The organism is Tritonibacter sp. AK171 (assembly GCF_030127025.1).
Taxonomy (GTDB): Bacteria; Pseudomonadota; Alphaproteobacteria; order Rhodobacterales; family Rhodobacteraceae; genus Epibacterium; species Epibacterium mobile.
In genome coordinates this window covers 1,867,452-1,925,122 of the sequence record NZ_CP126134.1, presented here as the reverse complement: position 1 = coordinate 1,925,122, position 57,671 = coordinate 1,867,452, and the positions used below count along the sequence as shown (strand labels likewise).

Sequence of the window (57,671 nt, the reverse complement as noted above, 5' to 3'; positions counted from 1 at the left end):
TTTGAAAAGATGAAGGGGGAGGCGCTCTGTCCTCTCCCTTTTCGTGAATACGCGGTTACAGCATCTGAACGGCGATGCGGTTACCCTCGCTGTCTTCGATTTCCGCAACAAACCCACCATCGTCCAAAGCGGTCTTTGGAAGGAGGATCTGCTGGCCAAGGTGTGTTGCGCGTTTCAGCACCGCGTCGATGTCGTTCACGCTGAGATAGAGCAGCGCGCCCTGATGTGTGGGCACATAGATCTCCCCCTCTGCCAAGGCCCCGCTGGCCCCGTCTTGTCCTTCGGTGAAGGGAAAGAAGGCCATACGGTTGCCGTGGATGCTGGTGATGTCGGAAAATGTGATTTCAAATACGGTGCTGTAAAATGTCATGGCGCGCGCGAGGTCGCGTACAGGAATTTCAACGTGGGCAATAATGTGCACGGGTTTCTCTTTGAAAATAAAGGGTTCGGCAGTATCTCAAACAAAGCCCGAGGGCTCCGTTTGCGATAATTTTGCGGAAATATGAGCGCTTAGCTGGCCGCCAGCGCCGCAATGATCGGTGCAAAATCAGCGGACTTCAGGCTGGCCCCACCCACCAACGCGCCGTCGACGTTTGAGACGGCAAAAATCTCTGCCGCATTGCCGGGTTTCACCGATCCGCCATACAAAAGCGGCACATCCGCGCCCGCATTGCCAAAGCGTTGTACCAGCGCGTCGCGCAAGGCGTTATGCACCTCTGCAATCTGCTCCAGCGTGGGGACTTTGCCGGTGCCAATGGCCCAGACCGGCTCATAGGCGACAACAGTGTTTTGTGCCGTGACACCATCGGGCAGGGAGCCTGCCAGCTGCATGCCCACCACCTGCAGGGTGGAGCCCGCCTCGCGTTCTTCCAAGGTTTCACCGATGCAGACCACGGCGACCAGATTGGCATCATGGGCGGCGTCGGTCTTGGCGCGCACCATTTCGTCGCTCTCGCCATGATCGGCGCGACGTTCGGAATGGCCAAGGATCACATAAGACGCCCCCGCATCGCGCAGCATCTCGGCGCTCAGGTCCCCGGTATGCGCGCCGGATGCGGCCGCGTGGCAATCCTGCCCACCGATGGCGATCTTGTCCGCATGCTCGGCCGCGCGGGAGATCAGCGTAGCGGGGGGGCAGATCAACACGTCCACGCCTTTGGGCAGATCCCCCTTGGCGAGCGCTTCCAGCTCTGCGAGGCTGTCGCCGGTGCCGTTCATCTTCCAATTGCCTGCCGCGAGTTTGCGCGCCATGTCGCCCCCCATATCTTGTTGCATAATACTGTCATCATTGGTGGTAGCACCGAGGCGCGAGACGGGCAATCATCGCCGCACCCCACATCAAAAAAGGGCGGCGCATGGCCACCCTTTTGATGCGGAATATGAGTGCTGTTCGGGGGTTATTCGCCGACCTTAAAGCTGATCGATTCACCGCAACCGCAGGCCTCAGCGACGTTGGGGTTGTTGAACTTAAAGCTCGACTCCAACAGCGTGGTCTCATAGTCGATCTCGGTGCCAAACAGGAACATCTGCGCCATCGGCGCAATCAGCACCCGCGCGCCGTCCTGTTCCACCACCTCGTCATTGGGGTCGGCGGCATCGACATATTCCATGGTGTATTCCATGCCCGCACAGCCGCCTTTTTTGATGCCGATGCGCAGACCGGCATGGCCCGCTTTCTCCATCAGCTTGGAGATCTGCGCGGCGGCGCGGGGGGTCATGGTGACAGCTTGCTTGCCGGGAATGGCGAACATGAGGAAGGCTCCGTTATGTGTTACCCTGTAACCTAAGTGGTCCGCTGCGGCCCATCAAGGGGCGGCTGGCAACAGGGTGGGGCCGACTGGCCTGCGATCACGATACTGCGACCGCAGGGTTTCGATTACATGAACCCGAGTTCCAGCCGGGCTTCATCCGACATCATGTCCATGCCCCAGGGTGGCTCCCATGTGAGTTCCACATCGACGCTTTTGACGCCGGGCACGGGGGACACCGCATCAACGATCCAGCCGGGCATGTCGCCTGCGACTGGGCAGCCGGGCGCGGTCAGGGTCATGATGATTTTCACATCGTTTTCATCCGTGATATCAACCGTGTAGATCAGGCCAAGATCGTAGATGTTGACCGGGATTTCCGGGTCAAAGACGGTGCGGCAGGCATCAACCACCGGCTCATAGAGCGAGTGGGACACGGAGGAGGGCGCAATCAGCGGGGTGCCTTCAAGCGGTTCGGATGCGTCGGTCATTCAAGCCTCGGTCAGTTATCTGAGGTTTTATATAGGGAAACGAGCGCGCCGGGTCCAGAGAGCGTGGCGTTTTCGAAGACTGTTGTGATGGCCAAGATTGGGTGCAGGATACGCTGCCGAGCCTCCGGTTGGGTATCACACTCCGGCACGTGATGCGAATGTTTCAGAACTCACCTTGATAACAGATGCTGCGCATTCGAGGCTGAAAAAACCAACGCCCTGCGCGGAGTGGTGTGACCAATCGAATTTCAATAAAACCTATATCACTGAGAGACTTTGAACATGACTGAACAGGTTATTGCCCCGAAAATAGCGGTTGTAGAAAATAAGCCAGAAATGATGTTTGCGAAGTGGTTGACTTACGCCCTCGGCGCGGTTTCAGCCGTTGTTTTAAACGCGCTCTCCGGTGCGGCGGATCAGCCGCATATGTCTGCAATGCTAATCCGGTGGTTTGCGGCGATACCGTTCTTGGGCTTTGGGATCTATTACGCGGCATTGGTCTATTTGCAGCACTACAAGCTGCCGGACACCCATGAAAATGACCCACGGCCCAGTTGGATGATCGCAATGACCAACTGGATTGCAGCCAAAACACCCGCGCGGGTCAAAACCGTGTTGAAGATGTCAGTAGAAACCAACTTATTGTTGGTCATGCTAGGTGTGTCGGCGGTGTGCCTGTCGTTGGCTGCGATATTGTTTTGGGACGGGTTTGAGCTGTTCAATCAGGTGAACACGCTTCTTTATCAACAACAGGTGCAAGCGCTGATGGTGAAGTAATCAAAAGCGCCGAGGCGTTCCCTCGGCGCTCATATGTTGCTCAGTCGTTGATATCGGTGTCGAAGGTCTTCACCTGACCCTTGGGCAGGGCAAAGACGCGTCTGAGGATCAGCCATGCTGCCAGTGACAGCACCGCAAAGACCAGCAAAAGCACCGGTAAAGTGAGGCTCAATGGTGTCAGCAGGATCACCGCAACCGCTGCCGCGCCAATGGCAAAGCCAAGAAAGACAAACCCCGGCAGCAGGATCTCAATGATGGCAAGGCCCAAGGCAATCACGCCCCAGACCCACCACAGTGACCAGAGCGCCCCCATCACTTCGCCTTCAGCATTTTGAAGGCATCGCCAAAGGCCTCAATGGCTTGTGCTGGCACGATAATGGTCTGTTTGCCATCGCCATTGCCCAGCGCGTTGAGGGCTTCGACCTGTTTGAGCGCCACCTGATACTGCGCTGCGGCCAGACCGTTCTCGGCAATCGCCTTGGCCACAACTTCGGTGGCAAAGGCTTCGGCCTCGGCCTGAATACGGCGCGCTTTTGCGGTTTGCTCTGCTGCATAAAGCTCAGCATCGGCGGCCAGCTCGACCGCGCGTTTCTTGCCCTCGGCTTCGGTCACCTGCGCGCGGCGGGCGCGTTCGGCATTGAGCTGCTGCAACATCGCATCACGGGTGGCTTGGTCGAGGTTCACGTCGAGGATCTCGGCGCGTGTCACCTCGATGCCCCAATCGTCCACCGCGCTCTCCACGCTTCTCTTGATCTCACCGATCAGCTGCGAGCGGTTGGATTGCACCTCGTCGAGGTCCATCTTGCCGATCTCGGCGCGCACGATCCCGGCCACGGTGGTCGAAATCGCCCCATCCACATCGCGGATGCGGTAGACGGTCTTTTCCGGTTCCAGAATGCGGTAAAACACCGAGGTGTCGATCTCGACCAGCACGTTATCGCGGGTGATCGCGTCCTGGCTGGCATTGGGCAGCTGACGCTCCAGAATGGAGACTTTGTGGCGTACAACATCCAGAAATGGAACGATAAAGTTGATGCCCGGCCCAAGCACGGATTTCAGGCGGCCAAAGCGCTCGACCACGTATTTTTCCGATTGGGGTACGATGCGGACCCCTTTGAAGATCACGATGATCACAAAGAGGGCGGCAACGATATAGAGCAGCCCACCAGAGAGGGCGTCGATGATATCTTGTTCTGTCATGGGAAAAATCCGGGTCTAAATCAACAATGAGCGCAGAGTTTCCCCTCAACGCCGGAGCGTCAAGGGGAAAGGGTCTTCGTTCACCGCATGGGTTATTCGGCGGCGTCGCCCAGCGCCTTGCGGCTGCGCAGGGGCGTGGGGCGCACATTGGTCTCGATCTCGTCGTGGATCAGGGCCGCGATGTCTTTGTTTGATGTCTTCTCGATCCCCTCAAGACCCGGCGAGGAGTTCACCTCCAAAACCTTTGGCCCGGTTTCCGAGCGCAAGAGATCGACACCCGCGACCCCAAGGCCAAAGCAGCGCGCGGCGCGGATTGCGGTTGCGCGCTCTTCCTTGGTGATGCGGACCGAGACCGCGCTGCCACCGAGATGCAGGTTGGAGCGGAAATCGCCCTCCGCACCGGACCGCTTCATTGCTGCAACCACTTTGGACCCCACCACAAAACAGCGAATGTCGACGCCTGCGGCCTCTTTGACGAATTGCTGCACAAGGAAGTTGGCCTTGAGGCCACGAAACGCCGTAATCACCGATTCCGCCGCCTTCTTGGTTTCCGCCAGCACCACACCTTTGCCTTGTGTGCTCTCAAGCAGCTTCACAATCAGCGGCGCACCACCGACAATATCAATCAGCGCGTTGGTGTCCTTGGGCGAGGCGGCAAAAGCGGTGGGGGGCATGCCGATCTTGTGACGTGCCAGCATCTGATGCGCGTGCAGCTTGTCGCGGCTGGCGGTGATGCCCGCGCTGCCGTTGACGCAATAGGTGCCGATGGTCTCAAACTGGCGCAACAGCGCCGTACCATACTGGGTGATCGAGGCCCCGATCCGCGGGATCACCGCGTCATAGCGGGGCAGGCGCTTGCCGTCATAGTGGATTTCCGGTGCCAGCGCGTTGATCGACATATAGCAGCGCGAGGTGTCGATCACCTCCACCGAATGGCCACGGCGTTCGCCTTCTTCGACCAGACGGCGGGTGGAATAATTGTCCTCGCGGCTCAGCACCGCAATCCGCAGCGCGCGGTTCGGGGCCTTTTTGCGGATCGCGGGCGTGGTGTAGACGGAGTAATCCAGCTCCGGTTGGCAATAGCGCTCGGACGGCACCACGGAGATGTTCTCCGTAAGCGCCTGCCGCCCCAGCAGCATATGCAGAGCCATGCCACGCCGGTCGGTCAGCGTGATCTCCACCGGCCAGACCTGCCCGCCGATTTCCAGATTGGTTTCAATCACATAGCGCAGCTCACGATCCCCATTGGAGGAGGTCACCTCGCGGCGGTCCTTGATCTCGGCAGAGCAGGGGATGAGCAGATCATCGCGCCCCGGAATCGGATGCACGGTAAAGCGGACCTTGGGGGCCTTGGAGGGGCCAAAGGTCTCAATGTCAGTCGCATGAAGGGCAGAGGTCCGTGCGCCGGTGTCGACCTTTGCACGCAATGCGGGCAGGCCAAGTGTGGGCAATCTGACCCATTCCTCCCAACCTAGACGCAGGTTCTGGTTCGGGTCATCTGTGGACATAGGGACGCCTCCTTGGCATTAGGGGTGAATCACCGCCCTCGCGGTGTGCAGACTGACGCAGGAACATGAGATGGCAGAGCTTTTCAACTTTGAAATGACAGCAACGGACGGCAAGGCACGCACTGGTGTAATTCATACACCACGCGGCGACATCCGCACCCCTGCCTTCATGCCCGTCGGCACCGCCGCCACCGTTAAGGCGATGATGCCCGAAAGCGTGCGCGCGACCGGTGCCGATATCCTGTTGGGCAATACTTACCACCTGATGCTGCGCCCCACCGCCGAGCGGATCGACCGCTTGGGTGGCTTGCATAAGTTTATGAATTGGGACCGGCCGATCCTGACTGACAGTGGCGGTTTTCAGGTGATGTCGCTGGCGGGGCTGCGCAAGCTCACCGAAAAAGGCGTGACCTTCAAATCCCACATCGATGGCTCGCGTCACGAGCTGACGCCGGAACGCTCGATGGAAATTCAGGCGCTCTTGGGTTCTGACATCGTGATGTGTTTTGACGAATGTCCCGCGCTGCCAGCTGACCGGGATCGCATCGCCGAGAGCATGCGCCTGTCGATGCGGTGGGCGGAACGCTCGCGCGAGGCCTTTGGTGATCGGCCGGGCCATGCGCTTTTTGGTATTCAGCAGGGTGGTCTGGAGCAGGATTTTCGCGAAGAAAGCGCCGAAGCTCTCACCAAGATCGGCTTTGACGGCTACGCCGTTGGCGGCCTTGCGGTGGGCGAAGGACAAGAAGCGATGTTTGGCTGTCTGGACTATGCGCCCGACATGCTGCCGGTGGACAAGCCGCGCTACCTGATGGGCGTCGGCAAGCCCGACGACATCGTCGGCGCGGTGGCCCGTGGCATCGACATGATGGATTGCGTGCTGCCCTCGCGCTCTGGTCGCACGGGGCAGGCGTTTACTCGTCACGGCGTGGTCAATATCAAGAACGCCCGCCATCAGGACGACCCGCGTCCCTTGGATGAGAATTGCAGCTGTCCGGCATGCAGCAATTATTCGCGCGCCTATCTGCACCACGTGTTCCGGTCGAACGAGATGATCTCCGGCATGCTTCTGACATGGCACAACCTGCATTACTTTCAGGACATCATGGCTGGCATGCGAGAGTCAATCGCAGCCGGCACATTTGACGCTTGGCAGAAGAATTTCCACGACATGCGCGCCCAAGGCGATATCGAACCGCTCTGAGCCTGATCCTCGCCGGGGCAAGAAGCTGAGAGCGCAGTGTTTGTCAGATATCGCATCGCCACCCGCACGAGACCTCCGGGTGGCGATGCGTTTATTATGTTTGTCAGAAACCTTGAGCTGCGAAGATTATCTGAAAATGACGCCAATCGTTTTGGGATAGGCGCGTTCCTGCGGTTTCGCGATTTTGTCAAACCGAACCACATGTGTCACCGCTTGCTGCTGCGCACCAATAACTGCCGTGCATTGTAGGGTGATAGAATCCTGTATGCCGGGTGTCACAGCAAAGGCGAGTTTGGCCGGGGTCTTTATCTTCTGACGCCGCGCGCCCTGCTGCACTTCGCAAGAGGCTCCCGCAATTTCAGTGGTGGCGCTGTCGGCAGCAAAGGCGGTGCGGAGGGCTACGGCTTCTGTACGCTCAGCCGCAGCCCCTTGAAAACCAATTGCCTGTGCGTCTTCCGGCAAGGGCAGCGGGGCGCTGCATGCGCTTAACCCCAGACCGGCAGCGATCAGCCAAATTGCTGGCCGCATCACTTTTTACCCGGCTGCAGGTTCACTTCGACCCGGTCCGGGTAGCGGAACTTGTCACTGGTGGCGTCGCGAGAAGACTTGATCGCACCCTTCACCAATGCAACGGCAAGAGCGCCTGCCAAACCGCCACCGGAGGATTGCGTACTGTTGATTTTTTCAACGGTCGCGTTGATGGCAGGAATTTTCTGGCTCACACCAGCACCGTTCAGACGGCAGGTCACCGAGGCATCCTCAGTTTTGCCCAAATAAGTGGGCAACGAGACCCGCGCGGGGCTCACAATCCCGGCGCTATAGCCGATACCGTTGATCGTGCAGGGCACACCCTTGGCTTCGACAGTTTTTCCATCCGATTGCGTCAACGTGCGAATTTCCACAATGGCGTACTCGCTGACATTTTGTTGTGCGATGCGGCTGGAAAAACGCACGCTCTCCGGCGGGGTGTCCAGCGGCTCATATTGCATACATGCCGACAGCGTGCACATCAGTGCCACGAGTGAAATTTTCTTCATGTCCCAAAACCTGTAGTTATTTGAAGTTTTTAGTGCCTCTCGCAGGGGGCGAGTGGTTCTTACCGAAACATGAGCAGGTTGAACACTATTACGTGATAAAATTTTAGGCGGCGTGTGTCGGCGTATCTACGCAACCCTCGCATCGATTGAAACATGGCCTGGCCACCCCGTAATTTCCCTGCATGCGTGCGGGTCACAGGGGGCGATTGCGCTGGGTTTTTCGGAGTTTCGAAACATTCTCGTTGCTGGAGGGTTGAAAGGCGGAGGGGGGATGCTCAGTTCTTGTGGAGCAACATTCCTGTTGCTGGATACTTTGAGCGAAGGATACTCCCCGTGAGCCAGAAACCCGTGAGCCAGAACCTGTTTGCCGCAACCACCGCCGGTGCCCTTGAGTTGACAAATCGCGTGGTGATGGCGCCGCTGACGCGCAACCGCGCCGACGACACCACCGGAGAGGTGCTCGACCGTCACGCCGAATACTACGCCCAACGCGCCAGCGCCGGTCTGATCATCACCGAAGGCAGCCAGATCAGCGCCGAGGCCAAAGGCTATATCCAGACCCCCGGCATCCACACCGCCGCGCAGGCTGCCGCATGGCGCAAGGTCACTGATGCGGTGCATGCCAAGGGCGGCAAGATCGTGATCCAGCTGTGGCACGTGGGGCGGATCACCCATGACTCGCTGCTGCCTGAGGGGGTGAAGGCCGTCGGCCCCACCGATCAGGCGGCGGAGGCGCAGACCTTTACCCATGCCGGGTTTGAACCCACCGCGACGCCCGAGGCGCTGACCGTTGCAGGCATTCAGCGCGTGATCGAAGATTACGTTCAGGCCGCAAAATACGCTAAGGAGGCAGGATTTGACGGCGTCGAGCTGCATGCCGCCAATGGCTATTTGCTGGAACAATTCCTCAAGGATGGGGTCAACACCCGCAGTGATGCCTATGGCGGCTCGGCAGAAAACCGGGCGCGTTTCCTGTTTGAGGTGCTGGACGCATTGGCCACCGTCTGGGAGCCGGGGCGCATTGGCGTGCGGCTGTCGCCCTTTGCCAGCTTTAACGATGTCTCCGACAGCGACCCGGTGGCCCATTACACCCCGGTGATCGAACGACTGAACACCTATGGTCTGGCCTATCTGCACCTGATCGAAGGCGACACTGGCGGCGCGCGCGAAGGAGATTTCGAGACCCTGCGCCAGCTTTATACCGGAACCTATATGGCCAACAACGGCTATGATCGCGAAACGGCCTTGGCCCGGACCGAAAGCGGCGCGGTGGATCTGGTGGCCTTTGGGCGGCCCTTCATCTCCAATCCGGATTTTGTGGCGCGCCTGAAGGCGGACGCCCCCTTGGCTGAAGGCGATCAAGCAACCTTTTATGGCGGTGGTGACAAAGGGTTCACCGACTATCCGACGCTGGAACTTCAGGCGGCGGAATAGGTCTCGACCTTCGGCCAGATCACCTTAGCTTTATTAACGCAGGCGGGGAAATCCGCCTGCGGATCAACGACAATTTACGCCCGCTTATTGGCGACGGAACGGCATGGGCTGACGATGTTAGGGCTTTGCTCACCGTTTCACCATTTGCGCCCTTGTGGTCAGATCATGCACGGGGCATTCTGGTAGACAACGTTTGAGGCAGGGCGGTTGAATATCTCGACCCGCCTGACCAGATAAATAATCCGAGTGAGGAGACGACCGCGGTTGCCGAACATACGGGGCCTGGCCGTCTTGCTAAGAAAAAGGACCGAGTATGCAAGAGCCTCTCAATTCCTCCTACCCCGTACTGCCGCTGCGCGACATCGTGGTTTTCCCCCACATGATCGTGCCGCTGTTCGTGGGCCGGGAGAAGTCGGTACATGCCCTCGAAGAAGTCATGTCCGATGACAAGCAGATTCTCTTGTCCAGCCAGATCGACCCGTCCGAGGACGATCCGGATCAGGATGGTATCTACCGCACTGGCGTGCTGGCCAATGTGCTGCAACTGCTGAAGCTGCCCGACGGCACCGTGAAGGTGCTGGTTGAAGGTCATCAGCGGGTGAAGATCACCGAGTTTCTGGACAACGACACTTTCTTTGAGGCCCGCGCCGAGGCGCTGTCGGAAATGCCCGGCGATGTGACCACCACAGAGGCGCTGCTGCGCACCGTCGGTGATGAGTTCGAGCGCTACGCCAAGGTGCGCAAGAACATCCCCGAAGAGGCGCTGACCGCCGTCGGTGAAACCACTGAGCCTGCTAAATTGGCTGACCTCGTGGCGGGTCATCTCGGCATTGAGGTGGACCGCAAGCAGGAGCTGCTGGAAACCCTGCCGATCAGCGAGCGGCTGGAGAAGGTCTATGCGCTGATGCAGTCCGAACTGTCGGTGCTGCAGGTCGAGAAAAAGATCAAGACCCGCGTTAAGACGCAGATGGAGAAGACCCAGCGCGAATACTATCTGAATGAGCAGATGAAAGCCATTCAGAAGGAACTTGGCGACGGCGAAGATGGCGCCGGCGAAATTGCCGAGCTGGAAGAAAAGATCGAAGGCACGAAGTTGTCGAAAGAGGCCCGTGAAAAGGCCGATGCCGAGATCAAGAAGCTCAAGAACATGTCGCCGATGTCGGCCGAAGCCACAGTTGTGCGCAACTACCTCGACTGGATGCTGTCGATCCCGTGGGGCACCAAATCCCGCGTCAAAAAGGATCTGGGCCGCGCGCAGGATATCCTCGACAAGGACCACTATGGTCTTGAAAAGGTGAAAGAACGCATCGTCGAATATCTCGCGGTGCAGCAGCGTTCTGCCAAACTTAAAGGTCCGATCCTGTGCCTTGTTGGCCCTCCGGGCGTGGGTAAAACCTCTCTGGGCAAATCCGTGGCCAAGGCGACGGGTCGCGAGTTCATCCGGATTTCCCTGGGTGGCGTGCGCGACGAGTCCGAGATCCGCGGCCACCGCCGGACCTACATTGGCTCCATGCCGGGCAAGATCATTCAGGCGCTGAAAAAGGCCAAGACCACGAACCCGCTGATCCTCTTGGACGAGATCGACAAGATGGGGCAGGACTTCCGTGGCGATCCGGCCTCGGCGATGCTCGAAGTGCTTGATCCGGAACAGAATGGCACCTTTGTGGACCACTATCTTGAGGTTGAGTATGACCTCTCGAACGTGATGTTCCTGACCACCTCGAACAGCTACAACATGCCGGGCCCGCTTCTGGACCGGATGGAGATCATTCCGCTCTCCGGCTACACCGAGGACGAAAAGCGCGAGATCGCCAAGCAGCACCTGATTTCCAAACAGGTGAAGAACCACGGCCTGAAGGCCAAGGAGTTCGAGCTGACCGACGCAGCACTCACAGAGATCATCCGCACCTACACCCGCGAGGCAGGCGTGCGGAACCTCGAACGTGAGATCGCCAAAGTGGCCCGCAAGGCGCTGACCTCTATCGTCAAGAAAGAGCGTGAAAGCGTGAAGGTGACGCCTGAGAACCTCGGCGATTTCCTCGGCGTGGCGAAGTATCGCTACGGTCTGGCGGAGCTGGAGGATCAGGTCGGGGTTGTCACCGGGCTTGCCTATACCTCCGTGGGCGGGGAGCTGCTGTCCATCGAGGCGCTGCGCCTGCCGGGCAAGGGTCGGATGAAGACCACCGGCAAACTGGGCGATGTGATGAAGGAGTCGATTGAGGCGGCAAGCTCTTATGTACGCTCCGTCTCGCCGCGTCTGGGCATCAAGCCGCCACGCTTTGACAAATGGGACATCCACGTCCACGTCCCCGAAGGCGCGACGCCCAAAGACGGCCCCTCGGCGGGTCTGGCGATGGTGACCTCCATCGTGTCAGTGCTGACGGGCATTCCCGTGCGCAAGGACATCGCCATGACCGGCGAGGTCACCCTGCGCGGCAATGCGCTGGCCATCGGTGGTCTAAAGGAAAAACTGCTCGCGGCGCTGCGCGGTGGCATCAAGACCGTTCTCATCCCCAAAGAGAACGAAAAAGATCTGCCAGAGATCCCGGACAACGTGAAAGAAGGGCTGGACATCATCCCGGTCGATCACGTCTCTGAGGTGCTGAAACACGCGCTGGTCAGCCAGCCCGAAGCGATCGAGTGGGACGAGGAGGCCGAAGAGGCCGCCGCCGCTGCCGCCGCGCTGAAAGGCGGAGACGCCAGCGGCGCCACGGCGCACTAAAGCACCGTCGCGTATTGAGTGTGATGCAGGGCGTCCCGGTTCGGGGCGCCCTTTCTTTATGCAGGGCGTCGTTGGGTTGGGTGCGGTGCGATCCTTAGGTTTCGCGGTTTTGCACCAGATGGCGGCGCCGCCGGGAGGGCAGGCGGGTTTGATCCACGCGGGCCTGTCCCGCGCGTGATCCGGATAACGTCTTCAGATCGGACCCCCTGTACCTTTGGTTGAGAGGTGATCTCTGGGGGCAAATCCCGGTCCGGAGGTGTCAATTCCGGTGCCATGTCGCGACATTTGTCACTGTGCCACAGAAACCTGAAAATCCAGCAACCCCAGCGCCCGCTTGCTATGCAACAGGATGCGAGGCTCTGCCTCGCGCTCCGGGATATTTGGAGTTAGAAGAGAGCTGGGGGGTGTTTCTCATCTTTTCTTCTAACTGAAAATATCCCGGGGTGAATTGGCCGCAGGCCAAGAGGGGCAGAGCCCCGAATGTTGGGTTTTCCATGATTTTCTGCCGGTTATGCGCTAGGTTCACCGCAGAAGGTGATCTGCGTGCGCTCGAGTATCGAAATCCACGCAGGTGAGACGAGCACAGAAAAACAAAAGGCAGGACCCATGGCAAAACCCCGCACCCCCTCCGCAAGCCCGAGGCCGAAACACAGAACCGCGCGCATTGCGCCCTCATCTCCAAAGGTAGAGGTTGCGACATCTGCAGTTGAAACAGCGGTGGATTCGTCCTCTGCACCTGTGGAGCAAACCCCAGTTCTTGAGCTACGCAAAAAGGAGTTGATCGACCAAGTTGTGGCGCGCAGTGGTGTGAAAAAACGCGATGCAAAACCTGTGGTTGAGGCCATGCTGGCGGTTCTTGGTGAGTCCATTGACGCTAAACGGCCGCTGCATCTGGAGCCGATGGGGAAACTGCGCGTAAACCGCAGCAAGGATACCCCAAACGGGCGCATCCATATTTGCAAATTGCGGCGTAAACCTGCGATTGCCGAAAAGCCATCGCAGGAGCAAAAAACTGCAAGTACCCCTCTTGCGAAGCCTGAGCGCTGAGGATAAACACCAGCCTCACGGGTGATTAGCTCAGTGGTAGAGCGCTTCGTTCACATCGAAGATGTCAGGAGTTCAAATCTCTTATCACCCACCACCTTACCTCTTGAAAACAATGAGATTTATAAGATCTCGACACTAATGTACAAAGTGTTCCTTGGTTCTTTGAACCTAGCGGTGTGCCTTCAGGTTCATAAAGTCCAGCACATTTACGGCGTCGGTCATGTGTTCTGGCAGGTAGCGACCGTAGGTCGAGAACGTGATTGCTGTGTTGCTGTGGCCTAAAACTTGGCTCACTTTTTCCAACGGCACACCACTGGCCAGCATCGTTACCGCCGCCGTGTGCCGCAGATCGTGGATCCGGACATGCCCGATCTTTGACCTGGTCACCGCACCTTGAAACCCTTTGCGGATCGACTTGATCTGTCCGCCGGCATATTCGACGACATGTTCCGAGAGGGCGGCTCGATACGCCACATCCAGCGCGGCGCGGGTGCTTGGGTTCATCGGCACGACGGCGCGGCCTTTCCTGGTCTGGGAATCTTCGAGCCTCAGATTGATTGTGCCCCGGTCAAAATCTACACGGTCCCAAGTGAGATCCAGAATCGCGCCAACCCTCCCTGCGGTGCCGAGAAGCAGGGTGAGAGCGAGCCTGATGTGAGGTTCAATTGCGCCATTGATCAGTGCGCGAGCTTCACCAGCGGAAAGGATGCGCTTGTCTGTCAGGGGTTTGGCAGGGCGCCATATCTTCGGCGCGGTTTCGATCATCCTGGTGTCGCAGGCGAATTTCAGAGCTGACCGAAGGTGGCCGAGTTCGGTGTGGACGGTGCCTTGGCTCTTCCCTGCTGCGCGGCGCAGCGCCTCGTACTCGATGCAGGTCTTTCTCACCACGTTGTCGGGGCGCAGGTGTCCGAAGTGGGGCAGAATTGCTTTTCCGGTCCACTTCATCGTCTCAGCCGTGGGCTTGCCCTCGAGGTCTTCCCGGTAGGCTTCCCAAATTTGCGCAATAGTCGGGTTCTGGGGGCGGCTCGAGAATGTGGCCGCGCGATAGACCTCTATCGCCTCGGATTCTGCTTCCTTTCTGGTGCGTGCCTCAAGTTTACGACGCACTCGCTTTCCGTCTGGCCCCGTCCAGTAGACGCACAAGCCGCCGCGCAATCTTCCAATATTGACGTCTGGTGACCTGCCCCCCACTGGTCCCTCGTTCATGACGAGAGTCTGCGGGTTTGATTTTGGTAGTCGTCGGTTTCGGGCTTGGCAAGCGCGCCGGGCGCGGAGCCCTCAAATTGCTCAAGCGTCCGGCGCGCTTCGGCCGGTGTTTTGTTCCCGAGCGATGAGTGCGGCCTGACGGTGTTGTAATCGTAACGCCAGAGCGCCAGCTTCCGGCGGGCGTCGTCCAGGGTGTCAAATATCTCCTCGTTCAGCAGTTCGTCGCGCAGGCTGCCGTTGACTGACTCGATAAAGGCGTTCTGCTGCGGCTTCCCTGGGTCGATATAGTGCCACGGAATTGCGTTCTGATCGGCCCACCTCAGAATGGCCCGGCTCGTGAACTCTGTCCCGTTGTCGCTGACTATGCATCCGGGTTTACCGTAGATCCGCACCAGCGCATCCAGCTCACGCGCAACACGCGCGCCGGAGATGCTGGTGTCAGCAATCAGGCACAGGTTTTCGCGGCTGCAATCGTCTATCACTGCCAGGATGCGGAATTTCCGGGATGCCCCGAAGCTGTCAGCCAGGAAGTCCAGAGACCAGCGCGCATTGGGACACGCAGCCTCCGGCATCGGGGAGCGCGTTCCACGGGACCGCTTGCGGCCGCGCCGCCGCTTCACTGACAGCCCTTCTTCCCGGTAGAGCCGATACAGTTTTTTGTGGTTCATTCTCATGCCCTTGCGCTCAAGCAACACGCCAATCCGGCGGTAGCCGAACCGGCGCCGCTTTCCGGCGATCTGCTGCATCTCATTGCGGATCTCAGGGCAGTCCGGCGGGCGTTCGCGCCGGACTGTCTTTGGGTCGACACCGACAAGCCGGCAGGCCCGGCGCTGCGAGATGCCGTGATCCCGCATCGCCCTGAGCGCTGCCTCTCGCCGCTTGGTCAGCGTCGTCAGTTCTTTCCCAGAAGATCCTTCAGAACCACATTGTCCAGCATCGTATCGGCCAGCAGCCGCTTCAGCTTGGCGTTCTCGTCCTCCAGCGCCTTCAGCCTCGCGGCCTCCGACACCTCCATGCCGCCGTACTTGGACTTCAGCTTGTAGAACGTTGCAGGGCTGAGCCCGTGCCTGCGGCACACCTCCGTCGTTGGTATGCCTGCCTCTTGCTCCTTGATCATCCCGATGATCTGCGCCTCGGTAAAACGGCTCTTCCGCATTCGTCTGCTCCTTAAGGGTTGGGCAGACTCTACATCATGGTGAGGGATTTCGCGGGGGGCAGGTCAGCTCCGCCGCTACTGGTACATAGAGGTGGTACATCAACAAGGGATGAGGGGTGCCGAAGCCAATTCGTATCGGTGCCAATCCGAACTATTATTTGAGGTTTGCTGTGCCCGCTGCGATCCAAATTGCTGTGCTGTGGAAATTTGACCTCAACCTCTGATGAGCGCACGATATGTCGGACAGTCTGATCTGCGGCGGGCAACCTGATTGGCGCTGTGAGGATCAGATCCGCGATACAGGTTGCCCGGCAGAGGTGTTGTTTGGTTCAGTTCATGACGCCAAGGGTGAATGTCATCTGACATTCAATGCCCTTTAGAAATCAGTCCAATCCCCATTTGAAACGCGTTGCCCGCGGCGTGGTGGTTCGAACACAGCCACCTCGGGCTGATCACTGCGCGTTCTGGTTCGTCCGTCAGAGCCAACCTCTATGAGTGGAGAGCCACTGGTCGGCGCGGGCTTGCGCGGCACTTGAGGTTGTGCCTGAGCGGTGCCTTTGCGCAATGTAAACCGACCGACCTGACTTTCGAGAGATGCAGCCTCTTGCTGGAGCGTAGCGGCTGCGGCAGATGTTTCCTCGACCATTGCAGCGTTGTGCTGGGTCACCTGATCGAGCTGCGTTGCGCCCACGTTGATTTCGCCAAGCCCAACGGATTGTTCGTTTGCACCCGCAGCGATTTCTGACATCTCGTCGGCGACGCGGGCAACGCGCTCCACGATGTCGGTGAGGGAGTCCCCTGCGCGGTTGACCAAATCGACCCCGGTTGTCACTTGGGCAGAGCTGGCTTCGATCAGCTGTTTGATATCCATGGCCGCCTCAGAAGAGCGCTGCGCAAGGCCGCGCACCTCGGAGGCCACGACCGCGAAGCCACGACCGACCTCGCCTGCGCGCGCGGCCTCAACGCCGGCGTTCAGAGCCAACAGGTTGGTCTGAAAGGCGATGTCTTCGATGACATTGATGATGTGTTTGATCTTTTCCGAGGACTTCTCGATCTCTGACATGGCGACCACCGCATCTCTCACGATGGTACCGGAGGTTTGGGCATTTTTACGAGTCTCGGAAATATTGCGTTCCGCATTGGAGGCGGTATCCGCGGCCGAGCGGACGGAGGTTGTCATCTCATCAAGCGCTGCAACCGTTTCCTCCAGCGTGGCAGCCTGGCTTTCTGTGCGGCGCGCCAGCTCATCAGAACCCACGCTGATTTCATCTGAACGCGCGCGAATTTCCCTGATGCTCTCGGACAGCTTTGCCATCATGTCATTCAACGTGTTGACGGTCAGGTTGAAGTCCTCTCGCAGGGCCTCATAGGAGCCGGAGAAACGGACATCAATCGTGTGCGACAGATCGCCTTTTGCGAGGGCTTGCAGGCTCTTGGCGAGTGTTTCCACAACCCGCGCCTGCTCTGCTTGCTGGCGGTCCTGTTCCTGCTCCATCTCTTCTTTTTCGAGCAAGCGTGCGCGCAGGGCTTCGACAGATGCGGCCATTGTGCCGACGTCGTCCTGGCGTTCGGTGCCCTGCACGGCATCACTGTATTGCCCGGCGGCGAGTTTGTTGACAGAGGCGAGCATGTCGCCAAGGGGGCGTCCCACCAAGGCCCGCGCGGTCAGGTAGATCGTGCCCAGCGACATTATCAGGATCAAAACCCCGCCTGACACGGAAGAGAAGACGGCCTCGCGGACCGGGTTGCTAAAGACTGCGGCCGGGACATCCAAAATTGTGGCCCAGGTTGTGTTCATGCCGGGCGCGGTGAACGGAAAGACGAGGCGGGTAGCTCCATCAGGAAGCCCCTCGATCACCCGTGGTGCACCGTCTGCCAAGGCCGCCTTAAGGAGATCCGCCCCGGCGTCGTCATAAGGTTGGGTCAAGATTGCTTCATCTGGGTTGGCGAGCCATTTGCCGCTGCTGTCCACCAACATCACGCGTCCACCTTCGAAGGTTTCGAGCGTTGCGAGCATTGTGGTCAGATCTGTCAGTACGATGTCGACGCCGGCCACGCCGAGCGTTTGCCCATCGACGATGACGGGAACAGCGACCGAGGTCAAAAGCCGGCCTTCCTCAGAGAGGTAAGGTTCGGTGATGATTCCTTTTGCGGTGTTGACCGGCACGGCAAACCACTGGGCGCTCGCGTCGATCGCAAAGGTTGCAAAGTCCAGACCACCCTGCGCAGCCTTTGTCCAATAAGGGGTGAAGACACCGTTGTCGTTGCGACCCTCCGATCCTGTCAGAAAGGCATCGGTTCCCCCATCGGGCAGGCCCGCCATCCACGCAGAAAAGACTGTATCGTACTGTGTGGGAACACCACGCAGGATTTCGATCACATTGGCGGTGGTGGCGTTGCCAGTGGACATATAGCCCGAGACCGCGCCACTGACGGCTGCACCCGCCGACGTCGCTTGTGTGATTTGAACCGCAATGGTCTGGGCAATCTCTCCTGCCGTTTCACTGGCGAGTGCCATGACCTGGTGATCGGCCTGTCGCGACGCGCGCCATCCGCTATAGCTGATGTAGCCCGCGAGAATGACAGTGATTGCTATTCCGGTCGCTAGGACCAGTTTACCCGCTACCGTTTTGAAAAGATCGCTCATGGCTGATGCGCCCCGAATATCCAACTATCTATCGGCTGGTATCAGGTTGAACTTGCCAAACCTTTAAACTGAGGCGCGCAATTGGCGCCACCAGATCCGGTAGCGGCCGTGGACACCACACCGTGGGCGGGACATCGGTTTTCCGACTGTTCGCCACTGCGGTGAAATTGACTTTTTTCGCAGTAGGGGCGATATCACCTTTATGGTTGAGAAGGACATCCACATTGTCGCCCGGTCAACCGGTATCCCCATGGCGGGATGCCGGGGTGACGATCACGCGACCTAACCACGCCGATTGCCAGCCTCGGCCTCGCCCCATTTGGACGAGGTCTCTTGGCGTGGAAAACGTGCCTCGTCCTGCTTTTTATCAGGAGATACACATGGCACAGAATATCTACGACAATCCCGACTTCTTTTCAGGCTACAGCCAATTGCCCCGGCAGGTGCAGGGGCTGGATGGCGCGCCGGAGTGGCCCGCCATTCGCGCTTTATTGCCGGAGCTTGCAGGCAAGCGCGTGGCGGATTTAGGCTGCGGCTTTGGCTGGGCGTCGCGCTGGTTGCGCGCGCAGGGGGCGGACAGGGTTCTGGGACTAGACCTGTCGCAAAACATGATCGACCGAGCGCAAGCTGACACCAGCGATTCCGCTATCACCTATCGCATTGCCGATCTTGATAGGCTTGAACTGCCCGAAACCGCATTTGATCTGATCTATAGCGCTCTGACCTTCCACTATGTGCAGGATTTTGAGCGGTTGATCCGTATGATCTACGCGGCGCTGAGCGCGGGTGGTGATCTGGTTTTTACCATCGAACATCCGATTTTCATGGCCGCAGCACATCCGCACTGGATCGAGGATGAGGACGGGCGCAAAACTTGGCCGGTCAACGGGTACTCAAACGAGGGCGAACGCCGCACCGACTGGTTCGCCAAAGGGGTGTTGAAACACCACCGGACACTTGCCACAACGATCAACACCCTGATCAACGCGGGGTTCACCTTGCGCAGGGTTGAGGAATTCGCGCCCGCGCCAGAGCAGATTGCAGCGATGCCGGAATTGGCGGAGGAGCTGGAACGGCCAATGATGTTGATGGTTTCGGCGTATAAGAACTGATCTCAGCGCAGCCCGATCATGGTGTTCGGGCTGCGTGCTCTACCGATAAGGTGTGGGGCAATGTGGGCCGGGGTAGGGGGCAGGAATGCCTAGTCTAGCGCTCGTTGGCGCCTTTTCCGTCGATGATCTTATCGCGAAATTTCGCGATCCGGCTCACCCTCGTTTCCTGTTTCTTGGCACCGTTGAGGTTAATGACGTAACTTCTCTGCCGCCCGCGTGTCAGGGCGTGAAAGGCCTCTGACAGCTCCGGGTCGGCATCGAGCGCTTCGACGAGTTCTTCGGGGAGGTCGAGCGCGCTGTCGTCCTTTGGGGGCTTCTGACCCGTCGCGGCATAGCCTTTTGCCTCTTGCAGATAGGCGAGGATGACATCTTCCATCTGCGCCGGGCCGCTATTTGAGGTAAAGCGGATCAGGTTTGAATGTTTGGTGTTCGGACCTTGTCGTTCGAGGATATTTTCGGCGTCTTTCATCAGCGCAGCGTTAAAGAAGCTAAGCCCGAAGTCCTTCCGAAACGCTCCCAAAAGCGCGATGTTGCGATCTGCGAACATGTAACAAGGATGGCCCCATTTGACCGTCTCTTTCAAATCGGCCGAGAGGCAAATACTGCGCAACTGCGCCAGACCCTCTTGCCAATCCTTGATTGAGCAATCCGGTGTGCTGAAGCGCGCGCAACGTCCGCAGCCTTTAGAAAAATAGGTCTCGATATCTGTGATCATCATATCGCAAGCCTATCACGCCGTGGTGTTATGCGCATCTTTTCTGTGGTTCTGAGCCTCTGGCGGTTGTCTCGGTTACACCCCGACTAGGCTTGCCATGTCATGCGTCCGGCGCAGAATGTGAAGGCGGCGCGCGCTTGGTTCAGGGTCTCAGGATCCATGGTTTCAAGGTTATGATCCATGACGGCAATGTCGGCCATCATACCGGGTTTCAACTTGCCTTTGCGGGTCTCGTTGAATTCGACCCAAGCGTTTCCGGCGGTGTAGCTTTCGAGCGTATCCAGCAAGCTTTGCGATTGGTCACGCCAAGGCGCGCCGAGTTTCAGCGGAGCGACAGCGCCCTTGATCGTGGGCATCACATCCACCGGGATCACTGGCCAATCTGTCGAAAAGATCACCTTTGCGCCGCTGTTGCGGATGTCGGCCCAAGCATAAGACAGGGGGATCTGCGCGTCATGCAGCATCGCGCGAACGCCTGAGGGGGGGAAATAGCCACCAAACGGTGCGTGGCCCGGTTGGATCGAGGCGACCACGCCCAAGTCCTTGAACCGGGGCAGGTCGTCCGGATGCAGCACCTCGATATGTTCGATCCGGTGGCGGCTGTCTCTTGCGCCATTGGTGCGGCGCGCGGCCTCGTAGCCATCAAGCGTGCGTCGGACTGCGAGGTCACCAATCGCATGGGTGGCGATCTGCAGGCCCATGGCATCGGCGCGGATACAGGCCTGATTGAAATGCTCGGCCTCAAAAACAGCGTCCCCGATGTGATCGGTGCCGGGGTAGGGCTGCAACATCAGGGCGGTGCCGCTCTCGACCACGCCGTCCATGAACATTTTCACCCGGTTGCACCAGACCATATCACTGTTGAAGCGCTGCCGCATCTCTTGCGCCTCTGAGAAACGGTCCAGCGGGTCGGGGCTTTTGTAGTGAAATGGCACCTCCGTCCGGCACAGGAGCGTGCCGTCGCGCTCCATCTCCGAGAGGAGTTCCAACTGATAGAAATTGCCGTCCATATTATGCAGACCGGTGATCCCATGGCTGGCACAATGCTGAAGACCGCGTTCCAGCGCGGCCTTATCCAGCGTGCGTTCCGCCAATGTTGCAGGCGGTACCGGATCCGCGCCGGTCACCAGCCCCATCATGTCGCGGCCTGCGTGGCGGGTCATGCGCAACACCGGCGCATAGGCTGAGGGTTCCTGCAACTCGCCGCTGGCCAGCCCGTCAGAACCCATCACCACCTGTGCTCCGGCCTCGACCTCGGCCCCGTGCAATAGACCTGCGGCCTCCAGTGCGGCGGTATTGGCCCAGACCGTGTGGTGGTCGGGGGCATACATGGCAAAGGGGCGGTCCGGCAGGACCCGGTCCAGCGCTTGCCGCGTGGTTTTGATGCCATCCCCCAAAATGGCGTAGTCGGCTTGCACCGCAAAGACCAACTGGTCATCGGTGTTCCGCTTGGCCCAGTCGCGCACCACCTCGGTCAGCTGGGCCTCGCCTTTGATACTGGTGAGATCAAGACAGGCCAATTCGACCGAGCCGCCAAACAGATGGACATGACTGTCGATGAAACCCGGCAACACCGTAGAGCCAGCAGCGTCGATCACGCGGGTGGAAGGCCCCGCCAATGCGCGGATCTCTGCGGTGGAGCCAACCGCGGTGATGACCCCATCTGCGATGGCCAGGCCTTCGGCGTAGGGGCGCGCGCTGTCAAAGGTGATCAGGCGCCCATTGAGGATCACGGTATCTGGGGCTTTGGTCATAATGGGGTCCGTCTTTTTGTGGATGGGCCGCGCCGTATCAGGACGCGACCCGATGTGTCATCAGATCTGGCGCGGTTACTTGGTCAGTTCGGTCCAGATCTTAGAGTAGATCTTCAGCACCTCGGGCGGGCAGCTTGTCGCCAGATAGCCTGCGTCCTGCAGACCCTCGGGGACGACAATTTCGGGTGCCGTGGCCATCACCTCATCCATAAAGGGCTCTGACCCTTTGATGCCATTGGCGTAGCGGGCAAAGTTCGACAGCAGCGCGGCGTTTTCCGGTGCCATGATGTAGTTGATGAACAGTTTTGCGTTCTCGACGTTCTGCGCATCCGCGAGGATTGCGGCATTGTCCATCCAGATCGAAAACCCGGTCTGAGGGTAGCCGAAGGCGATGTCATCATTTTGCAGACGGGCGCGAAGGGATGCGCCGTTCCAGTTGGTCCCCGCCGCAAGGTCACCTTTGGCAAATTTCTCAATGTTGCCATAGGCCATGGAGAGCCAGTGTTTCTTGGCTTCGACCAGTTTGTCGCGGACCTTCAGCAAGACGTCCTTGTCGGAGGTACATTGCTCGCCGCCCATATAGTGAATGGCCATGCTCATCACGTCGACCATTTCTGGCACCACGTTGATTTTGCCCTTCAGCTCTTCGGGGGGATCAAAGACCAGCGCGGCCGAGTTGATATCGCCGGAATAGACCGCCGTGTTCACGGTGACGCCCACGGTGCCCCATTGCCATGGCACGGTGTAGTCGCGGCCCGGATCAAACTCCACATCGACCCAACGCGGGTCCATGTTTTTAAAGTTTTCCATCTGGTTTGGCATCGACTTCATCAACAGCCCTTCGCTGATGAAGATCGGCACATAGGTGCCTGACGGGACCACGATATCATAGCCATGACCACCCGCCTTGAGCTTGGCGAGGGCGGTGTCGTTGCTGTCATAGTCGGTGATGGTGACGTCGATGTCGAACTCTTGTTCGAACTTTTCGATCAGTTCCGGGCTGGTGTAATTGCCCCAGTTGAAGATGTTCAACTGTCCCTCGGCCGTGGCCGCCGTCACGGAGACGGTTGCAAGCGCCGTGGCTGCTAGCAGATGTTTCATGGGTCTTCTCTCCTGTCGGATGTTGGGTTTTGATATGCGGCCAGTTTCATCCGGCTCGTGGTTTTCGGCTTATTTGCGGGTCTTGTTGATAAAGAAAAACGCCGTGACCATGATGACTGAGATGGCCAGAAGGGCGGTCGAGATCGCGTTGATTTCGGGTGTGACCACCCGGCGCAACTGCCCCAGCATATAGGTGGGCAATGTGTCCTGTCCCGCAGATTTCACAAATTCGGTGATCACCACGTCATCAAGCGAAATGACAAACGCCAGCATCGCCCCGGCCAAAATCCCCGGCCACAGCTGCGGCAAGGTGATGTGGCGAAAGACCTGAAGGGGCGTGCCGTAGAGATCAGATCCCGCTTGTTCGAGGCTCAGATCCATGCCCTGTAGGCGCGCGCGCACCGGCATATAGGCAAATGGAATGCAAAAGGCCGAATGCGCGAGGATCAAGTAGCCAAGCCCGGTGTAGCCGGTGAAGGATTTCACCACGGCAAAGACGATGAGCAGCGACACGGCGGTCACGATTTCGGGCACCATCAGCGGTTGGTTGACCATGGCAAACACCACCGTCTGTCCCCGCCATGGTTTGCTGCGGGTGGTGCCCAGCGCCGCGAGAACCGCAGCGGTGGTGGCCACGGCAGAAGAGGAGGCCGCGAGGATCAAAGAACGGATCGTGGCATCCTTGACCTGTTCGTTTTCCCAAGCCGAGGCATACCAGCGCCATGAGAAACCTTCCCAGATTGCAATCGATTCACCGGCGTTGAAGGAGTAGGCCACCAACAAGATGATGGGCAGGTACAGCAGGATGAAACAGCCCATCGCAATTGCGGTAAAGCCCGGCTGACGGCGAACATCAAATCCCTTACGCATTGTGTTCGCCCTCCCGTCCAATGGCACGCACGTAAAAGACCAGCGCCACCATCACCACGGCCAAAAGCGTCAGCGCCAGCGCGGCCCCAAGCGGCCAATTGCGCAATTGTCCAAACTGCAATTCAATCAGATTGCCGAGCATCAACTGCTTGCCTCCGCCCAGAACGCGCGGGGTCACATAGGCCCCGAGACACGGCACAAAGACCAGAATAGACCCGGCCACCACGCCCGGTTTGACCAGAGGGAAGATGATGCGCCGCAACACCTGAAGCCGGGTCGCGTAGAGGTCATAGCCTGCCTCCACAAGATTGAAGTCGAGCCGCTCCATCGAGGCGTAGATCGGCAGGATCATCAGTGGAAGGTAAACATAGGTCATGCCCACCAGCACCGAAAACTCTGTGTAGAGCATCTGGATCGGCTCATCTATCACGCCGCTGGCCATCAATAGGGTGTTGATGGTGCCTTGGTTGCGGATCAGCTCCATGATCGCGAAGGTGCGGATCAACAGGTTGGTCCAGAAGGGGATCATGATCAACAGCATCCACATATCCCGTCGATGCGCGGGGCGGGTGGCGATGAAATACGCCGTGGGAAAGCCCACAATCAAACAGAGGATTGCCGTCATCAGCGAGAGTTTAATCGAGCGCCAGAAAACTAGGAGATGGGCATCGGCGAGCTTGAGTTCTTCGGTGAAAAAATCTCTTTCGGCGACCACATTGAACCATGGATCGAGCGAAAACTGCCACTCCACGCCGCCATAGTCTCCGGGCGTCAGGAAGGAATAAATCACCACCACCAGAAGGGGGCCACTGGCAGCAAGGCTGAGGATCGCGAGGGCCGGGGTGAGCAGCAACCAGCGGCTGCGCCGTTCGCGGCGGGCCCGTGTTTCGGGGCTTGGGGCGGGGTCGGACAGTGCCATATCGCTCATCCGATCAATCCTTCAGGATCTGAGCGGTGCCGGGGGCAAAGTCCAGTCCCACCCGATCGCCCGTCGCCCAGTTTTGCGTGTGGCCCGGCTGGTTCTGGCGGCGCAGAATGAACATTTCTCCGCTCTCCAGACCCACATGATAATGCGTATCGGTGCCGAAATAGACGACGTTTTTCAGACTGCCGGCCAAGAGCGCGCCGTTTGGATCGCACAGATCAGCGTGTTCCGGGCGTACGGCAAGGGTCACGGAGGCGCCATTCGTCGCTGGAGGCTCGCCCTGTGCAGGTTTTGCCATGATTTCCGCACCAGACGACAGCCGCACCTTGGAGCCAGCGTCCTCGGTCGAGAGCATCTGGGCCTTGAGGAAATTGGTGTCACCGATGAAATCCGCCACAAAGCGTTCCGCCGGGTGATCATAGATATCACGTGGCCCGCCGATTTGCCGGATGGTGCCCGCATTCATCACCGCGATGCGATCAGACATGGTGAGCGCCTCTTCCTGATCGTGGGTGACAAAGACAAAGGTGATACCGGTTTCATGTTGCAGGCGCTTCAATTCCAGCTGCATCTCTTTGCGCAGTTTGAAATCCAGCGCGGAGAGCGGCTCGTCCAGCAACAGAACCTTCGGACGCGGCGCGAGGGCACGGGCCAGCGCGACACGTTGCTGTTGACCGCCCGAAATCTGAGCGGTCTTGCGGTCGGCCATGGCCGTCATCTGCACCAGTTCCAGCATCTCTGAAACGGTGGCAGAGATTTCCGCCTTTGGCCGCTTAAGCATCTGCAATCCAAAGGCAATGTTTTCTGAAACCGTCATATGCGGGAACAGTGCGTAGGATTGAAATACCGTGTTGACCGGACGATGGTGCGGCGGCTTGCTGAGCAAGTCCTCACCGTCCAGCGTCAACTTTCCCCGGGTTGGATCAAGGAAGCCCGCAATGGTGCGCAGAAGGGTGGTTTTGCCACATCCCGATGGCCCGAGGAGCGTGAAAAATTCGTTGGATTGGATCGTGACCGAGACATCGTCCAGCGCGGTAAAAGCAGTTGGCCCTTCTCCAAATGTTTTGGTCAGGCCCTCTATTTCGATCATGCGTGCGCTCCCTGTTGGCATTGCGAGCGCGACGCGCTCGGGTGTCCTGTGATCTGGGTAAAATGCCCGAATGCAATTTGCTGGCTTCTGGCGGCCTTTCGCGGCATCTGCCCGGTCAGCTTGCGATTTGATCAAATTGAGAGTCAATAATTTTTAACGCAGACGCGATGTGTGCCACTTCTATAGGCATCGCGAGGCGAACCGGTGAGCGCGCGGGGTGGTGGTGGTCTTTTAGACCTCTCTTGACGATGGTTTTGCGACTGTCGAGACGACTTGAGATGCGGCGGGGCCTTGATGTGCTTCCCGGAGTGCGTTGGAAGTTCTGAATAAAACATGCCGACAACCAGACTGGTGAGGACGCGCGCGCAGCCGCAGGCCTTACGCCCGTGCTGGTTGGGCGTCGTTCAGATCACATCAGATCAGTCTCCAGGGCATCTTGAGAGAAGACGAGTAATGCAAGTCTTTGGAATGCAATCAGATTTTCTCAACCGAAAGGTATGATCATATATGATCACATAGTTTAACGGAAAAACTGCGCATGGCCTCTGCTGATATATGAGAATGAAATCTTATCATGCGGCTAGGCTTTGTCGCGCACATCGGTTGAGCACAGCGACGCGGATCTGGATTTACGAAATGAATCCCCTGACACGATTTGCGCAACAAAGCATATCGTGACGCGAGAGGCGTGATCACGCAGCGCGATGTTGAGCCGCAGGCGATGCTGATCTTGCCCCGGTCTGGTATCTGGTGGCGTCGGATCCGGCGCGACAGGATTTCAGGCATTTCCGCATGGACCGCATCAGTGCACCGGAATGCGTTGAGGGCACGTCTTTTCGCCGCCGATATGTCCCGTTCAAGAGCGATGTGCGACCGCTACAGCCAGCCTCTGCCTGACGGTGTAATCGGACAGGACCTTACGCGTGATCGAGGCGCAATTGGTAGAGGCGGCGCACCGCTGCGCGATCATCGATGCGGTTTTTGAGATCATCCAGCAGGCCCGCATATGTGGCGTGGCTTTCGTGGCGGGTGTGCGGCCAGTCGCTGCCCCAGACGAAGCGATCCGCCGCCAGCAGGCTCAGCAGGCGGTCGACATGGTCTAGACCCTGCGCTGAACCCCGGTAAGGCGCTGAAATTTTGACGTAAAAACTCTCTCTCTCCGGTAGCGCATCCAGCGCATTTAACCATGGCTCCTGCGCTGCGGTGGTTTCGGGCAGGCCGAGATGGTCGATCACCACAGGCAGCGGCAGATCTGCCAATTGCGGCAAAAGCGGCGCGAGGCGTTTGCTTTCCAATTGCAGTTCGAGGTGCATGTCGTGGCGCGCGAGGGTCCGCATCAGCGATTGTACGGCAGAGGAGGTCAGATCCGGGATTGTCGCCCCGGCCACAAGATTCCAGCGAATGGCGCGCACCCCAGCAGCGCAGAGCCGCGCGATTTCTGCGTCTGGAGTGTCAATGTCGATGACGGCAACCCCGGCAAAGCGCCCGGTGGGCAGGTTTTGCAGGGCCGCCAACATCTGACTGTTGTCGGTGCCAAGGAAACTGACCTGCACAATGACACCGCCAGACAGACCATGTGAATCCTGAAGCGCGCGCCAAACTGCAAGCGGGGCAGGGCGCGTGGGCAGATAGCGCACCGCGCCGTGGGCGACGATCTGGTCATAGACATGGGCGTGGCAATCGAAATGTATCACCGGCAGAGTCCTTTGGTTATTCGGTTCTATATAGAACCAGTTGACTGATGCAGTCAAATCCTCCATTTTCGCGTCAGTGAAGAGGAGGAATCATGGTTCAGGCACAGTCTCGCTTTGATGATCGGCTGCCAGCGTATCTGCGGTTGCGCGATGAATTGGCCAGCCGGATTGCCGCCAGCGAATGGTCGGCAGAAGAGCCTCTTCCGTCTGATAACGCCTTGGCGCGGGACCACGGGCTGTCGGTTGGGACTGTCCGAAAAGCTGTGCAACAATTGGTGGACGAGGGTCTGTTGGAGCGCCGTCAGGGGACGGGCACGTTCTTGCGCAAACCCGCATTTGACGCGACGCTCTTTCGCTTTTTTCAAGCGCGCGAGGCCAACTCCGAAGCCTCCATTCCGACCAGCCGTCTGATTTCGCGCGTGCGCACCACCGGGCCCGATCATGTGGCGCAGGCGTTGGGCACCGGTGACGTCATTCGCATTGAGCGTCTGCGGTACCTGTCTGAGCAACCTTTCCTCTCGGAGGAGCTTTATATTCCCTATGCCAGCTTTGCCGGGTTTGAGACGCTCCCCGACAGTGAGGTGGGTCCGCTGCTTTATCCTGTTTATCTCGACCGTTACGGCGTGTTTGTGAACCGCGCGGAGGATGAGGTGCGCTTTGGTGCGGCGGACGGCGTCACGGCAAAGCGCCTTGGGCTGGAGCAAGGCGATCCGGTGGCCGTGATTGAGCGCACGGCCTTTACCGTGGCGGGCGAGCCCATTGAGTGGCGCATTGCCCGCGGGCGCGCCGACAGTTTCCGATACCGCAGCCGCATCGGCTGAGAGCTGCCAAATACCTGACATCACACCTGAGGGAGGACACTTTTATGAAACATCTTGCCATCACGGCCGCCGTGCTTGCACTGGCGACGCCCGCGTTTGCCGAATACCCTGAGCGCGCGATCGAAGTGACCATTCCGGCACCTGCCGGAGGAGGCACGGACACCAGCGCGCGCAAACTGGCCACGCTTCTTGAAGAAGAGCTGGGTGCTTCGATTGCAATTTTGAATGTGGCAGGCGGGGGTGGCTCCGTCGGTGTGACACAGTTCATGTTGCAAAAGCCCACCGGCTATTCGCTGCTGGCAACTTGGAACAGTCCGATCACGACGGTGCCGCAGGTGCAGCAGACCGCCTATCAACCTGACAGTTTCACCCCCATCGCTTCGACCTCTGAGACGGCATACACGCTTTGCGTCAAACCGGATTTTCCGGCGGACACGGGGGAGGCGTTCTTGGAGGAGCTTGCTGCCAATCCGGGGAAATATACCTACGGGAACGATGGTATCGGCGGCACGATGCAACTCGCGGCGGAGCGGATTTTCCAAAGCCGGGGTATCGAGGCGGTTGCGATCCCCTTTGGCGGCGCAGGCGAGACCTTGCAGAATTTTCTGGGGGGACATGTCGATATCTACGGCGGGTCGATCTCACCGGTCTTGCCCTATACCGAGACGGGCGAGGCCAAATGTTTGCTCGTCACCTCTGCTGCACCGGTGAAGGCGCTGCCTCAGGCGGCAGGGTTGGAAAGCCTCGGTCTGGGAGATGAGGAAACATTGCTGTGGCGGATGGTTTTGGGGCCTGCAGGCATGGATGCGGATGTGGTGGCGACCCTGTCGGCGGCACTGGAGAAGACCGTAAATGACCCCGCATATGTAGAGTTTCTCGCCACCAAAGGTGAAATTCCAAATGTCGTAACGGGCGCGGCGCTGACTGCACGGGTGCAAGGTGAGTATGACGCGCTCGCTAAAGTGGCCAAAGCGCTGGGGCTGAGCCAGTGACCGAGCGGCGGCAGGACATCCTGCTTGGTGGCGTCTTTGCCGCCGTCGGCAGCACCGCAGCCTTGATGGCTGCGGAGTATCCGGGGGCGTCGGGGATTTACCCGACGGCCTTGGGATGTGTGGTTGCGGGCTTGGGCGCGTTGGTTGCAATCCGCGCTACTCTGCGAGGGGCAGACCGCCCGCGCGCATTGGTCGAAAACGCGCCCCGCGCGGCCCTCACGCTTGGGCTGGCGGCGCTCTATCTCGTCTTGGTGCCGGTGCTTGGATTTTATCTGGCCTCGGCGTTGCTGGTGATAGTGGTGCCGCTGTGTCTCGGCTTTCGGCGGCCCCTCTACAGTCTGGTGAGCACGGGTGTTTTTATCGGGATCGTCTGGCTGGTGTTTTCTGTCGTGCTTGAAAAACCGCTGCCTGCGCCGGTTTGGCTGAGCTACTGAGGAGCTACAAACCATGGGTTTGATTTCGGAAATCCTCGGGGGTGTTTTTGCGGCAGGCCCCATTGTCGCAATGATCGGAGCCTCGATCCTTGGCGTGTTTATCGGCGCGCTTCCGGGGCTTAATCCGGTGATGGCCATCGCGCTGTTGCTGCCGCTCACCTACTCGATGGAGCCATTGGTGGCGCTGGGCATGGTCGCAGGCATCTACAACGGGTCGATGTATGGCGGAGCGATCCCCGCGATCCTGCTGCGCATCCCCGGCACACCTGCCGCGATTGCCACGACATTTGACGGCTATCCGATGGCCCAGAAGGGCGAGGCGGCACGGGCGCTCAAGATTGCATGCTGGTCCTCTGCGATTGGCGGTGTGGCCTCGGCGATTGCGCTGATGACCATTGGCCCGATCCTTGCCCGCGCCACCTTGTATTTTGGTCCCGCAGAGTATTTCTGGATCGCGATGTTTGGCATGGCGTCGATCGGGGTCATGGTGGGCAGTGATGCGGTCAAAGGGCTGATGGCAGCGGCGCTTGGTTTGTTGCTGGGCACGGTTGGGCTGGATCAGCTTTCGGGCGTTGCGCGTTTCACCTTTGGCGAGGTGTGGCTGCTGAGCGGGCTGGATCTGATCGTGATCCTTGTCGGGCTTTATGCGCTGCCGCCGGTGATTTCATTGGCAGAAGCCGCAGATACCAAAGGGCTTTCTGCAAGTGACCTGAAGCTGGAAGCTGTAAAAGTCCCATGGAGCGAAGTCCGGGGGCTGGTGCCGACGTGGCTGCGTTCGTCGCTCATTGGGATTGGCGTTGGTATCCTGCCGGGGGCCGGGGGCAACATTGCGGCGTTCCTCAGCTATAATGCGGCCAAGAGTGCCAGTGATGAGCCAGAGAGCTTTGGCACAGGCAATCCGCAGGGCGTCGCGGCGGCGGAATGTGGCAATAACTCTGACAATGCAGCGTCCATGATTCCGGCGCTGACCTTGGGTATTCCGGGCAATGTGATCGCCGCCTTGGTGCTAGGGGCGCTGTTGATCCATGGCCTGCAACCCGGCCCGCAATTGTTTCATCAAAACCCCGGACTGGTCGGCGGGTTTATGGTGCAGATGCTGCTGACATCGCTGCTGATCCTTGCGGTGGGTGGTGCGGCTGCCACTCGGATTTTTGCGCAGGTTCAGCGCTTGCCGGGGGTGCTTTTGGTGCCGATGATCCTCGTTTTGATGGCCGTTGGGGTCTATGTGATCAACGGGCGGGTGATCGACCTGTGGGTGATGTTTGCAGCCGGTGCTGCTGGCTACATACTTGAGAAAATCAACGTGCCCTTGGCTCCGATTGTGCTGGGTCTGATCCTTGGCCCGATGGCCGAACAGAGCGTGCGGCGGGCACTGCTCATCAGCCGAGGCGACCCGACCGAGCTGTTCACGCGGCCATTGTCGGCGGTGATTGCGCTGGCGACCCTAGGGCTGGTGCTGTGGCCAATCCTGAAGAGCCTGAAAGCGCGCCGTCGCCCTCAGGCGCAATGATCCCGGCCTGAGCCGGCCCCTTTCTGGTGGAACACCACACACATCGCCTGCCGCCGTGGCGTGGGCGATGTGTGGCGTTTGGCGGACGGAACAGGCCAACGCGGAATATCGCGCCCCAGATCCCGCGAACCGCGACCATAAATTCACCATCAACAAACTTCCCTAAGCGCCGGGGCGCGCAAATTCTTGACCTGAGAAAACATCGACGTAAGGATATGTATTCGGGACCGAGACTAAAAATTACAACGGGGGACAAAACATGGTCATTTTCGAAAGGATACGCGCCTGACGCTTGCAGGCTTTGCCGCCAGCAGAGGCAGCAAAGCTACCGTCATATTGCTTCAGCAAAGCCGGGCTAGAGCTCTTGTGCAGCTTATACGGAACGCTGAGGCAGTGACCGCTCCGATGACTGGGAGCGCGCATTGCTTGGTTTGAAAGGCACGTCTTTGATTTCTTTTAGCACGACCCGACCTATTCAGAGCATGGCTCAGGCCGCCGTATTTGTGGTGTCGCTTGGGCTGTCTGCAGCGCAAGCTCAGACCTATAGTCTGGGCGCTGTGGCCGATCCCGAAGTTTATGGCGCGGTGCCCAAATCGGCGCCCTTAGCGCGCGGTGATTATCTCAGCGCCCCGTCCGAGATGTCGCTAAAGCGGTTCGTGCCTCCGGTTGGCGATCAGGGGCAGCAGGGCAGCTGCGTTGGCTGGGCCACGGCTTATGCCGCCCGAACGCTATTGTCGGCCAAGGATATGGAGGTCGACAGCTCGTCGCGCCTACGCAATATGGTGCTGTCGCCTGCCTATGTGTTCAACCAAATCCACCAGCCGGGCTGCAATGGCTCTTATGTGGCGGAGGCGCTGACATTGATGCAGCGTCAGGGCGTGTCGCTGCTGAGCGATTTTCCCTATGATGAATATTCCTGCACGGCGCAGCCCTCCTCCAGCGTGCGCGACAAGGCGAGCGCCTTTCGCATCAAGGGATATTCCCGCCTTTGGGGAGGTTCGGGGCGCAACAAACACGTTGCCACTCGCCGGGCCTTGGCCAATGGCAACCCGGTGGTGATCGTGATGGGGGTGGGCGAGGGCTTTATGCGCCATAGCGGCAGCGGCACATGGCAGCCGTCCTCGACCGAGTGGAATGAACTGCGCAGCAACACGCTGGGCGCCCATGCGATGACCGTGATCGGCTATGATGACACGCGCGGGGGCGGTGCGTTTGAGGTGGTAAACTCATGGAGCAGCGGTTGGGGCAATCGCGGGTTTTTCTGGATTTCCTATGAGGATTTCAACGCCTTTGTTTATGAAGGTTATGAGGTGCTGCCACCTGATCCGCCACCGCCGCCCCGGGTGGTGGACATGGGGGGCAGTGCGCGGGTGCTGCATATTTCGGGCGACGCGCTGGATGTGACGCGCACGAATGACGGCTATCGGCTGCGCCAGCCTCTGCCTTCGGGGACACGATTTCGGGTAGAGGCTTCCAGCCAGTTCAACGGTTCGCTTTATGTGATCGGGGGCGATGCAAGTGGTGACTATGTGACCCTGTTTCCGCGCGGAGATCGGGTGACGCCTTATACGCATAGCGGCACCACACTGTTGTTGCCGGGGCCGACAGAGCAGCATTTCACCCGACTGAATGACACGGTTGGCACTGATTATTACGTGCTTTTGTACACCCAAGAGCCGCTGGATGCGCAGGCGGTGGCCGCGCGGATGGCGCGTGCCTCGGGCAGCGTGGCTGCACGGCTGCGCAGTGCTTTGGGCAACCGGCTGGTGCCAAAGGATGAAATGGAGCTGCTGGCTTCTGGGATTGGCTTTGAGGCCGACAGCGGTGATGCCGATGTGGCGGCGGTGGTTCTGAGCATCAATCATGTCGCGGCAGACCCGGCCAAGGACGACAGTGACGCGCCGCTCATTGTGCTGACGGAGCCCGCGCCGGAGGCATTTGACAGCGATGACGCGGTGATCCCGGTGCCAAGCCGCCTGTTCCGCCTAGAGGGCATGGCGCAGGACCAAAGCGAGATTGCATCCCTCAAGGTCGAGGGAGCGCTAAGCAGCCGCTATTCCTCGCGCGGGCCATTCCGGGCAGAGATCGAACTGCCCGAGGGACCGGGGCCGCACCCGATCAGCATCGAGACCCGAGATGCGGCAGGCAACACTGCGCGCCGCACCTTTCAATTCAGCCTGACTTTCAACTGATCCTTGCAGGAGACGTTCCGTGATCCGAACTGCCATACTTCGAGTAATTTGTTTTCTATCGCTGGCATGGGGGGCCTCTGCGCAGGCGCTGGAATGTCGATACTGCGAAGGCAAGGACCTTGGCGATCTGATTGAGTTGTCGGTGTCGCGCAACAGCGGCGCGCTGCGCTCTCAGATCCGGGGCTGGATTGCCGAAAAACACCCGAATACGCCCGCAGGATATGTGGCGCGCGCCTGGGTGCTTGATCAAAGCGGCGGTGATCTGAAAGAGGTTGAGCAGCTCTATAGGGAAGGCATCAAACGCGACCCTTCGCTTGGTCTTGGCTTTACCAATCTCGGCTACAATCTGGAACGCCAAAAGCGGTACGACGAGGCGTTTGATTACTATCTGCAAGGGGCCAAAGCCTGGCCGCATCACGCGTTTTTTGTACAATACGCCTATTTCAACCTGAAGAACCGGGAAGGCGAGGCCGCCGCAAACGAGTGGTTCAACAGCTACGCGCCGACCGGTCCGGCGCAGGATTGGGTGTATGATTATGTGCGCGGGGTGATGGCGCGCACCAAGGGCGACCGCAGCACGGCGGATCGCTATTTTAAACTGGCGCTGGATCGCTCCACCAACGTTAGCGCTCTGACGGCGTGGCTTGATAATCGGCTGCGGATTCTGAGCGCCCAACGGGCAGACCGCAATACGCGTTTCAATGCCATTGGCGAGGCAATTGATTGGGCCAATGACAACCGCAATGACGCGGCGCTGCGCCATATCGGCAAAATCCTGTGGGATGATTTTAAGATGCACCGCGAGGCGCATCCGATTTTCCGCGCGGCCTATGAGATGAACCCGTCGCCAGAGGCGGCGCATGATGCCTTTGGCTCTATCGGCAATGATGATTTTGAGGGCGCGATTACGGTCCTCAATCAGGGCTTGCGCGATTTTCCGAACAATTATCATGTGCTTATCGCAGCGAACTGGGCGTGGAGCGAGTTCAAGTTCGATCCGCAAAAGGCCGATGACTACGGTGCTCGTGCAATCGCGATGGCTCCCACACAGGGCGAGCTTGATAATGCGATCAACCAATATGCCCGGTTCGCCAAAGAGGCCGCGCTTTATGATCGCGCGGTGCCGGTATTCGAAAAATACCTGCCGACGGTAAACGGCACCGCCTATCGCAATATTCTGGGCGATTACGTCGACAATCGTGTTCATGCGCGTGATTTTGAGCAGGCCAACCGCCTGCTGCAACGCGCCAAAGAATATGGCGGTTTTTCGGATAACTGGATCGCGGGGCGGGAAAACCGCATTCGCAACGCGCTGCGCCTGCAAGGCCAGCGTGAACGCTTCTTTGCGGAAAATCCCTTTCTCAAGGATTGGGAACAGCGTTTTGGGGACAGTCTGCGGGTGACGGTGGAATTTGCCACCGGCAAGGCCGACATCCGCGAGGCGGGTCTGGGTGTGCTGAAGCAGGCGGCAGATGCGCTCAAGGCGCTGGGCGCTGAAAACTATGTGTTCCTGATCGAAGGTCACACCGACATCACCGGCAGCGACAAGGTCAATCTGCCGCTGAGCGATGCGCGTGCCAAATCGGTAGAGCAGTATTTTGTCGAGAGCGCAGGCATTGCGCCGGAGCGCCTGCAAACCGTGGGCTATGGCTCGCGCATACCGCTGGCGACCAATGCCACCGACCGTGGCAAGCAGACCAATCGACGGGTCGAAATCCGCCCCTATGGCAATATCTCTGCGCCGCAGATCTCAACCTCGGGATGGCTGGATGCGCGGTCGCTGACGCTGAGCCCTGATGGCCGCTATGCGGTGACCGGCAACACGCCCGCACAGGTCTGGGATCTGGAACGGATGCTGCGGGTTCATCAGCTGCCCATCGGGGGCAGCTCGCGGGAGATTTCGCCCAATGGTCGCTATATTGCGGTGAAATCCTCCTTTGTGGGGGTCACCGGTGTCACGGATAATCTGCTTTATATCTACGACATGCGGACGGGGCTGATGCACAGCCAGTTGCCCAACTCTATCGAGATCGACGAGATCTCCTGGTCACCCTTCTCGGATGCGGTGGCCTATAGCGACCGTACCGGTTTCCTGAAGGTCTATGACATGGCAACGCGCAAGTTTCGCGGCGTGACGAAGATGGGCACCATTCGTGGCTCCGAGCAGATCGTCTGGTCGGGGGATGGTGCGCATATCGTGACCAAATCGCCGCGTACCGCGCATGCGGTGGTGCGGGACGCCAAATCGCTGCAACCGGTGGGGTCGCTGCGCAATACCGGCTGGCTGCATGGCTTCGCCAATACGCCTGACGGTAAGTATCTGGTGGGGATGAACAACAGCTATGAGCTGATCGTCTGGACCACCTCTGACTGGCGCGAGATTGCACGCAAGCGGATGCCTGCGATGACGTTTAAGCTGATCGCCCATCCCACGGAATCCAAGGTGATGATCGCCGATACATTCACCAATAGCACCCGTCTGGCGCTGGTGGAGGTGCCGAGCCTCAATGTGACCGCGCAGCTTCAGGGGGACCCGGAAAAGATCCTCTATGGTGGGTTCACACCGGATGGTGGGCATTACATCACGGCGATGGATGACCAGATTGTCTATCTTGATACCCGTGATCTGAGCGTCGATCAGCGCAAGGACGGGGCCGCATATAAGGGCCGTGGGCTGACCATGGTGCCCTCGCAGGATCTGGTGATGTCGCGCGACAGCGCTGGCACCAGCGTTTGGAACATCAAGACGGGCCGCAGGGTGCACCGGATCGAGGGAGAGGTTTACCAGACGTGGAGGCCGCTCAATCAGGATGGCTCGGTTCTGTTCACTTTTGACGAAGATGGGCAGATGCTGAAGTTTGACACCACCACCTTCCGCAGTGAGGTGATCAAGCAGATCGACGGCAAGCCCTACAGCATGCGTGAAAACGACACGCATATTGTGGTGGGCACGGTGCCGCAGGGCGAGGGGCCGTTTCAGGCGCCGCGATCCACGATCTACATGATCGAAAAGGCGACGCTGAATGTCGTGATGCAAAAGAGCTTTGACATCGTGTCCGAACCTGTACGGTTCAATGACATATATGATCCACGTGTGTTCGTGCGCCTTGCGGACAATGGCATGGTGGCGGTGACGTCCTCCTGGATGGCCGGGTTCAAACAGGGCTCGACCGATGGTCGCGTCGTGACCATCTATGATGGGCCAGCCAATCGCGAGGTGACGACGTTTCAGGCCGAGGATCGCTATTTCCAGATGGACTGGGCCGAGGGGGGCGATGTGCTCAAGTTCCGCGGCAAGGGGACTTGGTATCTGCACGATCCCAGCAATGGCAAAAACACTGGCCGTGAAACGCCCAGCCCGAACTATGAGATCGAGCTTGCGGATGGTCGCACGCTGGAATGGTTCTGGGATCACGTCGCACTGGAGGGTAAAGAGCTGACCTTCCCGCACAACCTGCGCTATCTGGAGGCCCACGCAGAGCGCAATCTGGCAATTGGTCTTACCACCGGTAACGAGCTGATCTTTATTGATTTGAACCGGATGGAGCAGGCGCTGACCATTGCGCCCCGCAAGGATGGCGAATGGATCGCCTATACCCCCGATGGGCGCTACACAGCGTCCTTGCAGGGGACAGAGGATGTCTATTGGTCGCTGGGTGACAACTACCTGCCCTTCTCGGCGCTGGCCGAGAACTATGAGCGTCCGGGCCTGATCCGCAATCTTCTGGACGCCATCGCACGTGGGGAAGCATTGCCGGATGATGGCGTGGATGTGGATGCGGACGTCTTTGAAGCGCCCTATGCGGTACGCCTGATTTCGCCCCAACGCAGCAGCACCAAAGACGAAACCTATGTGGTGGAGTTGGAAGTGCTGAAGGACAACGCCGATCTGGCCGATCCTGAGATCGAATATACACTCAACGGGCGCCGGGTGCTGAAATCGCGCGGCTTTGAGGAAGAGGCGTTTTTCGACGGGCAGGAGACCGTGGGCTTCAGTCGCCGGTTTGACCTTAATCCGGGGCGCAACGTCATTGAGGCATCATTGGTGTGGCGCGATGCGCGTATCCAGACCCAGACGCTGGAAATTATCCGCGAAGGCGGCGAGGCTCCGGATGAGAAACCATCCGGCCAGACGCTGTGGTTCTTTGGGGTTGGGGTCTCCGACTACGAACGCTCCAGTCAGAACCTAAACTTTGCCGATCGTGATGCAACGGAATTGGCAAAGCTGATGGAGTCGCAGGAGGGCAAGCTGTTTAACCGGGTCGAGACAAAGGTTCTGACCGATGCAGAGGCCACAGAGCGCAATGTCCGCATCCAGATGAACGAGTTTCTCGATCAGTCAGCGGATGACGATGTGGTTGTGCTGTTCCTGGCCGGACATGGTGTGGTCGACGAGGAACAAGAGCTTTACTTCATGACCCATGAGGGCGATCTGGCCAAACCCTATACCGGCATGAGCGTTGATCGTTTCCGCGATTATCTGGAAAACCGGCCGCTCAACCAGAATGCGCTGATGCTTCTTGATATTTGCCATTCTGGTGCCGGGGGCAACCGGGTGGTGGCCGATGATGCGGTGCAAAACCTCACTAAAGGCACAGGTGCAGTGGTGTTTGCATCCTCGTCCGGCTCCGAACTCAGCTTTGAGGATGAGAGCTTTGGCGGTGGTCACGGGGCCTTCACGGCGGCGCTTTTGGAGGGCTTGCGCGGGCTTGCCGACAACCGCGTCGGGGATCGCAACGGGTTTAACTCCTTGCAGGAACTGGTGCTCTTTACCTCGTCGCGAGTGCCGGAACTGACCGAGGGCCAGCAGCGTCCGCAAATTCCGGCGCTGTCGCTCAATGTGGATTATCCGCTCAGCATCGCGACGAACTGATCCCAAACCTCCCCCGCTGCAGATGTTGCGGTGGGGGAGGTCAACAGGCGGTGGTGGCGGCCTCCTGCAAGAGCCAGTCCTTCACCGTAGAAACCTCGGGGCGAAAGCGGTTTCGAGCATTGGGTTGCACCAGATAGTGACCTTGTCGGGCAGGCAGCGTCAGATCCGTGGCCTCCACCAATGTGCCCTTGTCGAGATAGCTTTGCGCAAAGACGCGGGCGATGAGGGCAACCCCCATCCCACGAGAGGCAAGCTCCAATGCGATCAGGGATTGGTCGACCTTGAGCGCCGGATCTGACGCGGCAGGTTCCAGCCCGTGTAGGGCGAAGAAATGGTGCCAAGTATCTGTCACACCTAAGACTTCGATCAATGGGCGGGTGGCGATCTGCCTTGGGTCGGGGCCGGGATGCAGCGCGGGCGCACAGACCGCGATCACCTCATGATGCATCAGAGGCGTGGCCTCGCCATCGGACCAATTGCCATCGCCATAGCGAATGTCGATGTCGATTTGCGCCGCGTCCGGGGTTTCGCTCCAGAGCGAGGAGAGCAGCCGGAGCCTGCCATTGGGGTAGAGGCGGTGATAGTTCGAGAGCCTTGGCGCAAGCCACAGCATATTGAGCGAACTGAGGCACCGGATCGTGACCTCCTGCGCGGCGGATTTGCCAAAGAGGTTCGATGTGGTGGCCTCGATATCGCCAAAGGCTTTGCTGACCACAGGCAGATAGGCCTGACCCAAACGGGTTAAGAATAGGGACTTTTGCTTTCGAATGAAGAGCTTATGCCCCAATGCTGCCTCAAGGCCACGCACCTGATAGCTGACTGCAGAGGGGGTAAGTCCCAATTCCTCGGCGGCGAGGGTGAAGTTTCCAAGCCGCGCGCTGGCATCAAAGGCGCGCAACCACGGCAGAGGGGGCAATTCCTGATACATGCAATGACAGATAAGCTAATCTGCGAAATTTTTTAAGGTAGTGACGAATTATTTTTCGTTATGGGGATTGCAGCAGCACCTGTAACGCTGGCGCGATGAACAAGGACGGACATCGCGGTGCGTGAATACGATTACATCATTGTGGGGGCAGGATCGGCGGGCTGTGTGCTGGCCGAGCGCCTGAGCGCAAATGGCCGCCATAGCGTGCTGGTGCTGGAGGCGGGCGGCACGCCGCGCAAGCCGTGGGTCGCGCTGCCACTGGGATATGGCAAGACCTTCTATGACCCGGCGGTGAACTGGAAATATCAGAGCGAGCCCGAGGAGGCGCTGGGCGGGCGCAGCGGATATTGGCCACGCGGCAAGGTTGTGGGCGGGTCGGGTTCCATCAATGCCATGGTCTATGCCCGTGGTTTGGCTAAGGATTTCAATGACTGGGAGGCCGCAGGGGCCAAGGGCTGGAACTGGGAAACCGTCCAGCAGACCTATGAGCGCCTGGAGACCCGTATCGCCCCGGATGGGACCCGGCTCGGTGGTGGGCCGATCCATGTGCAGGATGTCTCTGACCAGATCCACAAGGTGAACCGGCATTTTTTCGCGGCTGCGCGTGAACTGGGCCTGCCGCAGACGCTGGATATGAACGGCACCTCGCCCGAGGGGGCGAGCGCCTATCGGATCAATACCAGTGGCGGGCGCAGGATGCATTCGGCGCGGGCCTGTCTGGCCCCGGCGTTGCGGCGACAGAACGTGACGCTGATGACCGGCGTGATGGTGGCGCGGATCGGGTTTGACGGGCGGCGCGCAACCCGCGTCGAGGTCACGCATAAGGGGCGCGCGCAAAGCCTGCGGGCAAGGCGAGAAATCATCCTGTCTGCAGGTGCGGTCAGCTCGCCTCGTTTGCTGCAACTGTCGGGCATTGGCCCTGCGGATGTGTTGCAAGAGCATGGGATCACACCAATGATAAATGCGCCTCATGTGGGGGGCAATCTTCAGGATCATCTTGGCGTAAACTACTATTTTCGCGCAACAGAGCCGACGCTTAACAATCAGCTGCGCCCGCTGCACGGAAAGGTACGCGCCGCACTTCGTTATGCGTTGACGCGGCGCGGGCCACTGTCGCTTTCGGTCAATCAATGCGGTGGCTTCTTTCGCTCTGACCCTAGGCTGACAGCTGCCGATCAGCAGCTCTATTTCAACCCCGTCACCTATACCACGACACCTGCGGGTACGCGCACGGTGATAGAACCCGACCCTTTTGCCGGGTTCATCATCGGGTTCCAACCCACGCGCCCCAGCAGTCGCGGGCGTATTGATATCAGCGCAAATGACCCGCTCGCGCCGCCCCGGATCAGGCCCAATTCGCTCGCCACACAAGAGGATCAGGCGCAGGTGATCGCAGGTGGGCTGCTGTGTCAGAGACTTGCAAAGACTGCCGCGATCACCGGTCTGATCAAAGCCCCAATGGGGGAGGATCTGCGCCAGATGACCCCGGAGCAGATCCTTGCGGATTTTCGCACCCGCTCGGGGACAGTGTTTCACCCCATCGGCACCTGTCGCATGGGAGAGGACATCAGCCGTTCCGTGGTGTGTCCGCGTCTGAAGGTCCATGGCGTTTCGGGGCTGAGGGTGGTGGATGCGTCGGTTTTTCCCAATATCACTTCGGGCAACACCAATGCCCCGACCATGATGCTGGCCCTCAGGGCCGCCGATCTCATTCTGGAGGATGCATGAGCACGCCTTATTCAACATCCGGCGCAGTGCCGGTCAGCTACCAACGCGGCGCGGCTGACACCGGCCCACGCATCACCCGGATCGAGACCTTTTGCACGCCGCTCATCGGGTTTGTGCGAGTCACTGCCGAGGATGGCACGCAGGGCTGGGGGCAGGTGTCGACTTACAACAGCGATCTGACCTCAGAGATCCTGCACCGTCAGGTGGCGCCTTGGGCGCTGGGGCGGGGCATGGATGCGCTGGAGGCGGTGATCGCCGAGATCCCGCTGCGCGAGCATAAATTTCCCGGCACCTATCTGCGCCGCGCCATGGCGGGGCTGGATACGGCGGTGTGGGACTGGCGTGGCAAAGCGCAGGGCAAACCGGTGGCGGAGCTTTTGGGCGGCTCAAGCGGTCCGCTGCGGGCTTATGCTTCCTCGATGCGGCGCGACATCACCCCCGAGGCAGAGGCCGAACGCATGCAGCGGCTGCGTGACGCACATGGGTTTGATGCCTTTAAGGTCCGGGTCGGCGCGGAATGCGGGCAGGACCGGGATGAGTGGGACGGGCGCACCGAGGCGATCATTCCCACCATGCGCAAAGCATTGGGACCGGATGTAGCGCTATTGGTTGATGGCAATTCAGGCTTTAGCCCCGCCCGCGCGATTGAGGTTGGGCGCATGCTGGAGGCCAATGGCTATGAGCATTTCGAGGAACCCTGTCCCTATTGGGAGCAAGAACAAACGCTTGAGGTGACCCGCGCTTTGAACATCGATGTGGCGGGCGGAGAGCAGGACTGCGATCTTCAGCACTGGAAACGAATGATTGATAACCGAGTGGTCGATATCATTCAGCCAGATATCCTTTATCTGGGCGGGATGGTGCGTAGCATGGATGTGGCGCGCATGGGGCATGCGGCGGGGTTGGCGTGCACGCCGCACGCGGCGAATCTGTCGCTGGTGACATTGTTCACCATGCATCTGCTGCGCGCGGTCCCCAATCCGGGTCGCTATCTAGAGTTCTCCATCGAAGGGGATGACTATTACCCCTGGCAACGCGAATTGTTCGTGAATGACCCCTATCAGATCACCGAGGGTCAGGCGCATGTCACCGCCGCCCCCGGCTGGGGCGTGGAAATCTGTCCGGAGTGGCTTGCCAAATCTACCTACAAATGCAGCGAGGACGAGCAATGAGCGTTAACGCCCTGATCTCTAATTATTTTACCACGGGTGCGCTGTCTGACCTGCCCAACGATCACTTTATCGACGGAGCGTTCGTGCCCTCCGAGCATGGCAACCGGATGGAGAGCTTTGATCCCGGTACGGCCACTGTCTTTGGTGATTTTGCGGCGGGCACTGCGGCGGATGTGGACCGTGCGGTCAGCAGTGCCAGCGCGGGTTTTGCCCTCTGGCGCGACACGCCGCCCGCCCGGCGCTGTGCGATCCTGATGGAGGCCGCACGGTTGATGCGGGCCGAGGCGGATTGGCTGGCGGTTGTCGAAAGTCTCGACAGTGGCAAAACGCTGACTGAGGCCTATGGCGATATTCATGGATCGGCGCGGTTGTTTGAATATTACGCAGGCGCTGCGGATAAACTTGATGGGCGCAGCGTCAATCTTGGCAATGACAACGCAGCCTTCACCCTGCGCGAACCTGTTGGTGTGACCGCCCATATCGTGCCGTGGAATTACCCGACCTCGACGTTGGTGCGCGGTATTGCGCCAGCACTTGCGGCGGGATGTTCGGCGGTTGTGAAACCGGCAGAGACCACGCCCTATACCGCCCTGATGATTGCCGAACTGCTGATCCGTGCCGGGGTTCCGGCGGGGGTGGTCAATGTGGTCACCGGCACCGGCCAAGAGGCAGGCGCGCCACTGGTTCAGGATCCGCGCGTGCGCCATGTGACCTTTACCGGCTCTGTCGCCACAGGTGTTGGCGTGATGCAGGCGGTCGCTCCGAATGTGACCGGGCTGACGCTGGAACTGGGTGGAAAATCCCCGCTGGTTGCCTTTGCCGATGCAGATGCCGAGGCGGTGGCCGAGGGGGCGCTTTGGGCGATATTCTCCAACGCGGGCCAGATTTGTTCGGCAGGCTCACGTCTGGTGATCCACCGTGATCTTCATGCGCCGGTGCTGGAGCTGCTGGTAAAGAAGGCCAAGGCGCTGACCCTCGGTCATGGGCTGCGCAATACCGATATGGGGGCGGTGAATTCCGAGCGTCATCTGGCTGCGATCTCCGCCCATGTGGAACATGCGCGCAGCCGCGGGGTGGAGATCCTCTGTGGTGGTCAGGCGACCTCTGACCCGGAGACCGGCAAGGGCTGGTTCTTTGAGCCGACGATTTTGGACGGGCTCAGCGCGCAGGACCCGGCGATCCAGCAGGAGATTTTTGGCCCCGTGCTGGGCGTGCAGGTGTTTGAGGATGAGGAAGAAGCGCTGGCCCTGGCCAATGGCACCGAATTTGCATTGGCGGCAGGGGTTTATACCAAAGACATTGCAACCGCATTGCGCATGGCGCGCCGCATTGATGCCGGGCAGGTGACGGTAAATGACTATTGGGCCGGCGGGATCGAACTGCCCTTTGGCGGCAACCGAAAATCCGGATTTGGCCGCGAAAAAGGGCTGGAAGGCATTGAGGCCTACACCCGCGCAAAGGCCATCACCCTCGCTGTGTAGGCGATGCATTGGGGCCGCGCCACATTGGGGCGGCCCCAAAAAGGATCGGGTTACTGTTCGCGAAACGCGCGCGTCATACTGTCGGTCACGGGCTTGATCAAATACTGCACAAAGGTGCGGTCCTGCGTCTTTATCATGATCTGCGCGGGCATACCGGGGGTCGGGTTGAAACCACGCACCCGGTCCAGTTCGCTTGGTGGTACGGAAATTCGGGCGACATAAATTTCCTGCGGCAACTCCTGCGAACGGTCTAGAATAGCATCGGCTGAAACATAAAACACCTCGCCCTGAAGCGTGGGCGTTGTACGCTGGTTCAGCGCTGTGAGGCTGACGGTTGCGGCCTGTCCTTTGCGCACCACATCGATTTCCGTGCGCGGGATCTGCACCTCGATGATCAGCGGCTCACCCGTGGGCAGGATCTCAAGAATGGCCTTGCCGCTTTCGACCACACCGCCGGGGGTGTGATAGTGGAGCCGGATAACAGTGCCGGACACCGGTGCGACAATCTCGGTCCGGGTCAGGACGCTTTCGGCGCGGCGGGCCTGTTCGCGCACGCTTTCCAGTTCGGACTGCACCGCTTGTAGCTCATCAAGTGCGGCGCTCTGACGATCCGCGATGGTTTGCGTGATCTGCGATTCATAGCGTTGCGACAAGGAGGCGGTCTCATCCACCTGGGCCTCCAGACGCCCGATTTCACCAATGGCTTCGGCGAGCGCGCGGCGCAGCGTGTTGTATTCGGTTTTGCGCACCAGTCCTTTTTCCAAGAGAATTTCCTTGGCGGCGGAGTCCTCTTCCAGAATTTCCAGCTGCGCTCTGGTGGCAATGAGCTGTTTTTCATAGCCGGAAGAGCGATCTTTGAGGGCTTCAATACTCTGGGTCAGGAGATTGATATCATTGCGCAATTGCTGGGTTGCAGCATTGAACACGATTTGCTGGCCATCCAGCATGGCCGCGACATTGAAATCTGCGCGCAACTCTTCCAGCCGGGGCGGATAGATCAGCGTGTCCTTGCGATCAAACTCCGCGAGAATGCGGGTTTCCATCGCCTCCAGCCGGACTTGCCGGAGGAACAATTCGCGCTGCGTTGCCAGTGCGGAGGTTTCATCCAGCAGCACAATGGGCTGACCTGCCACGACATTTTCACCTTCCTCGACGAGGATGGCCTTGATAATGCCGCCCTCAAGGTGCTGCACGATCTTATTGCTGCCGGTGGCGACAAAACTGCCCTGAGAGATCACCGCAGCGGCCAATGGAGCCATAAACGCCCAGATGCCAAACCCGCCAAGTCCGAAGATCAAAAGGAACATGCCCCAGCGCACATGGCTTTTGACAGAGCGGGGAACCTCTTCGTACCAGACCGTGGGTTCGGCATAAGTTACCAGTTCAGCCATTTCCGGCTCCTCCCTGATTTTGGTTCGCGAGCCGACCACCGTTGGAGCGTTCCTGAAGCTTCTGCAGCACCTGCTGGCGTTCTCCGAACAACACGATATTGCCGTCTGCCAGCAGCATGATCTTGTCGACCACACTCAGCAGCGACGGTTTCTGCGTAATCACCACTACGGTGATCCCAGCCTCGCGCGCGTGGCGGATGGCGTTGGCCAAGGCCTGATCGCCAGAGGTGTCGAGATTGGAGTTCGGCTCGTCCAGCACCAAAAAGCGAGGGTTGCCGAAGAAGGCCCGTGCCAAAGCGATCCGCTGTTTTTGCCCACCAGAGAGCGGCGAGCCATCAGCGGCCACCATGGTTTCATAGCCATGGGGCAAGGAGGCGATCATGTCATGCACATCCGCCAAAAGGGCGGCGCGGTGGATGTCGTCATCACTGGCACCTTCGCGCATGCGGGCGATGTTGTTCTTGATCGAGCCGGGAAAGAGCTGCACGTCCTGCGGCAGGTAGCCGATGTTCTCACCAAGCTGGCGGTCATCCCAGTTGCGCAGATCCATAAGGTCGAGGCGCACATTGCCCGATGTTGGCAGGATCGAACCCACCAGCATTTTCCCAAGCGTGGTCTTGCCCGCGCCAGAGTTGCCGATCACCGCCAGAGAGTCACCGGGGTTGAGGCCAAAGGTCAGACCGTTCAACACCACCTGCTTGGTGCCTGCAGGCACATAGAGCAGCCGTTCAACATTCAGGCGGCCTTCGGGGCGGGGCAGGCGGAGCTTTTCGTATTTTTGCACCGAGGACATCATCAGGTTGCTGACGCGGTCATAGGCGGCACGCGACTGCGAAAAGCCATTCCAGCCTTCAATTGACCCCTCAATGGGCGCAAGGGCGCGGCCGGCGATGATGGATGCGGCGATGACCATACCGCCGGTGATTTCACCTTCGAGCGCCAGAAATGCGCCCCAACCCAACATGCCGATCTGGGTCAACAGGCGCGCGCCCCGCGAAACAGCGGCCCAGACGATATTGCGATCCTGCGCAACAACCTGCGCCCGGAGTGAAGCGGCAGTGTCGCGCCCCCAGAGCGCCACGGCCTCGGGCACCATGGCGAGCGCATTAATGATCTGGCTGTTACGCGACATGGAGTCGAGATGCATGTTTGCCTTGGACTGCGCCAGATTGGCCTCGGCAAAGGGTTTGGAGGTGGCTTTCTGGTTGATCATCGCAATCACCATCAAGGCCAGCGCCGTTCCAATTACAATGAGCCCGAGATGCGGATGCACCAGAAAGATTGCGAGGATGAACAATGGCGCAAAGGGCACGTCCAAAAAGGAAATCAAGGTGCCGGACACAAGGAATGACCTGAGCAACTGCAAATCCCCAAGCGTTTGATATTGCCGCCCGTTGTCATGAAGGGATGCATGGGCCGCCGCGCTGAGCACCGGTGCCCCCAGCAGCACCGCGACTTCGACCGCCGTGCGCATCAGGATAAACCGGCGAATGGCGTCAAATACCGCCTGCAAGATCACCGCGCCCGCAATCACGATGGTGAGCATAATCAACGTATCGATCGAGCGGCTGGTCAGAACGCGGTCAGAGATTTGAAACAGGTAAATCGGTACTGCGAGCACCAGAAGATTGGTGGCGCAGGTGAGGACCATCACGAAGCCGAGGTTGCGACGCACCACCTGACGGCCCTTGCGCAACTGCTGGACAAACTGTTCTGGTCCCGGGCGTTTGTGAAATTCCGGCTTTGAGCCGCCACCATCGCCGCCACCATTCCCGCCATTTGTATTGGCTGGAGGCTGGCCCCCGTTTTGTTTGAGGGTGGGGCCGGTATCGGCCTCGATCTGGACACCTCCCAACCCTTTGGCGATGCGCTCCGGCGCGGCCTTCATGCTTTCAGCGCTATCGCATCTGAGATCGGGTGTGAGTTTTAATGGGTCTTTTTCAGAACAGCCGTGAGCGGTGGCTTTTGTGTCGTCTGCGGTGGCGTCCGGCGTTTGGCCAGAGCCGGTAAAGGTCTTATCTAACATAATTTTTCCCTGTCACTGTCAGGCCAACATCGTTTGCATCAGGTCGGGGCCCGCACTGTTTTCAGGCGGCGTCGCGATGATTTCGGTGTCGTGGGTTGTGTCGATTTCGGGACCGATCATATTGTCGGCGAGGAAGGCCACCGCTTCATTGGCAAGTGCGGGCAGGGCGACGCCAAGCGGGTCCGCATCGGTGTCGATCAGATCGGCCTGATAGAGCAGCGCTTCGCTGTAAACATCGCCACCAACCCTCACCTCTGAATCGATGCCATAGGTGTCGATACTGGCGAGGTTGATGGCCGCGTTTGATCCGGTGGTCAGATTGATCTCGGCTCCGGTCTCCTCGGCAAAATTGTCCAGTGCGAGGTGAACCTGGTCGGAGTCCCCCATCACATTGGTCTGCTCCATCCAGTTGATGGTGGTCAGATCGCCAGAGATGTAGAGCACGGTTAAAACGTCATCGCCCGCAAATGCACCGTCATGTGCGACATCTGTGGTGATCGAATTGGCCCCCTGTGCAAAGGCATCACTGGCCTCGGCAAAGTTGTCGGTCATCTCACCATAGGTATCGAGCCCTGTGTTGGTGATGCTGGCGCCGTTAAAGAGCAGGTTATCACCGCCGGAGTACCCCACAGGTACCCCATTCGAGGAGGTGACCGTATCGTAATCCATCATCACATTGGTCTGGCTGATCTGATTGATGGTGATCAGGTTCCCGCCAATCATGATCAGATCATACCCGTAGCCAATCTCGGCCAGATCAACCACATTTGCGATGGTATTGTCGCCCATCACAATCTGCGTGTTGGTGCCGGTAAATTGGACGTCGGCCCGGTCATTGTCGGTCATGAAGCTGAACTGGCTGACCCAATTGACCGTCAGAATGTCGCCATCAATGCGGGTCACGGCCCAGTTGCTGGGAAGGCCCAGATCTTGGGGTGTTGTGTCCTCCACGGTGCTGCCGTCTTCGACTGCAGGCATGGACGACACATTCGACATGACGGCGACGTTTATGGTGGCAGACGCGGATGCCGCAGTTTCACCGTTAAAGCTTACCTGTTCGAAAAGCACATTGACCTGACTGATCGAGTTGAGCTCCACCACGTCGCCCATCACCGAAATCACCGGCGCATCGAGCCACCCCACCATAACGGAGGCGTCATTGACCATCACATTGGCCCCGGTCACCACATTGTGGCCGTCGTCGATTTCAAAAGTATCCGCATCCGACGAGGACCCGTCGAGGCCCTGAAACGGGTCCGTGTCCGCCAGCGCGTCACCGTCTTCCTCGGTGTCGCTTTCTTCCTCTTCGAGCGTCACATCGGGATTTTCCGCCTGAAAATAAGCGGGCATCACATCGTCCAGAACCGGTGTTTCCTCGACGGTTTCGCCGTTCACGAAACTGCCTTGCGCGTCGGCACCGAAGGATACGGTCACTGTTTCACCAATGCGGGAGGCATCCTCGACGGCGCTGATCGCCTCATAAAATTCGAGCGCAGCTGAAAGGGTGCTTTCGCTGAAATCAAGCGGTGCTTCAGAGGTGGTCGCGCCAAGCGCCTTGGAGATCAGCGCCAAACTGTGCAGAGACGTCAGATAGGCCGAAGGATCGACAAATTCTGCCTGCTCTTCGTTGAGGTACAGCTCATCATCATCTTCCATCCATGCAACCTGAGCGGTGATGGTGGCGACGCTGCCCGGCGGCTCCAGCGTCAGATGCGGGCGTGCCGGGAAAAAGGGCAGCGGAGCGGCCTGCCCATCAGGTGACCCCTCGATCAGGGCAAGTTGGCCCAAGGGTTGGTAAAAGAGATCTGCGAGATAGAGGCCGTAGCCATCGGGGGCGAAGAAATAATCCGCCGCCGATGGCGTGTAGTCGACCGAGGGTGAAAAGTCCGTGAGTGTGTAGGGTGCGCTGATCTTGACTGAAATATTGAGAACATCCTCAACTGCGGGATCTTCTAGTTTGGCCGCCTGAAACTGGGCGTAGACGTCGCGCATACGCGCTTCTTCAATGGCGATGTGGAATACACCGATCATATGGGCGACAATTTCGGTTACTTTGTCGAACATGGTACTGGCCCCAATTGCTGGGAATGAATGGCTGCTCACCTCTTTTTTGTTATGGGCGGATTGAATTATCCGCAGTGCGAGCTTGGGAAATGGTGGAAAACCGGGCCCGATGATCGGGCCCGGTCCGTTGGTTTATTGTGCGATTATGCGCCGTCGCCATCGTCGCCGATGTAGCTGGAGCTGAAGCCCCCGCCGACCACGGTCATATCAACGGTGTTCCCAAGCACGTTGGCACCCATCACGATGCTCTGGTTGAACGCGGTGGTATCGACCTGAGCCGCCGACGAAGCGAAGGACTCACCGGTTACGAAACCATCGTCACCGTTGTTCGATCCCCACATGCCCGCGTTGCCGCCAGCACCGCCAGCACCGGTGGTCGCCATGCCGCCAGCACCGCCGGTTCCGCCACCGGCCTGCACGCCGCCAACGACAGCCTGACCGCCGAAGCCGTCACCGCTGCTGCCGCCCCAGGCGTGTCCGCCGTAGCCATCGCCACCGTCACCTGCACCTGCAACATTCATGCCGCCATTGCCCTGAGAGTTGTTCAGAGCAGCAGCCCATGCCGCAGCGTCGCCGCCGTCACCACCGTTGGCGTTGCCGCCGGAGCCGTAGCCTTCACCATTGCCGGCTGCAGCTGCCAGAGATCCGGCATCGCCGCCGTTTCCGCTTTCGCCAGAGCCGCCACCGATACCGGTGCCGATTGCATCCGCATCGGATGTGCCGCCGTCACCGCCGTCTGCACCGGCAAGGCCAAGACCCAGAAGTCCCAGACCACCGCCAATAGCGCCGGTATCACCGGTGTCGCTGCTGTCGGAGTTGGCTCCTGCAGCGCCGACGCCTACGCCAAGACCGCCTGCATCACCGGTGTTGCCACCGTCTGCATTCGATCCAGCCAGCCCTGCGCCGACACCGAGGCCCGCACCGATGGAGGTTGCCGCTCCGCCGTCGTCGCTGGTTGCGTCAGAGTCTGCCCCTGCGCCACCAATCCCGACACCAAGGCCGATGGATGCAGCATTGCCGCCGTTTGCACCGTTACCGCCCTGTGCGGATCCGTTGCCACCGTTGCCGCTGGCTCCGCCAGTTGCCCCGGCTGCGCCGCCGATCCCCAGACCGCCAAGTGCGCCTGCACCGTTTGCGGTGGCTCCGCCGCCGCCGGTACCGCCGCCTGCGCCAGCTGCGATACCATCATCAGCAGTCGCAGTGCCGCCTTTTGCGGTGTTGGTCTGGTTCATCGTGCCATTATTGGACACGTTGCTCAGATGGTCGTTGTCTTGCAGGTTGTTGGACTGCGCATTGATGGTTCCGGCATCGTTGCCGGCACCGTTCAGAGCGTCGTTCAACATGCTATCCAGATCAAGGTCGTTGCCCGGATTATAGTCGATGTTGCCCTTCGCCATGATGAAGTCACCGGCGTTGGAGTGATCCAGATCGATGTCGGCAAAATCATCGTCGGTGGGCTCATAGCCTTCGACCCCCACCGAGACATCCACGGTGACCGTAGAATCGTTGGTGTTGGAATTCAGGTTGCCATTGGCGTTGAGGTTGGCATTGCCGTTGGCGTTGCCATTCGCGTTGCCGTTGGCATTCCCATTGGCGTTGCCGTTATGGTTGCCGTTGCCATTGGCGTTCCCGTTGCCATTGAGGTTGCCGTTCCCGTTGCCATTGCCGTTCATATTGCCATTCCAGCTCTCACTGGATTGGTACTGGCCCTGATCCTGATCTTGATCCTGGTCGGACAGCTGACCCTGCGCCTGCAGCTGAGCTTGCAGCTCTGCCTGCGCCTGACCCTGGCCTTGCAGCTGGTCTTGATCCTGATCCTGAGACTGGTCGCCCATCGGGCCGAAGTGGAATTGGTTTTTCTTAGACATAGGATGTCTCCCGTAATGCATTCCCGGGATCGCCACTCATATCAAAAGCGATCATGTGGGTTTGCCATTGATGTGTTTTCATGAAATTGCGCGCCGTTGAGATTTCGCTTCTGCCGGTGCGCTGCAGAAGTTTCGTGTGTCAGATATTTGATCCCCCCTCGCTATGCATTTTTGAAACAAAAGAGCCGGAGACAAACAGACGATGATACGCGTTGTATTGTTGGCTCTTTCCTGCGGGCGCTGAGGCCAGCAAGGTCACAAAAGGTGACGTTCAGAGCATTGCGAAAGCCGAAACGTAAAACCACCCAACCATAGGATTAGGAATGGAAAATAATTACTTATGTATTTGATTTGATGGTGTTTTTTACATCGTTCTTGTGGCCGTGAAACGATGCACTGGCCGTGGATGTCATTCGTTTCGGTTGGGCTAATCAATGGGTTTAGTTCAGTTGAAACAAGAAGATTTCAGTGACCGTTCAGAAGGCGTAGGCCATATGAATGAGGGGCAATCTGTGGCCGCAAATTTAATCCACTAATTTAATATGTAGGCTGACTATAATGTATGCTGTCAAAGTAGAAAAAGATTCCCGAACCAGCCGTGCAACTATAATGAGATACGGCGTAACGCGTGGAAATTATTAAGGTTGTGCGCAGATGATTCGAAGATTCGTATGAAAGCACCGCACCTTCTCCAAATGAGCAGTCCATTCGGTGTGAGAATTTGTGAGAACAACAACTCTCTGGCGTGAAAATGCCGTGATTTCTGCAGTGTTACGCGCGTTTCTTCTGTTGAGTGGAGGTCTCATTGACCCTGCGTCAACTTTTTGATTTTTCAGGGTGATTTTTGAAAGTCTACATCTTGATCGCGAGAATAGGCGTCACGATTGAGCAAATTTACGCCCGAACATGGCAGACACTTACGATAAATTGTGATAATTTTTTGTAGTTAGTTTGGCATTAATCAATGTGCCCGTCTCCGGGGGGAGGGAGCATCACGCTCCAGGGACAATTGGTGCATCGGGCGATATCGAGCGCCCTGCTATCGGATGTATAAATCCGAAGCAAAAAAGTAGTTTTAGTCGTTCAGGTACGTTCGCAACATGTGAAAACCAAGTGGGATGCGACATGAAGAGTAACGAGTTCAAAAGTGAATTGAGTGGGATTACGTGCTATTTCGTAGGAAATGCGCATGACTTCTCAGAACCAGCCATCGAACTGGCGACGATCAGTTTCAAGTCTGTTCGGTTTGAACGTCTTGAAACGATTGAAGATCTCCTTTCCCTAGATGTGGATCGGGTAGATCGCGTGCGTTCGATTATTCTAAATCAATCTATGGGTGAATCGTTTAGCAATTCCATAGATCAAATTCAAGATAAATTTCCCAGTGCCACCACGGCCTTTGCGTATCGGCAGCCTGAATTGGCACGTTCTTTTTTAATCCGAATGAAAAACCAACGCCCAAAGCGCGGGGTTGGCTTTCTGCCGATGAATCGGGATCTTGATCGCTGGCTTACGGTTTTGCGGTTGCTGGTGCGGGGGGAAAACTACGTGCCGGGGGAGCTCTATGATGATTTTTTTTCGGGCGCTGACGTCGCGGCGGCGCATGAGCGGCCGCCAGCTCCGAGCGAACCGGAGCCATCCTCTTCCAAGCCGCGCGCCGCAGGTCAGCAGCGCGCATCAAAGGCAGGCAATATCCGCCTGACCACGCGCGAGGCACAGGTTCTGTCCTGTGTCGCCGAAGGCAAGCAGAACAAGCTGATCGCCAATCGGCTCGGGTTGTCGGAACACACAGTGAAGCTCCACATCCACCATGTGATTGCCAAGCTTGGCGTCAACAACCGAACCGAGGCCGCTGTTTGGTTTCTGGAAAACCACGGCTCTGATCAGTTCGTTCAATGAAGGGGGCCGCGCATCAACCCAGTTTTGATGCGTTCCTCTTGTTGGTCGGCCGGCTCAACTATGCGTGGACCAATACCGAAAGCCTGTTGATCCATCTGATCGCCGGTCTGGCCAAGGTGGATAAGGAAACCGCGACGGTAATCTTCCTGACCCTCAACACCACGCGTGCGCGCATCGATCTGGTCGAGCGGTTGAGCAAACTCGACAGGGTTTCTGCCGATGAAAGAGACCCGGTGCTTGCGCTGACCGGGCGCATCCAACGTCAATCCGCACTGCGCAATCGCTACAATCACTGCATCTATGCGTTTGACCCTGAGAATGGGAATCTCCACACGATTCTCATGCGAATCGCGGACCGCAAGGACACGCTGAAAATCGGTCAATCCACACCGCTGAACGATGCCGCCGCTGAAGATATCGAGACGGCGATCTCGGAATTGACGGCGATAAATCACGGTATCTGGCAGGTGATTGCACAGTTTGGTTATCCGGCCTGAGATCTCGGCCCCAAGACCCTAGCCAAACGGTCTAACCCTATTGCTAGCTTCACAGAAAATGCTTTGATTTTATGATGATAAGCTCAGTGTTTTTTAATTTTGAGCAGCTTGGATGCGGTGAGGGACGGTGACGGTTTTCACTCCATAACTCCGAAGAAATGCATCCGGCAAAACCGTAATTCTGGGCTGCTGATTGACACCGGGGGGTGTGAGTAATGGCAGCTAGAGTTTCATTGGTTCCGGTCTCAAAGAAAACGAGCCAAAACAGACGCCGGATTATGGTGGCAGGGGGCGCAGGTTTTGTCGGCGCGCATCTGTGCCAACGGCTGGTTCATGATGGCCATGAGGTCCTCTGCATCGACAATTTTCAAACCGGTCGCATGTGCAATATCGTGCATCTTCTGGATGATGAGAACTTCACCTGTGTGTCGCACGACATTGTCGACCCGCTGCCGGATCTGGGACAGGTGGATGAGATCTACAACCTCGCCTGCGCGGCCTCTCCCAAGAAGTATCAGGTCGATCCGATCCACACGTTCAAGACAAATGTGTTTGGGGCGTTGAACCTGCTGGAGCTGGCGTTGCACCACGATGCGACGATCCTGCAATCTTCCACCTCTGAGGTTTATGGTGATCCGGAGATTACGCCGCAGGCGGAGACCTATCGCGGCAACGTCAATACCATGGGGCCGCGCTCTTGCTATGATGAAGGCAAACGGGCGGTGGAGACGCTGTTTTACGATTTCCATCATGCACGCGGCGCCAAAACTCGCGTGGCCCGTATTTTCAACACCTACGGTCCGGGCATGTGCCCTCAGGACGGGCGGGTGATCTCTAACTTCGTTACTCAGGCGCTGTCCGGGGTGCCGGTTACCGTCTATGGCGATGGCAGTCAGACCCGTTCCTTCTGTTTCGTGAGCGATCTGGTGGAGGGGCTTATGGCGCTGATGGCATGCGAGGATGCGCCGGTTCAGGCCTATAACCTCGGCAACCCCGGTGAGTTCACCGTAAGGGAGGTGGCGCAGCACATCATCGAGACCTTGGGGTCCAAGTCAGAGGTCGCTTATCTGGACCTGCCGGTGGATGATCCGCGCCAGCGCTGCCCAGACATTTCCCGCGCCAAGGCTGATCTGAACTGGGCGCCCAAAGTGTCGCTCGCGGATGGGTTGCGGATGACGGTTCCTTATTTTGCGGGGCAGCTTCAACGGCCTGCCGCCCGCCTGCTGGTTGCAGAATGAAGACCGGGCAGAACATATGCGTGACCGGTGGAGCCGGTTACATTGGCAGCCACGCCTGCTATGCGTTGGCCCGCGAAGGGGTCTCGCCGATGGTGGTGGACAATCTGTCGACGGGCAATCGCAGCGCCATTCGCTGGGGGCCGCTGAGCCAGATTGATTTGCGCGATACCGAGCGGCTGGCACAAGCGCTGATCGCCCATGATATTTCGACCGTGATGCATTTTGCAGCGTCTGCCTATGTCGGAGAATCCGTCGCAGACCCAATGAAGTACTACGACAACAACGTTGGTGGCATGCTATCGCTGCTGCGCGCATGCGCGTTGGCCGGAGTAGAGCGGTTTGTGTTCTCCAGCAGTTGTGCCACTTATGGAATACCAGATGTTTTACCCGTGGATGAGCGCGCCGAGCAACGCCCGATCAATCCTTACGGCGAAAGTAAACTGATCTGCGAACACATGTTGCGCGATATTGCGCCTCAGATCGGAATGTCCTTTGCGATCCTGCGGTATTTTAACGTCGCAGGTGCTGATCCCAGCGGCGCATTGGCAGAGCAACATGACCCCGAAACCCATCTGGTGCCGCTGACGCTCTTTACGGCGGCGGGGCGGCGGCATGTGCTCACGCTGTTTGGCGCTGATTATGATACGCCCGATGGCACCTGCATTCGTGACTACATCCATGTCAGTGATTTGGTGCAGGGGCATCTGCTGGCGCTGGATCATCTTGAGGACCACAAGGGCAACCTGATTGTCAATCTGGGCAGCGGTCACGGAGTGTCCAACCTGCAGATCATTCGCACGGTCGAGGAAATCACCCAGCGCCACGTCAGATTGCTGACTGCAGAGCGCCGGGTGGGAGATCCGCCGGTTCTGGTTGCCGACACCACATTCGCCAGTCAGATCCTCGGCTTTGAGCCGCAACGCTCTGATATTGAGACCATCGTCACAGATGCGGCGCGCAGCTTTGGCCTGTTGGAGGCGCAAAATGCAGAATCTGCATGACCTTTCCCGTCAGCCGTTCCGTAGGCCAGTCCTGCAGGGGCGATTGCGTCGTAAATACGTGGCGCTGGCGCTGCTGTGGCTGATCGCGGCGGTGTTCTTCTGGCAATGGTGGCTGCGCCCGGATCATTATACCAGTTGGTATCTCTATTGGCCCGTCACCCTGTGTGTGTTCTGGGTGTTTTTTGTGCAGGCATATCTCCTGGTGTTCTTCCTGCGCGCGCAGCATGCCACTGGCAGCCTCGCCGCGCTGGGGCCGCATCGGGTGGCGATGGTTGTGACCAAGGCCCCCTCAGAGCCGTTCGATGTGGTGCGGGTCACGCTGGAGGCCATGTTGGCGCAGGATGTGCCTCATGACACATGGCTGGCGGACGAAGACCCCGACCAAGAGACCCTTGAATGGTGCGCTCGGCACGGAGTTCAGGTCTCCACCCGCAAAGGCGTCGAGGACTACCACCAAAAAACATGGCCCCGGCGCACCCGCTGCAAAGAGGGCAACCTTGCCTATTTTTATGACCATTACGGCTATGATCGCTATGATTTCGTCTCGCAACTGGATGCGGACCATGTGCCGCAACCGAACTACCTGAGGGAAATTCTGCGCGCCTTTGTTGACCCGGATGTGGGTTATGTCAGCGCGCCGAGCATCTGCTCGCAGAATTCTGCCAACAGCTGGGCTGCCCGCAGCCGATTGCACAGCGAGGCGGTTTTTCACGGTGTGGTGCAGGCGGGCTATGCCAATGGCTGGGCTCCGATGTGTATCGGGTCGCACTATGCGGTGCGGACCAAAGCCCTGCGCGACATCGGCGGACTGGGGCCGGAACTGGCCGAAGATCACTCCACCTCGATGCTGATGAACGCGGGCGGCTGGAAGGGCATGCACGCCATGGATGCCATTGCGCTGGGGGATGGGCCGGCCACATTTGTCGATCTGATTGTGCAAGAGTTTCAATGGTCTCGCAGTCTGATGACCATTCTGTTGCAATATACGCCACGCTATTTCATGGCGCTCTCGCCGCGGCACCGGGTGCAGTTTGTCTTTTGCCAGATGTGCTACCCGCTGCTTGCGGGGTTTATGGCGCTGATGTTCCTCTTTCCCATTGTCGCGCTGTTGTATGACGTACGCTATGCGGAAGTGACGTTTCCGGCTTTTCTTGCCCATGTCTGGCCGTCGACACTGGCGCTGCTGATATTGGTGGGCTGCGTTCGCAGGGACGGGTTCCTGCGGCCCTATGACGCCAAGGTGTTAGGCTGGGAGAAAGTGGCCTTTGCCTTTGCGCAATGGCCTTGGGTTCTCTTGGGTATCGCGATGGCCGTGCGGGACAGGCTGTTTGGCGGTTTTGTCGATTTCCGTGTCACGCCCAAAGGCTCCGGCGTGGTCGCCATGATCCCCTGGGCTGTGCTGTTGCCTTACGCGGTGCTGGCGATGATGTCGCTGCTGCCAGTGCTGCTGGTCGAGCACATCTTGGACGCGGCAGGCTTTTACATCTTCGCGCTGATCAATGCGATTATCTACACGGTGCTGTTTTTTGTGATTGCGCATAAGCACCTGCAGGAAAACCAAATCCGAATTTTCAACTGGCCGCTGCGCACGGCGGCTCAGATGGGATGCGTGGTGCTGCTGTCGGGGTTTATCATGGTGGGCTTTGTGGAGCGCACCAATGCGGCGCTGGTTGCGCTGACCGATACCGGCGGCAAGATCAAGATTTTTAAGCCGTATTTCCCGGTTTCCGGGGCAGGGCGGAGCACCACCAACAGCCCAGTCATGGCCTACGACCCCGACTGGTACTCTCAATTACTTAACTCTCTGATTTCGCAAAGGACGGGAAAATGAAACGCCTCATGGACTTGAAATGCCAGACCTTCAGATATCTTGGGGTCACAGCCGCGCTGGTGCTTGCCACGGCCAGCGCGCCTGCGGCTCAGACGGTTCCGCCGGGGAGCCTGCCCTTTGGTGTCTATGACCCCAATGGTGATTTTACCGATCTCAATGGGGTCTCGATCGAACATCTCTTCCTGCCATGGGAGGACGTGCTGTTGTCGAGCCTCGTAGAAGCCGAGGATTATGCCAAGGCGCGTGATCGTACATTGCTGGTCACCATCGAACCCTGGACCTGGTCGCGT

Annotated in this window: 45 protein-coding genes, 1 tRNA gene and 1 pseudogene (1 of these 47 only partly in view); 23 read left to right on the top strand and 24 right to left on the bottom strand. The window is 58.8% G+C overall.

The features are described 5' to 3' along the window. Positions 1-55 precede the first annotated feature (55 nt). The 4 genes from QNI81_RS09085 to QNI81_RS09070 form a co-directional block, all read right to left on the bottom strand. Positions 56-421: a VOC family protein gene (locus tag QNI81_RS09085; RefSeq protein ID WP_283966302.1), complete on the bottom strand. Its 366-nt coding sequence runs from the start codon at positions 419-421 to the stop codon at positions 56-58. Between the two features lie 89 nt (positions 422-510). Beyond that, positions 511-1,251 carry a triose-phosphate isomerase gene (tpiA, locus tag QNI81_RS09080; protein ID WP_283967878.1) on the bottom strand — a complete coding sequence of 247 codons (741 nt, stop codon included), beginning with the start codon at positions 1,249-1,251 and terminating at the stop codon, positions 511-513. Positions 1,252-1,397: 146 nt separating this feature from the next. Further along, positions 1,398-1,751 carry a HesB/IscA family protein gene (locus QNI81_RS09075; protein ID WP_005618153.1) on the bottom strand — a complete coding sequence of 118 codons (354 nt, stop codon included), beginning with the start codon at positions 1,749-1,751 and terminating at the stop codon, positions 1,398-1,400. 125 nt (positions 1,752-1,876) lie between these two features. Beyond that, entirely contained in the window at positions 1,877-2,239 is a 363-nt protein-coding gene (locus QNI81_RS09070; protein WP_005618150.1) for an SUF system Fe-S cluster assembly protein, read from the bottom strand. 282 nt (positions 2,240-2,521) lie between these two features. Here QNI81_RS09070 and QNI81_RS09065 point away from each other — a divergent pair, with 282 nt between their 5' ends. Beyond that, on the top strand, positions 2,522-3,016 hold the full coding sequence (locus QNI81_RS09065; protein WP_283966301.1) for a hypothetical protein: 495 nt from the start codon (positions 2,522-2,524) through the stop codon (positions 3,014-3,016). Positions 3,017-3,056: 40 nt separating this feature from the next. Here QNI81_RS09065 and QNI81_RS09060 read toward each other — a convergent pair whose 3' ends face one another. The 3 genes from QNI81_RS09060 to rimK all read right to left on the bottom strand — a co-directional run bounded on the left by QNI81_RS09060 (position 3,057) and on the right by rimK (position 5,724). Continuing rightward, on the bottom strand, positions 3,057-3,329 hold the full coding sequence (locus QNI81_RS09060) for a hypothetical protein (protein WP_005618146.1): 273 nt from the start codon (positions 3,327-3,329) through the stop codon (positions 3,057-3,059). Beyond that, positions 3,329-4,216: an SPFH domain-containing protein gene (locus QNI81_RS09055; RefSeq protein ID WP_283966300.1), complete on the bottom strand. Its 888-nt coding sequence runs from the start codon at positions 4,214-4,216 to the stop codon at positions 3,329-3,331. The genes QNI81_RS09060 and QNI81_RS09055 overlap by 1 nt, the downstream gene beginning before the upstream one ends. A gap of 92 nt (positions 4,217-4,308) precedes the next feature. Further along, complete coding sequence (gene rimK / locus QNI81_RS09050) at positions 4,309-5,724, bottom strand: 30S ribosomal protein S6--L-glutamate ligase (protein WP_283966299.1); 1,416 nt, start codon at positions 5,722-5,724, stop codon at positions 4,309-4,311. A gap of 70 nt (positions 5,725-5,794) precedes the next feature. Here rimK and tgt point away from each other — a divergent pair, with 70 nt between their 5' ends. Next, positions 5,795-6,925 carry a tRNA guanosine(34) transglycosylase Tgt gene (tgt, locus tag QNI81_RS09045; RefSeq protein ID WP_283966298.1) on the top strand — a complete coding sequence of 377 codons (1,131 nt, stop codon included), beginning with the start codon at positions 5,795-5,797 and terminating at the stop codon, positions 6,923-6,925. Positions 6,926-7,051: 126 nt separating this feature from the next. On the opposite strand, the gene QNI81_RS09040 is transcribed toward tgt, so the two are convergent. Both QNI81_RS09040 and QNI81_RS09035 read right to left on the bottom strand, forming a co-directional pair. Then, on the bottom strand, positions 7,052-7,453 hold the full coding sequence (locus QNI81_RS09040; protein WP_283966297.1) for a hypothetical protein: 402 nt from the start codon (positions 7,451-7,453) through the stop codon (positions 7,052-7,054). Next, a complete protein-coding gene (locus tag QNI81_RS09035) occupies positions 7,453-7,962 on the bottom strand; it encodes a hypothetical protein (RefSeq protein WP_065330710.1) in 510 nt (169 codons plus the stop codon). Before QNI81_RS09035 ends, QNI81_RS09040 begins: the two co-directional genes overlap by 1 nt. Before the next feature lie 333 nt (positions 7,963-8,295). Between QNI81_RS09035 and QNI81_RS09030 the strand changes: the two genes are divergently transcribed. From QNI81_RS09030 to QNI81_RS09015, 4 genes are all read left to right on the top strand, one after another. Continuing rightward, on the top strand, positions 8,296-9,396 hold the full coding sequence (locus tag QNI81_RS09030) for an alkene reductase (protein WP_283966296.1): 1,101 nt from the start codon (positions 8,296-8,298) through the stop codon (positions 9,394-9,396). A gap of 313 nt (positions 9,397-9,709) precedes the next feature. Beyond that, positions 9,710-12,118: an endopeptidase La gene (gene lon / locus QNI81_RS09025; RefSeq protein WP_283966295.1), complete on the top strand. Its 2,409-nt coding sequence runs from the start codon at positions 9,710-9,712 to the stop codon at positions 12,116-12,118. Between the two features lie 606 nt (positions 12,119-12,724). Further along, positions 12,725-13,165, top strand: a complete 441-nt coding sequence (locus QNI81_RS09020; RefSeq protein WP_283966294.1) for an HU family DNA-binding protein — start codon at positions 12,725-12,727, stop codon at positions 13,163-13,165. Positions 13,166-13,184: 19 nt separating this feature from the next. Next, positions 13,185-13,259: transfer RNA gene (locus QNI81_RS09015), tRNA-Val, on the top strand. A 74-nt stretch (positions 13,260-13,333) separates the two neighbouring features. On the opposite strand, the gene QNI81_RS09010 is transcribed toward QNI81_RS09015, so the two are convergent. From QNI81_RS09010 to QNI81_RS09000, 3 genes are all read right to left on the bottom strand, one after another. Next, positions 13,334-14,272: a tyrosine-type recombinase/integrase gene (locus tag QNI81_RS09010; protein WP_283966293.1), complete on the bottom strand. Its 939-nt coding sequence runs from the start codon at positions 14,270-14,272 to the stop codon at positions 13,334-13,336. A gap of 95 nt (positions 14,273-14,367) precedes the next feature. Beyond that, positions 14,368-15,527, bottom strand: a protein-coding gene (locus QNI81_RS09005; RefSeq protein WP_283966292.1) for an IS3 family transposase whose coding sequence is annotated in 2 segments (ribosomal slippage) — positions 14,368-15,278 and positions 15,278-15,527 — 1,161 coding nt in all. Because the reading frame shifts where the segments join, the coding sequence is not laid out codon by codon here. 376 nt (positions 15,528-15,903) lie between these two features. After that, a complete protein-coding gene (locus tag QNI81_RS09000; RefSeq protein WP_283966291.1) occupies positions 15,904-18,174 on the bottom strand; it encodes a methyl-accepting chemotaxis protein in 2,271 nt (756 codons plus the stop codon). A gap of 380 nt (positions 18,175-18,554) precedes the next feature. Between QNI81_RS09000 and QNI81_RS08995 the strand changes: the two genes are divergently transcribed. Further along, the gene (locus QNI81_RS08995; protein WP_283966290.1) at positions 18,555-19,286 is read left to right on the top strand and encodes a class I SAM-dependent methyltransferase; all 732 of its coding nucleotides are present in this window, start codon (positions 18,555-18,557) and stop codon (positions 19,284-19,286) included. 94 nt (positions 19,287-19,380) lie between these two features. Here QNI81_RS08995 and QNI81_RS08990 read toward each other — a convergent pair whose 3' ends face one another. The 6 genes from QNI81_RS08990 to QNI81_RS08965 all read right to left on the bottom strand — a co-directional run bounded on the left by QNI81_RS08990 (position 19,381) and on the right by QNI81_RS08965 (position 25,741). After that, positions 19,381-20,004: a YdeI/OmpD-associated family protein gene (locus QNI81_RS08990; RefSeq protein WP_283966289.1), complete on the bottom strand. Its 624-nt coding sequence runs from the start codon at positions 20,002-20,004 to the stop codon at positions 19,381-19,383. An 83-nt stretch (positions 20,005-20,087) separates the two neighbouring features. Beyond that, entirely contained in the window at positions 20,088-21,755 is a 1,668-nt protein-coding gene (locus QNI81_RS08985) for an amidohydrolase (RefSeq protein WP_283966288.1), read from the bottom strand. Positions 21,756-21,830: 75 nt separating this feature from the next. Next, positions 21,831-22,856, bottom strand: a complete 1,026-nt coding sequence (locus QNI81_RS08980) for an ABC transporter substrate-binding protein (RefSeq protein ID WP_009178648.1) — start codon at positions 22,854-22,856, stop codon at positions 21,831-21,833. A 69-nt stretch (positions 22,857-22,925) separates the two neighbouring features. Continuing rightward, positions 22,926-23,726 carry an ABC transporter permease gene (locus QNI81_RS08975; protein ID WP_283966287.1) on the bottom strand — a complete coding sequence of 267 codons (801 nt, stop codon included), beginning with the start codon at positions 23,724-23,726 and terminating at the stop codon, positions 22,926-22,928. After that, on the bottom strand, positions 23,719-24,654 hold the full coding sequence (locus QNI81_RS08970; RefSeq protein WP_283966286.1) for an ABC transporter permease: 936 nt from the start codon (positions 24,652-24,654) through the stop codon (positions 23,719-23,721). The genes QNI81_RS08975 and QNI81_RS08970 overlap by 8 nt, the downstream gene beginning before the upstream one ends. A 4-nt stretch (positions 24,655-24,658) precedes the next feature. Next, complete coding sequence (locus QNI81_RS08965; RefSeq protein ID WP_283966285.1) at positions 24,659-25,741, bottom strand: ABC transporter ATP-binding protein; 1,083 nt, start codon at positions 25,739-25,741, stop codon at positions 24,659-24,661. Positions 25,742-26,408: 667 nt separating this feature from the next. On the opposite strand from QNI81_RS08965, the pseudogene QNI81_RS08960 reads away from it, so the two are divergent. Continuing rightward, a pseudogene (locus QNI81_RS08960) lies at positions 26,409-26,638 on the top strand (helix-turn-helix transcriptional regulator); the annotation flags it as partial. Positions 26,639-26,658: 20 nt separating this feature from the next. Here the strand turns inward: QNI81_RS08960 and QNI81_RS08955 are convergent. After that, positions 26,659-27,435, bottom strand: a complete 777-nt coding sequence (locus QNI81_RS08955) for an amidohydrolase family protein (RefSeq protein ID WP_283966284.1) — start codon at positions 27,433-27,435, stop codon at positions 26,659-26,661. A gap of 92 nt (positions 27,436-27,527) precedes the next feature. Between QNI81_RS08955 and QNI81_RS08950 the strand changes: the two genes are divergently transcribed. The 6 genes from QNI81_RS08950 (at position 27,528) to QNI81_RS08925 (ending at position 38,257) form a co-directional block, all read left to right on the top strand. After that, on the top strand, positions 27,528-28,256 hold the full coding sequence (locus QNI81_RS08950; RefSeq protein WP_283966283.1) for a GntR family transcriptional regulator: 729 nt from the start codon (positions 27,528-27,530) through the stop codon (positions 28,254-28,256). A 44-nt stretch (positions 28,257-28,300) separates the two neighbouring features. Next, on the top strand, positions 28,301-29,248 hold the full coding sequence (locus tag QNI81_RS08945) for a tripartite tricarboxylate transporter substrate binding protein (protein WP_065330720.1): 948 nt from the start codon (positions 28,301-28,303) through the stop codon (positions 29,246-29,248). Beyond that, a complete protein-coding gene (locus QNI81_RS08940; protein WP_283966282.1) occupies positions 29,245-29,682 on the top strand; it encodes a tripartite tricarboxylate transporter TctB family protein in 438 nt (145 codons plus the stop codon). The genes QNI81_RS08945 and QNI81_RS08940 overlap by 4 nt, the downstream gene beginning before the upstream one ends. A 13-nt stretch (positions 29,683-29,695) precedes the next feature. After that, the gene (locus QNI81_RS08935; RefSeq protein ID WP_283966281.1) at positions 29,696-31,192 is read left to right on the top strand and encodes a tripartite tricarboxylate transporter permease; all 1,497 of its coding nucleotides are present in this window, start codon (positions 29,696-29,698) and stop codon (positions 31,190-31,192) included. 482 nt (positions 31,193-31,674) lie between these two features. Next, positions 31,675-33,384: a C1 family peptidase gene (locus tag QNI81_RS08930; RefSeq protein ID WP_283966280.1), complete on the top strand. Its 1,710-nt coding sequence runs from the start codon at positions 31,675-31,677 to the stop codon at positions 33,382-33,384. Positions 33,385-33,403: 19 nt separating this feature from the next. Further along, positions 33,404-38,257, top strand: a complete 4,854-nt coding sequence (locus tag QNI81_RS08925) for an OmpA family protein (RefSeq protein ID WP_283966279.1) — start codon at positions 33,404-33,406, stop codon at positions 38,255-38,257. Between the two features lie 40 nt (positions 38,258-38,297). Here the strand turns inward: QNI81_RS08925 and QNI81_RS08920 are convergent, their stop codons facing one another. Beyond that, positions 38,298-39,185, bottom strand: coding sequence for a LysR substrate-binding domain-containing protein (locus QNI81_RS08920; protein ID WP_283966278.1), 888 nt, complete (start codon positions 39,183-39,185; stop codon positions 38,298-38,300). A 117-nt stretch (positions 39,186-39,302) separates the two neighbouring features. On the opposite strand from QNI81_RS08920, the gene QNI81_RS08915 reads away from it, so the two are divergent. Genes QNI81_RS08915 through QNI81_RS08905 form a run of 3 tightly spaced genes read left to right on the top strand, consistent with a single transcriptional unit; the run spans position 39,303 to position 43,566 of the window. Next, positions 39,303-40,913: a GMC family oxidoreductase gene (locus tag QNI81_RS08915; protein WP_283966277.1), complete on the top strand. Its 1,611-nt coding sequence runs from the start codon at positions 39,303-39,305 to the stop codon at positions 40,911-40,913. Next, the gene (locus QNI81_RS08910) at positions 40,910-42,085 is read left to right on the top strand and encodes a mandelate racemase/muconate lactonizing enzyme family protein (protein WP_283966276.1); all 1,176 of its coding nucleotides are present in this window, start codon (positions 40,910-40,912) and stop codon (positions 42,083-42,085) included. Before QNI81_RS08915 ends, QNI81_RS08910 begins: the two co-directional genes overlap by 4 nt. Further along, positions 42,082-43,566 (top strand): aldehyde dehydrogenase family protein, encoded by a 1,485-nt coding sequence (locus QNI81_RS08905; protein WP_283966275.1) that lies wholly within the window; start codon positions 42,082-42,084, stop codon positions 43,564-43,566. Before QNI81_RS08910 ends, QNI81_RS08905 begins: the two co-directional genes overlap by 4 nt. Positions 43,567-43,616: 50 nt before the next feature. Here the strand turns inward: QNI81_RS08905 and QNI81_RS08900 are convergent, their stop codons facing one another. The 4 genes from QNI81_RS08900 to QNI81_RS08885 form a co-directional block, all read right to left on the bottom strand. After that, positions 43,617-44,957: an HlyD family type I secretion periplasmic adaptor subunit gene (locus QNI81_RS08900; protein WP_009178704.1), complete on the bottom strand. Its 1,341-nt coding sequence runs from the start codon at positions 44,955-44,957 to the stop codon at positions 43,617-43,619. Then, a complete protein-coding gene (locus QNI81_RS08895) occupies positions 44,950-46,983 on the bottom strand; it encodes a type I secretion system permease/ATPase (RefSeq protein ID WP_009178975.1) in 2,034 nt (677 codons plus the stop codon). The genes QNI81_RS08900 and QNI81_RS08895 overlap by 8 nt, the downstream gene beginning before the upstream one ends. An 18-nt stretch (positions 46,984-47,001) precedes the next feature. Then, entirely contained in the window at positions 47,002-49,047 is a 2,046-nt protein-coding gene (locus QNI81_RS08890) for a type I secretion protein ATPase (protein WP_283966274.1), read from the bottom strand. Between the two features lie 143 nt (positions 49,048-49,190). Next, positions 49,191-50,915 (bottom strand): hypothetical protein, encoded by a 1,725-nt coding sequence (locus QNI81_RS08885; protein ID WP_283966273.1) that lies wholly within the window; start codon positions 50,913-50,915, stop codon positions 49,191-49,193. Between the two features lie 1,125 nt (positions 50,916-52,040). Between QNI81_RS08885 and QNI81_RS08880 the strand changes: the two genes are divergently transcribed. The 6 genes from QNI81_RS08880 to QNI81_RS08855 form a co-directional block, all read left to right on the top strand. Continuing rightward, on the top strand, positions 52,041-52,814 hold the full coding sequence (locus QNI81_RS08880) for a helix-turn-helix transcriptional regulator (protein ID WP_283966272.1): 774 nt from the start codon (positions 52,041-52,043) through the stop codon (positions 52,812-52,814). Continuing rightward, complete coding sequence (locus tag QNI81_RS08875) at positions 52,811-53,311, top strand: hypothetical protein (RefSeq protein ID WP_126137281.1); 501 nt, start codon at positions 52,811-52,813, stop codon at positions 53,309-53,311. Before QNI81_RS08880 ends, QNI81_RS08875 begins: the two co-directional genes overlap by 4 nt. A gap of 215 nt (positions 53,312-53,526) precedes the next feature. Continuing rightward, positions 53,527-54,549 carry a UDP-glucuronic acid decarboxylase family protein gene (locus tag QNI81_RS08870; RefSeq protein ID WP_283966271.1) on the top strand — a complete coding sequence of 341 codons (1,023 nt, stop codon included), beginning with the start codon at positions 53,527-53,529 and terminating at the stop codon, positions 54,547-54,549. Beyond that, complete coding sequence (gene galE / locus QNI81_RS08865; RefSeq protein ID WP_126137280.1) at positions 54,546-55,550, top strand: UDP-glucose 4-epimerase GalE; 1,005 nt, start codon at positions 54,546-54,548, stop codon at positions 55,548-55,550. The genes QNI81_RS08870 and galE overlap by 4 nt, the downstream gene beginning before the upstream one ends. Beyond that, entirely contained in the window at positions 55,534-57,381 is a 1,848-nt protein-coding gene (locus QNI81_RS08860) for a glycosyltransferase family 2 protein (protein WP_283966270.1), read from the top strand. Before galE ends, QNI81_RS08860 begins: the two co-directional genes overlap by 17 nt. Further along, positions 57,378-57,671, top strand: the start of a protein-coding gene (locus QNI81_RS08855) for a glycoside hydrolase family 26 protein (protein WP_065323119.1). It continues 618 nt past the right edge of the window; only the first 294 of its 912 coding nucleotides appear in the window; it begins with the start codon at positions 57,378-57,380; the stop codon falls past the right edge of the window. Before QNI81_RS08860 ends, QNI81_RS08855 begins: the two co-directional genes overlap by 4 nt.

What these genes read in the sequence shown, in the direction of transcription:
- QNI81_RS09065 (WP_283966301.1), top strand. Translation starts at nt 2,522, where the DNA reads ATGACTGAACAGGTTATTGCCCCGAAAATAGCGGTTGTAGAAAATAAG.
- QNI81_RS08900 (WP_009178704.1), bottom strand. Translation starts at nt 44,957, where the DNA reads ATGGCTGAACTGGTAACTTATGCCGAACCCACGGTCTGGTACGAAGAG.
- QNI81_RS08935 (WP_283966281.1), top strand. Translation starts at nt 29,696, where the DNA reads ATGGGTTTGATTTCGGAAATCCTCGGGGGTGTTTTTGCGGCAGGCCCC.
- QNI81_RS08890 (WP_283966274.1), bottom strand. Translation starts at nt 49,047, where the DNA reads ATGTTCGACAAAGTAACCGAAATTGTCGCCCATATGATCGGTGTATTC.
- QNI81_RS09040 (WP_283966297.1), bottom strand. Translation starts at nt 7,453, where the DNA reads ATGCGGCCAGCAATTTGGCTGATCGCTGCCGGTCTGGGGTTAAGCGCA.
- galE (WP_126137280.1), top strand. Translation starts at nt 54,546, where the DNA reads ATGAAGACCGGGCAGAACATATGCGTGACCGGTGGAGCCGGTTACATT.
- lon (WP_283966295.1), top strand. Translation starts at nt 9,710, where the DNA reads ATGCAAGAGCCTCTCAATTCCTCCTACCCCGTACTGCCGCTGCGCGAC.
- QNI81_RS08950 (WP_283966283.1), top strand. Translation starts at nt 27,528, where the DNA reads ATGGTTCAGGCACAGTCTCGCTTTGATGATCGGCTGCCAGCGTATCTG.
- QNI81_RS09075 (WP_005618153.1), bottom strand. Translation starts at nt 1,751, where the DNA reads ATGTTCGCCATTCCCGGCAAGCAAGCTGTCACCATGACCCCCCGCGCC.
- tgt (WP_283966298.1), top strand. Translation starts at nt 5,795, where the DNA reads ATGGCAGAGCTTTTCAACTTTGAAATGACAGCAACGGACGGCAAGGCA.
- QNI81_RS08930 (WP_283966280.1), top strand. Translation starts at nt 31,675, where the DNA reads ATGGCTCAGGCCGCCGTATTTGTGGTGTCGCTTGGGCTGTCTGCAGCG.
- QNI81_RS08910 (WP_283966276.1), top strand. Translation starts at nt 40,910, where the DNA reads ATGAGCACGCCTTATTCAACATCCGGCGCAGTGCCGGTCAGCTACCAA.
- QNI81_RS09070 (WP_005618150.1), bottom strand. Translation starts at nt 2,239, where the DNA reads ATGACCGACGCATCCGAACCGCTTGAAGGCACCCCGCTGATTGCGCCC.
- QNI81_RS08975 (WP_283966287.1), bottom strand. Translation starts at nt 23,726, where the DNA reads ATGCGTAAGGGATTTGATGTTCGCCGTCAGCCGGGCTTTACCGCAATT.
- QNI81_RS08885 (WP_283966273.1), bottom strand. Translation starts at nt 50,915, where the DNA reads ATGTCTAAGAAAAACCAATTCCACTTCGGCCCGATGGGCGACCAGTCT.
- QNI81_RS09020 (WP_283966294.1), top strand. Translation starts at nt 12,725, where the DNA reads ATGGCAAAACCCCGCACCCCCTCCGCAAGCCCGAGGCCGAAACACAGA.
- tpiA (WP_283967878.1), bottom strand. Translation starts at nt 1,251, where the DNA reads ATGGCGCGCAAACTCGCGGCAGGCAATTGGAAGATGAACGGCACCGGC.
- QNI81_RS08970 (WP_283966286.1), bottom strand. Translation starts at nt 24,654, where the DNA reads ATGAGCGATATGGCACTGTCCGACCCCGCCCCAAGCCCCGAAACACGG.
- QNI81_RS08980 (WP_009178648.1), bottom strand. Translation starts at nt 22,856, where the DNA reads ATGAAACATCTGCTAGCAGCCACGGCGCTTGCAACCGTCTCCGTGACG.
- QNI81_RS08880 (WP_283966272.1), top strand. Translation starts at nt 52,041, where the DNA reads ATGAAGAGTAACGAGTTCAAAAGTGAATTGAGTGGGATTACGTGCTAT.
- QNI81_RS08985 (WP_283966288.1), bottom strand. Translation starts at nt 21,755, where the DNA reads ATGACCAAAGCCCCAGATACCGTGATCCTCAATGGGCGCCTGATCACC.
- QNI81_RS08875 (WP_126137281.1), top strand. Translation starts at nt 52,811, where the DNA reads ATGAAGGGGGCCGCGCATCAACCCAGTTTTGATGCGTTCCTCTTGTTG.
- rimK (WP_283966299.1), bottom strand. Translation starts at nt 5,724, where the DNA reads ATGTCCACAGATGACCCGAACCAGAACCTGCGTCTAGGTTGGGAGGAA.
- QNI81_RS09000 (WP_283966291.1), bottom strand. Translation starts at nt 18,174, where the DNA reads ATGAGCGATCTTTTCAAAACGGTAGCGGGTAAACTGGTCCTAGCGACC.
- QNI81_RS08860 (WP_283966270.1), top strand. Translation starts at nt 55,534, where the DNA reads ATGCAGAATCTGCATGACCTTTCCCGTCAGCCGTTCCGTAGGCCAGTC.
- QNI81_RS08895 (WP_009178975.1), bottom strand. Translation starts at nt 46,983, where the DNA reads ATGTTAGATAAGACCTTTACCGGCTCTGGCCAAACGCCGGACGCCACC.
- QNI81_RS08870 (WP_283966271.1), top strand. Translation starts at nt 53,527, where the DNA reads ATGGCAGCTAGAGTTTCATTGGTTCCGGTCTCAAAGAAAACGAGCCAA.
- QNI81_RS09055 (WP_283966300.1), bottom strand. Translation starts at nt 4,216, where the DNA reads ATGACAGAACAAGATATCATCGACGCCCTCTCTGGTGGGCTGCTCTAT.
- QNI81_RS08945 (WP_065330720.1), top strand. Translation starts at nt 28,301, where the DNA reads ATGAAACATCTTGCCATCACGGCCGCCGTGCTTGCACTGGCGACGCCC.
- QNI81_RS08905 (WP_283966275.1), top strand. Translation starts at nt 42,082, where the DNA reads ATGAGCGTTAACGCCCTGATCTCTAATTATTTTACCACGGGTGCGCTG.
- QNI81_RS08965 (WP_283966285.1), bottom strand. Translation starts at nt 25,741, where the DNA reads ATGATCGAAATAGAGGGCCTGACCAAAACATTTGGAGAAGGGCCAACT.
- QNI81_RS08920 (WP_283966278.1), bottom strand. Translation starts at nt 39,185, where the DNA reads ATGTATCAGGAATTGCCCCCTCTGCCGTGGTTGCGCGCCTTTGATGCC.
- QNI81_RS09060 (WP_005618146.1), bottom strand. Translation starts at nt 3,329, where the DNA reads ATGGGGGCGCTCTGGTCACTGTGGTGGGTCTGGGGCGTGATTGCCTTG.
- QNI81_RS09035 (WP_065330710.1), bottom strand. Translation starts at nt 7,962, where the DNA reads ATGAAGAAAATTTCACTCGTGGCACTGATGTGCACGCTGTCGGCATGT.
- QNI81_RS08995 (WP_283966290.1), top strand. Translation starts at nt 18,555, where the DNA reads ATGGCACAGAATATCTACGACAATCCCGACTTCTTTTCAGGCTACAGC.
- QNI81_RS08990 (WP_283966289.1), bottom strand. Translation starts at nt 20,004, where the DNA reads ATGATGATCACAGATATCGAGACCTATTTTTCTAAAGGCTGCGGACGT.